The sequence below is a fragment of the Paenarthrobacter sp. YIM B13468 genome (assembly GCF_042788025.1).
GTDB lineage: Bacteria > Actinomycetota > Actinomycetes > Actinomycetales > Micrococcaceae > Arthrobacter > Arthrobacter aromaticivorans.
This window is the reverse complement of the sequence record NZ_JBHZPI010000009.1, coordinates 1-56,764: the sequence shown is the minus strand read 5'-3', so window position 1 is coordinate 56,764 and position 56,764 is coordinate 1. Positions and strand designations below refer to the sequence as shown.

General features: G+C 62.3%; 53 protein-coding genes, 1 tRNA gene and 1 rRNA gene (1 of these 55 cut by a window edge). 21 read left to right on the top strand and 34 right to left on the bottom strand.

Features of this window, described 5'->3' with window-relative positions:
* Both dinB and ACFX4T_RS10460 read right to left on the bottom strand, forming a co-directional pair.
* A protein-coding gene (gene dinB, locus ACFX4T_RS10465; RefSeq protein ID WP_377651739.1) for a DNA polymerase IV crosses the window boundary here: on the bottom strand, positions 1-736 show its 5' portion. Its footprint begins 527 nt before the window's first position; the window shows 736 of its 1,263 coding nt (coding positions 1-736); its start codon is at positions 734-736; the stop codon falls past the left edge of the window.
* A gap of 10 nt (positions 737-746) precedes the next feature.
* Positions 747-1,043, bottom strand: a complete 297-nt coding sequence (locus ACFX4T_RS10460) for a hypothetical protein (protein WP_377651738.1) — start codon at positions 1,041-1,043, stop codon at positions 747-749.
* Between ACFX4T_RS10460 and ACFX4T_RS10455 the strand changes: the two genes are divergently transcribed.
* Positions 1,024-1,380, top strand: a complete 357-nt coding sequence (locus ACFX4T_RS10455; protein ID WP_308169281.1) for a hypothetical protein — start codon at positions 1,024-1,026, stop codon at positions 1,378-1,380. The genes ACFX4T_RS10460 and ACFX4T_RS10455 overlap by 20 nt on opposite strands.
* Positions 1,377-2,471, top strand: coding sequence for a polyprenyl synthetase family protein (locus ACFX4T_RS10450; protein ID WP_216922938.1), 1,095 nt, complete (start codon positions 1,377-1,379; stop codon positions 2,469-2,471). Before ACFX4T_RS10455 ends, ACFX4T_RS10450 begins: the two co-directional genes overlap by 4 nt.
* A 119-nt stretch (positions 2,472-2,590) precedes the next feature.
* On the opposite strand, the gene ACFX4T_RS10445 is transcribed toward ACFX4T_RS10450, so the two are convergent.
* The gene (locus ACFX4T_RS10445) at positions 2,591-2,944 is read right to left on the bottom strand and encodes an Rv2175c family DNA-binding protein (RefSeq protein ID WP_216922937.1); all 354 of its coding nucleotides are present in this window, start codon (positions 2,942-2,944) and stop codon (positions 2,591-2,593) included.
* A gap of 260 nt (positions 2,945-3,204) precedes the next feature.
* Between ACFX4T_RS10445 and ACFX4T_RS10440 the strand changes: the two genes are divergently transcribed.
* Positions 3,205-4,545 carry a LysM peptidoglycan-binding domain-containing protein gene (locus ACFX4T_RS10440; RefSeq protein ID WP_377651736.1) on the top strand — a complete coding sequence of 447 codons (1,341 nt, stop codon included), beginning with the start codon at positions 3,205-3,207 and terminating at the stop codon, positions 4,543-4,545.
* A gap of 77 nt (positions 4,546-4,622) precedes the next feature.
* Entirely contained in the window at positions 4,623-6,677 is a 2,055-nt protein-coding gene (pknB, locus tag ACFX4T_RS10435) for a Stk1 family PASTA domain-containing Ser/Thr kinase (RefSeq protein ID WP_377651734.1), read from the top strand.
* A gap of 74 nt (positions 6,678-6,751) precedes the next feature.
* Here pknB and ACFX4T_RS10430 read toward each other — a convergent pair whose 3' ends face one another.
* Together ACFX4T_RS10430 and ACFX4T_RS10425 are read right to left on the bottom strand one after the other, a co-directional pair.
* Positions 6,752-8,155, bottom strand: coding sequence for a class II 3-deoxy-7-phosphoheptulonate synthase (locus ACFX4T_RS10430; RefSeq protein WP_216922934.1), 1,404 nt, complete (start codon positions 8,153-8,155; stop codon positions 6,752-6,754).
* A gap of 66 nt (positions 8,156-8,221) precedes the next feature.
* The gene (locus ACFX4T_RS10425) at positions 8,222-9,013 is read right to left on the bottom strand and encodes a 1-acyl-sn-glycerol-3-phosphate acyltransferase (RefSeq protein ID WP_223948617.1); all 792 of its coding nucleotides are present in this window, start codon (positions 9,011-9,013) and stop codon (positions 8,222-8,224) included.
* Between the two features lie 109 nt (positions 9,014-9,122).
* On the opposite strand from ACFX4T_RS10425, the gene ACFX4T_RS10420 reads away from it, so the two are divergent.
* From ACFX4T_RS10420 to ACFX4T_RS10410, 3 genes are read left to right on the top strand one after another with little or no spacing between them, the layout of a single operon-like run.
* Positions 9,123-9,911 carry an alpha/beta hydrolase gene (locus ACFX4T_RS10420; RefSeq protein WP_377651733.1) on the top strand — a complete coding sequence of 263 codons (789 nt, stop codon included), beginning with the start codon at positions 9,123-9,125 and terminating at the stop codon, positions 9,909-9,911.
* The gene (locus ACFX4T_RS10415; RefSeq protein ID WP_377651732.1) at positions 9,908-10,711 is read left to right on the top strand and encodes an alpha/beta hydrolase; all 804 of its coding nucleotides are present in this window, start codon (positions 9,908-9,910) and stop codon (positions 10,709-10,711) included. The genes ACFX4T_RS10420 and ACFX4T_RS10415 overlap by 4 nt, the downstream gene beginning before the upstream one ends.
* Entirely contained in the window at positions 10,698-11,258 is a 561-nt protein-coding gene (locus tag ACFX4T_RS10410) for a hypothetical protein (RefSeq protein ID WP_377651731.1), read from the top strand. The genes ACFX4T_RS10415 and ACFX4T_RS10410 overlap by 14 nt, the downstream gene beginning before the upstream one ends.
* A 28-nt stretch (positions 11,259-11,286) precedes the next feature.
* On the opposite strand, the gene ACFX4T_RS10405 is transcribed toward ACFX4T_RS10410, so the two are convergent.
* A complete protein-coding gene (locus ACFX4T_RS10405) occupies positions 11,287-12,345 on the bottom strand; it encodes an ROK family protein (RefSeq protein ID WP_216922929.1) in 1,059 nt (352 codons plus the stop codon).
* Positions 12,346-12,532: 187 nt separating this feature from the next.
* On the opposite strand from ACFX4T_RS10405, the gene ACFX4T_RS10400 reads away from it, so the two are divergent.
* The gene (locus tag ACFX4T_RS10400) at positions 12,533-14,344 is read left to right on the top strand and encodes an AMP-dependent synthetase/ligase (RefSeq protein ID WP_377651730.1); all 1,812 of its coding nucleotides are present in this window, start codon (positions 12,533-12,535) and stop codon (positions 14,342-14,344) included.
* A 69-nt stretch (positions 14,345-14,413) separates the two neighbouring features.
* On the opposite strand, the gene ACFX4T_RS10395 is transcribed toward ACFX4T_RS10400, so the two are convergent.
* Positions 14,414-17,809 (bottom strand): pyruvate carboxylase, encoded by a 3,396-nt coding sequence (locus tag ACFX4T_RS10395; protein ID WP_377651728.1) that lies wholly within the window; start codon positions 17,807-17,809, stop codon positions 14,414-14,416.
* A gap of 304 nt (positions 17,810-18,113) precedes the next feature.
* Here ACFX4T_RS10395 and ACFX4T_RS10390 point away from each other — a divergent pair, with 304 nt between their 5' ends.
* Entirely contained in the window at positions 18,114-18,923 is an 810-nt protein-coding gene (locus ACFX4T_RS10390; protein WP_216922924.1) for a ParA family protein, read from the top strand.
* Between the two features lie 110 nt (positions 18,924-19,033).
* On the opposite strand, the gene ACFX4T_RS10385 is transcribed toward ACFX4T_RS10390, so the two are convergent.
* The 5 genes from ACFX4T_RS10385 to gcvH form a co-directional block, all read right to left on the bottom strand.
* Positions 19,034-19,627: a MerR family transcriptional regulator gene (locus ACFX4T_RS10385; RefSeq protein WP_216922922.1), complete on the bottom strand. Its 594-nt coding sequence runs from the start codon at positions 19,625-19,627 to the stop codon at positions 19,034-19,036.
* A 237-nt stretch (positions 19,628-19,864) separates the two neighbouring features.
* A complete protein-coding gene (locus ACFX4T_RS10380) occupies positions 19,865-20,368 on the bottom strand; it encodes a bifunctional nuclease family protein (RefSeq protein ID WP_216922920.1) in 504 nt (167 codons plus the stop codon).
* Positions 20,368-21,084, bottom strand: coding sequence for a MerR family transcriptional regulator (locus ACFX4T_RS10375; RefSeq protein WP_216922918.1), 717 nt, complete (start codon positions 21,082-21,084; stop codon positions 20,368-20,370). Before ACFX4T_RS10375 ends, ACFX4T_RS10380 begins: the two co-directional genes overlap by 1 nt.
* A gap of 23 nt (positions 21,085-21,107) precedes the next feature.
* Positions 21,108-21,584, bottom strand: coding sequence for an FHA domain-containing protein (locus ACFX4T_RS10370; RefSeq protein WP_216922916.1), 477 nt, complete (start codon positions 21,582-21,584; stop codon positions 21,108-21,110).
* Between the two features lie 138 nt (positions 21,585-21,722).
* The gene (gene gcvH / locus ACFX4T_RS10365) at positions 21,723-22,109 is read right to left on the bottom strand and encodes a glycine cleavage system protein GcvH (RefSeq protein WP_216922914.1); all 387 of its coding nucleotides are present in this window, start codon (positions 22,107-22,109) and stop codon (positions 21,723-21,725) included.
* 117 nt (positions 22,110-22,226) lie between these two features.
* Between gcvH and ACFX4T_RS10360 the strand changes: the two genes are divergently transcribed.
* Positions 22,227-22,808 carry a hypothetical protein gene (locus tag ACFX4T_RS10360; RefSeq protein WP_223948611.1) on the top strand — a complete coding sequence of 194 codons (582 nt, stop codon included), beginning with the start codon at positions 22,227-22,229 and terminating at the stop codon, positions 22,806-22,808.
* Between the two features lie 81 nt (positions 22,809-22,889).
* Here ACFX4T_RS10360 and ACFX4T_RS10355 read toward each other — a convergent pair whose 3' ends face one another.
* A complete protein-coding gene (locus ACFX4T_RS10355; RefSeq protein WP_377651725.1) occupies positions 22,890-24,098 on the bottom strand; it encodes an MFS transporter in 1,209 nt (402 codons plus the stop codon).
* Between the two features lie 175 nt (positions 24,099-24,273).
* Between ACFX4T_RS10355 and ACFX4T_RS10350 the strand changes: the two genes are divergently transcribed.
* Complete coding sequence (locus tag ACFX4T_RS10350) at positions 24,274-24,720, top strand: MarR family winged helix-turn-helix transcriptional regulator (RefSeq protein WP_216922909.1); 447 nt, start codon at positions 24,274-24,276, stop codon at positions 24,718-24,720.
* A gap of 158 nt (positions 24,721-24,878) precedes the next feature.
* Here ACFX4T_RS10350 and ACFX4T_RS10345 read toward each other — a convergent pair.
* From ACFX4T_RS10345 to ACFX4T_RS10300, 10 genes are all read right to left on the bottom strand, one after another.
* Positions 24,879-24,955, bottom strand: a tRNA-Pro gene (locus ACFX4T_RS10345).
* Positions 24,956-25,096: 141 nt separating this feature from the next.
* Positions 25,097-26,647, bottom strand: coding sequence for a ribosome biogenesis GTPase Der (der, locus tag ACFX4T_RS10340; protein WP_216922908.1), 1,551 nt, complete (start codon positions 26,645-26,647; stop codon positions 25,097-25,099).
* A 10-nt stretch (positions 26,648-26,657) separates the two neighbouring features.
* Complete coding sequence (locus tag ACFX4T_RS10335) at positions 26,658-27,407, bottom strand: lysophospholipid acyltransferase family protein (protein ID WP_377651723.1); 750 nt, start codon at positions 27,405-27,407, stop codon at positions 26,658-26,660.
* Complete coding sequence (gene cmk, locus ACFX4T_RS10330; RefSeq protein ID WP_216922906.1) at positions 27,397-28,110, bottom strand: (d)CMP kinase; 714 nt, start codon at positions 28,108-28,110, stop codon at positions 27,397-27,399. The genes ACFX4T_RS10335 and cmk overlap by 11 nt, the downstream gene beginning before the upstream one ends.
* Positions 28,110-29,216, bottom strand: a complete 1,107-nt coding sequence (locus tag ACFX4T_RS10325; protein ID WP_216922905.1) for a prephenate dehydrogenase — start codon at positions 29,214-29,216, stop codon at positions 28,110-28,112. Before ACFX4T_RS10325 ends, cmk begins: the two co-directional genes overlap by 1 nt.
* Positions 29,217-29,219: 3 nt before the next feature.
* A complete protein-coding gene (locus ACFX4T_RS10320) occupies positions 29,220-30,425 on the bottom strand; it encodes a pseudouridine synthase (protein WP_216922904.1) in 1,206 nt (401 codons plus the stop codon).
* Between the two features lie 140 nt (positions 30,426-30,565).
* Positions 30,566-31,207: an SMC-Scp complex subunit ScpB gene (locus tag ACFX4T_RS10315; RefSeq protein ID WP_216923794.1), complete on the bottom strand. Its 642-nt coding sequence runs from the start codon at positions 31,205-31,207 to the stop codon at positions 30,566-30,568.
* Between the two features lie 7 nt (positions 31,208-31,214).
* On the bottom strand, positions 31,215-32,102 hold the full coding sequence (locus ACFX4T_RS10310; RefSeq protein ID WP_377651720.1) for a segregation and condensation protein A: 888 nt from the start codon (positions 32,100-32,102) through the stop codon (positions 31,215-31,217).
* Positions 32,103-32,109: 7 nt separating this feature from the next.
* A complete protein-coding gene (locus tag ACFX4T_RS10305) occupies positions 32,110-33,009 on the bottom strand; it encodes a ParA family protein (protein ID WP_216922900.1) in 900 nt (299 codons plus the stop codon).
* Between the two features lie 262 nt (positions 33,010-33,271).
* Positions 33,272-34,618, bottom strand: a complete 1,347-nt coding sequence (locus ACFX4T_RS10300) for a cation:dicarboxylate symporter family transporter (protein WP_377651718.1) — start codon at positions 34,616-34,618, stop codon at positions 33,272-33,274.
* Between the two features lie 139 nt (positions 34,619-34,757).
* Between ACFX4T_RS10300 and ACFX4T_RS10295 the strand changes: the two genes are divergently transcribed.
* The 8 genes from ACFX4T_RS10295 to ACFX4T_RS10260 all read left to right on the top strand — a co-directional run bounded on the left by ACFX4T_RS10295 (position 34,758) and on the right by ACFX4T_RS10260 (position 44,427).
* Complete coding sequence (locus tag ACFX4T_RS10295; RefSeq protein WP_377651717.1) at positions 34,758-36,404, top strand: ATP-binding protein; 1,647 nt, start codon at positions 34,758-34,760, stop codon at positions 36,402-36,404.
* Positions 36,401-37,114 (top strand): response regulator, encoded by a 714-nt coding sequence (locus tag ACFX4T_RS10290; protein WP_223948603.1) that lies wholly within the window; start codon positions 36,401-36,403, stop codon positions 37,112-37,114. Before ACFX4T_RS10295 ends, ACFX4T_RS10290 begins: the two co-directional genes overlap by 4 nt.
* A 57-nt stretch (positions 37,115-37,171) precedes the next feature.
* On the top strand, positions 37,172-38,797 hold the full coding sequence (locus tag ACFX4T_RS10285) for a LuxR C-terminal-related transcriptional regulator (RefSeq protein ID WP_377651716.1): 1,626 nt from the start codon (positions 37,172-37,174) through the stop codon (positions 38,795-38,797).
* A gap of 151 nt (positions 38,798-38,948) precedes the next feature.
* The gene (locus ACFX4T_RS10280; protein WP_223948602.1) at positions 38,949-40,049 is read left to right on the top strand and encodes a class I SAM-dependent methyltransferase; all 1,101 of its coding nucleotides are present in this window, start codon (positions 38,949-38,951) and stop codon (positions 40,047-40,049) included.
* Between the two features lie 71 nt (positions 40,050-40,120).
* Entirely contained in the window at positions 40,121-40,762 is a 642-nt protein-coding gene (locus tag ACFX4T_RS10275) for a GntR family transcriptional regulator (protein WP_216922889.1), read from the top strand.
* Between the two features lie 23 nt (positions 40,763-40,785).
* The gene (locus ACFX4T_RS10270) at positions 40,786-42,306 is read left to right on the top strand and encodes an MmgE/PrpD family protein (RefSeq protein ID WP_377651715.1); all 1,521 of its coding nucleotides are present in this window, start codon (positions 40,786-40,788) and stop codon (positions 42,304-42,306) included.
* Positions 42,307-43,212, top strand: coding sequence for a methylisocitrate lyase (gene prpB, locus ACFX4T_RS10265; RefSeq protein ID WP_223948600.1), 906 nt, complete (start codon positions 42,307-42,309; stop codon positions 43,210-43,212).
* A gap of 75 nt (positions 43,213-43,287) precedes the next feature.
* Positions 43,288-44,427 carry a bifunctional 2-methylcitrate synthase/citrate synthase gene (locus ACFX4T_RS10260; protein WP_216922883.1) on the top strand — a complete coding sequence of 380 codons (1,140 nt, stop codon included), beginning with the start codon at positions 43,288-43,290 and terminating at the stop codon, positions 44,425-44,427.
* 93 nt (positions 44,428-44,520) lie between these two features.
* Here the strand turns inward: ACFX4T_RS10260 and ACFX4T_RS10255 are convergent, their stop codons facing one another.
* Positions 44,521-45,015, bottom strand: coding sequence for an 8-oxo-dGTP diphosphatase (locus ACFX4T_RS10255; protein WP_216922881.1), 495 nt, complete (start codon positions 45,013-45,015; stop codon positions 44,521-44,523).
* A 74-nt stretch (positions 45,016-45,089) separates the two neighbouring features.
* On the opposite strand from ACFX4T_RS10255, the gene ACFX4T_RS10250 reads away from it, so the two are divergent.
* Entirely contained in the window at positions 45,090-45,875 is a 786-nt protein-coding gene (locus tag ACFX4T_RS10250) for a hypothetical protein (RefSeq protein ID WP_377651713.1), read from the top strand.
* 8 nt (positions 45,876-45,883) lie between these two features.
* On the opposite strand, the gene xerD is transcribed toward ACFX4T_RS10250, so the two are convergent.
* The 9 genes from xerD to ACFX4T_RS10205 form a co-directional block, all read right to left on the bottom strand.
* On the bottom strand, positions 45,884-46,843 hold the full coding sequence (xerD, locus tag ACFX4T_RS10245) for a site-specific tyrosine recombinase XerD (RefSeq protein WP_216923792.1): 960 nt from the start codon (positions 46,841-46,843) through the stop codon (positions 45,884-45,886).
* Between the two features lie 2 nt (positions 46,844-46,845).
* Complete coding sequence (locus ACFX4T_RS10240) at positions 46,846-47,508, bottom strand: NUDIX domain-containing protein (RefSeq protein WP_377651711.1); 663 nt, start codon at positions 47,506-47,508, stop codon at positions 46,846-46,848.
* Between the two features lie 35 nt (positions 47,509-47,543).
* Positions 47,544-49,289: a CTP synthase gene (locus ACFX4T_RS10235; protein ID WP_377651710.1), complete on the bottom strand. Its 1,746-nt coding sequence runs from the start codon at positions 49,287-49,289 to the stop codon at positions 47,544-47,546.
* Positions 49,290-49,435: 146 nt separating this feature from the next.
* Positions 49,436-51,175 (bottom strand): DNA repair protein RecN, encoded by a 1,740-nt coding sequence (recN, locus tag ACFX4T_RS10230; RefSeq protein ID WP_377651708.1) that lies wholly within the window; start codon positions 51,173-51,175, stop codon positions 49,436-49,438.
* A gap of 3 nt (positions 51,176-51,178) precedes the next feature.
* Positions 51,179-52,255 carry an NAD kinase gene (locus tag ACFX4T_RS10225; RefSeq protein WP_216922873.1) on the bottom strand — a complete coding sequence of 359 codons (1,077 nt, stop codon included), beginning with the start codon at positions 52,253-52,255 and terminating at the stop codon, positions 51,179-51,181.
* Positions 52,256-52,268: 13 nt separating this feature from the next.
* Positions 52,269-53,081, bottom strand: a complete 813-nt coding sequence (locus ACFX4T_RS10220) for a TlyA family RNA methyltransferase (protein ID WP_377651707.1) — start codon at positions 53,079-53,081, stop codon at positions 52,269-52,271.
* 3 nt (positions 53,082-53,084) lie between these two features.
* Positions 53,085-53,348: a hypothetical protein gene (locus ACFX4T_RS10215; protein WP_377651706.1), complete on the bottom strand. Its 264-nt coding sequence runs from the start codon at positions 53,346-53,348 to the stop codon at positions 53,085-53,087.
* Between the two features lie 9 nt (positions 53,349-53,357).
* Positions 53,358-54,344, bottom strand: coding sequence for an HAD-IIA family hydrolase (locus ACFX4T_RS10210; protein ID WP_377651704.1), 987 nt, complete (start codon positions 54,342-54,344; stop codon positions 53,358-53,360).
* Positions 54,337-55,197, bottom strand: coding sequence for a hypothetical protein (locus tag ACFX4T_RS10205; protein ID WP_377651702.1), 861 nt, complete (start codon positions 55,195-55,197; stop codon positions 54,337-54,339). Before ACFX4T_RS10205 ends, ACFX4T_RS10210 begins: the two co-directional genes overlap by 8 nt.
* Positions 55,198-55,203: 6 nt before the next feature.
* Here ACFX4T_RS10205 and ACFX4T_RS10200 point away from each other — a divergent pair, with 6 nt between their 5' ends.
* Complete coding sequence (locus ACFX4T_RS10200) at positions 55,204-56,280, top strand: hypothetical protein (protein WP_377651700.1); 1,077 nt, start codon at positions 55,204-55,206, stop codon at positions 56,278-56,280.
* Between the two features lie 210 nt (positions 56,281-56,490).
* On the opposite strand, the gene rrf is transcribed toward ACFX4T_RS10200, so the two are convergent.
* Positions 56,491-56,607 (bottom strand): 5S ribosomal RNA (gene rrf, locus ACFX4T_RS10195).
* Between the last annotated feature and the right edge of the window lie 157 nt (positions 56,608-56,764).

Here is a 56,764-nt window from a genome sequence, read left to right as displayed (position 1 = left end):
CGCTGGCGCCAAGGACCTTTTTCAGCGATGCCACAGGCGTAGCCGCTACGTCGGCCACTGTCCGGATGCCGAGGCGTGCCAGCACCTCGGCCGTCTTGCCGCCGACGCCCCAGAGCGCACTGACCGGCAAGCTGTGAAGGTACGGGATAGTGTCCTGGGCGTCGATCTGGAGGATGCCATCCGGCTTGCAACGGGTGGATGCGATCTTGGCCACAAACTTGGTTCCGGCAATCCCCACTGAAGCGGTGATACCAAGTTCAGACCGAACACGACGGCGGATGAGATGTCCGATGTCCAAGGGAGATCCGAGACGGCGGATAGCCCCGCCAACGTCGAGGAAAGCCTCGTCAACGCTCAAGGGTTCCACGAGGTCCGTGATGGAGGCGAAGATCTCCATGAGCTGCGCCGAAACCTCGTAGTAGAGCTTGTGGCGCGGGTGGATGATGACAGCGCCCGGGCACATCCGCATGGCAATGGCCATGGGCATTGCTGACTTCACACCTGTGGCCCGGGCTTCGTAAGACGCCGACAAGACGACGGAGCGCTCAGCAGGGAAGCCTACGATCACGGGCTTTCCACGCAAGTCCGGCCGGCTACGCAGTTCCACGGAAACGAAAAAGGCGTCCATGTCCACGTGCAGGATGCTGGTTCGCCGCTGTTCCCGCAGGGCGTCGTGCGCGCTGCGGGCTGGTTCGCTGGCCGCGCTTTGGGCGCTACCGAATGCTTCCTGCCTCACAACGGCAATACTATGCCCGGCCACTGACTAAACTGGAGGCACAGTCCCGCGTCAGCCCAAGGAAGGATACCCCTGTGAAGCTCTTTGGAACTCCTCGATCGCGAGGGTTTGCCCTGCTCGCAGCGAGTGTCGCCCTGGCGGTTTCCGCCTGTACTCCGCCCACCAGCAGCCCGGCGGCCCCATCCGCATCGGGGAACTCCTCTGATTCCTCCACGGCCGCGCCCTCTTCCCCGGCCTCTGCATCATCCTCGTCACAGGCTCCCGACACGTCCGCGTCAGCGGGACCCGTGCCTGGCGCAACGGCCACGGTGGGCGCCTTGGTCCCGGGCTTTCCGGAACAGCTCATCCCGGTGATGCCCAAGACGTCCGTGCGCTCCAGCAGCTTTGACAAAAACGTATCTCCTGCCACCGTTGCCCTCGTAGGAACGGTCAAAGCTCCGCCGGAAAGCGTGGTGGATTACTACAAGACCTCGCTTGAAGCACAAGGGTTCAAGGTTGTTCCGGGCCCCGAAGCCGTAGGCAACGTCACGTCGATCGACTTCATCCGCGGTGACGGTGAAACGGTCAACGTCTCGGTGAGGCAAAAGGAAGGCGTTTCCACGTTCACCATCGGCGCCAACGTGGCGGCCGGGTCAGTCAAGTGACGCCGGTTTCCCAACTCCACACGGAGCAAGTCGAGTTTATTTCCGGCGTAGCCGGGAAACTGAATGAGTTCCTGGCGGTCCAACAGGACATGATGGCTACGATTTCCCCGGACGTCGCTCCCCTCATGGGGTCAATATCAAACCTCGTCACAGGCGGAAAACGGCTTCGTGCGCTGATGTGCTACTGGGGCTGGCGGGGTGCGGGCGGTCCCGCCGCTGACGCGGACATCCTGACGGCTGGCTGCGCTTTGGAACTTTTCCAAGCCGCGGCCCTCATCCATGACGACATCATTGACCGTTCCGATACCCGGCGCGGGGGTCCCAGTGTGCACCGTCGCTTCAGCCAACTCCACGAGGCGAATGGATGGGCCCTGGACAACGAACGCTTCGGCCATGCCGCGGCGATCCTGACCGGGGATTTGTGCCTTTCCTTCAGCGAGGAATCCTTCACGGAAATCGGCCCCAGGGCAGCCGCAGGAAGCGAAGCACGCCGTATTTTCAACCTCATGCGGGCCGAGGTAATGGCCGGGCAGTACCTGGACATTCTCGAGGAAGTAGCCGGTCCTGTACGTGATCGCGCGGGTTCCGTGGAGCGCGCCACCTCGATTATTCGCTATAAATCCGCAAAATATTCCACCGAGCACCCTCTGGCACTGGGTGGAGCGTTGGCAGGCGCATCCGAGGATCTGTTGAAGGCATACTCGGCATTTTCACTGCCCTTGGGCGAGGCGTTCCAATTGCGCGATGATGTCCTGGGAGTTTTCGGGGACCCGGAGACAACGGGAAAACCTGCGGGCGATGACCTTCGCGAGGGCAAACGGACAGTGCTCGTTGGATTTGCCATTAACCTGGCTCCCACGGATCAAGCCACGTATTTGGACGAAATGCTGGGGAAACCGAATCTGGGTGAGGACGAAGTTTCCACAATCCGCAACATCATGGTCGACTGCGGAGCGCTTGATGCCACAGAGGCCCTTATTGACGATCTGAGTGACAAAGCCTTCGCCGCCTTGGAACAGCTGCCGCTGGAAGAATTACCGCTCACAGCATTGCGCCAACTGGCTGAGGCAGCTGTCAGCCGGGCTGCTTGACGGGGCTTTTCCAGGCGTTGGGACGACGACGGCGGTCAAGGACCGCCGTCGTCCGCTGTTTAACTGCTTATGACGGAATCCAAGCTGCCGGCTAACCGGCTACCAGGCGAGGGACTGAGTTACCAGGCGAGAGACTGGGCGCGACGCCGAATCTCCGTCTTGCGTCCTTCGCGCAACGCATCCACAGGACGTCCCCGCAACGAATCGTCAGGCGTAAACAACCACACGATGAGTTCTTCGTCGTTATAACCAGCATCGCTAAGAACCGCAATGGTTCCCTTCAAGCTGTCTACGACGTGTCCATCCTGAATAAACAGCGCCGGAATCGAGCGGATATTCCGCTCTCCCCGCCTGATAGCCACCAGCGCACGCTCATCCAACAGTCCATGGACTTTGGTGATGGAAACTCCCAACAGCTCGGCGACATCCGGCAGCGGCAACCAGTCGGAAACAAGGCTTTCTACATTACTCACGGAACAAGGTTGCCACGCCGGGCTGCCAGTCGCCTAGCCGGAGTACGACGGCGGTCCCGCGGTGTGGGAGAAAGTCGCCTTTTCAGAGGGATGAATTCGGCGAAGAGATTTCCAAAGTGCAGGAATTGTTGTGCCGAATGAATAAGTGTGAGAGATTCACACTGATCACACTTGCAACATTGATAACATCAGTCACATTGGCAACACTGGTAACAGCGGCAACACAAACTATTCCCGCTGCTGAGATGAGGACACACTCCATGACGACGCCCCGCTCGCCGAAACGAACCATGAGCATGCCGGTAATTGCGGCAACCACGGCTGCGCTTCCCGCCGTGGTTTTGTCCTCGCTTGCCTTGGCCCAGCCAGCCACGGCCGCACCGGCACCCCAGCCCCGCAAGATTCCCGCTACGCTCGCTGCAGCCCTGAAGGCCCAGGCCACCAAAGTGGACACTGTGATTCCCGCCCAAGCGGTTCCGGCAACGCTTCCTGCTGCGCTGCGGCCCATGGCTCCGTCCGTACCGGACACATACAAGATCGTCCGCGGAGACACCATCAGTGCCATTGCACGCCGCTTCAACCTGGACACATCCGCTGTCCTGCAGTTGAACAAGCTCACTGCAACAACGCTGATTTACCCTGGCCAGACCATCAAACTCACTGGCACTGCCCCGGCCGCCCCTGACCAGGCGCCCGCACCCGCGCCGAGCGCGCCTTCAAATGCCACCACCTACACAGTGGTTCCGGGCGATACGCTGGGCGCGATCGCGGCGCGGCACGGTGTCCCCCTGTCCAGCATCTTCAGCTGGAACAATCTCAGTGGAAGCTCCATCATCTATCCCGGCCAGAAGATCAAGGTCAGTGGCGGCTCTGCACCTTCGGCTCCCCCTGCTCCTGCCCCCGCTCCGGCACCCGTGGCCGCTCCCGTAGCCAGTACGGGCTCTTACACCATCAAAGCGGGCGATACCCTGAGCTCCATTGCATCGCGTCACAACGTTTCGTTGTCAGCGCTGATGAGCGTCAATACAGTTTCGGCAACGACGGTCATTTACCCCGGTCAGAAGCTCACCATCCCCGGCAGTACGTCACTGCAGCCTGCCGGGGACATTAAGCCCCTGGTGCCGAGCTCCTTCCTCGGCTTTACGTACCCGCCCGCTGTTGTCAGCTCCGCCAACGAGAACAAGGCGCTGCTGAACGCTTCGCCTGTCCCAAGCCGGGATGAAATGAAGACAATCGTCGCTGATACCGCCCGCCGCATGGGAGTCAGCCCCTCATTGGCACTTGCCTTCGCCGAGCAGGAATCCGGCTTCGACCAGCGCGCGGTCTCACCCGCCAACGCCATTGGAACCATGCAGGTCATTCCGTCCTCGGGCCAATGGGCATCCGATTTGGTGGGCCGCAAGCTCAACCTCCTGGATCCATATGACAATGCCACGGCCGGCGTCGCCATCATCAGGGCACTCATCGCCACAAGCAAAGACCTCGACAACGCCATCGCCGGTTACTACCAGGGCCAGTACTCGGTCAGCAAGTACGGCATGTACGACGACACCAAGCGCTACGTCGAATCGATCAAGGCCCGGCAACGTACTTTCGGCTAGGCCGTACCCAAGCACCTTCGGACGAGGCCCGGATCCTTCGCGGATTCGGGCCTCTTCCCTGCCTCGTTTAGGATCATATGGTGCAGGAACCAACGCAGGACCACCTCATCGGGACCACGGTGGACGGGCGCTACCACGTCCGCTCACGCCTTGCGAGGGGTGGCATGTCCACCGTTTACCTGGCCACGGACCAGCGCTTGGAGCGCGACGTGGCCCTCAAAGTCCTGCACCCGCACCTGGCCAATGACGAGACGTTCCTGGAACGGCTTAGCCGCGAGGCCAAGGCCGCCGCGAGCCTGTCCCATCCCCACGTTGTCAGCGTGCTGGACCAGGGCGAAGACGGGCATATCGCGTATCTGGTGATGGAGTATGTCAAAGGCCATACGCTCCGCGACGTCATCAACCAGCAGGGTGCACTTCCACCGCGTCTGGCCCTCGCTCTGATCGATCCCGTCATCGAAGGTTTAGCGGCAGCCCACGGATCAGGACTCATCCATCGGGACATCAAGCCCGAGAACGTGCTCATAGCCGACGACGGCCGGATCAAGGTGGGTGACTTCGGCTTAGCCAGGGCTGTCACGGCCACCACAAGTACTGGCGCCTTGATCGGCACGGTGGCGTACCTCGCTCCCGAGTTGGTGCTTGGCAAGCCCGCTGATGCCCGCAGCGACGTCTACTCAGCTGGCATCATGCTGTACGAAATGCTCACAGGCAAGCAGCCATATGCTGGTGAATCCCCGATTCAGGTTGCTTACCAGCACGTCAATGCCGCAGTTGGCCGCCCCTCCGAGGCTGCTCCAGGTCTTGCCGAGGACCTGGACGAACTTGTGCAGTGGTGCACTGCTGTGGACGCCGAAAACCGGCCCGTGGACGGCTCCGCCCTGTTGTCGGAACTGCGCCACATCCGGACCACGCTAAGCGACGAGCAACTGGACCACAGGCAGCCGTCCTCCCGGCCTCTCTCCACTGCCGCTTCCGTTGAGGCAGCCGCCCCGCGGGAGAATCCCACCGAGGCCCTTGCCACGACAGCATCGCCCACCGAGTTCATCCCACACCAGAGCAACCCGACAACCGTGATGGCAGCGTCTGCGCGGCAACCACGCAACGCCGGCCTGGCCCTTCCCGGTGTAGACGATGACCTGCGCCAGCCTGGCAAACGGGAGCAGAAAAAACTGGAGCGGCAACAGGCTAAAGACCAAGCCAGGGCTGCTGCCACCCCGGTGCGGCCCTTGCGTGAAGGCAATCCCAGGCGACGCGCCGTTATCTGGACAGTCGTGATCGTGATCCTGGCGCTGCTCGCAGGATCTGCCGGCTGGTTCTTCGGCATGGGGCCTGGATCTCCAGGCACCGTTCCCGATGTCAAGAACAAGACGGTAGCCGAGGCCCAACAACTCCTGCGCACAGCGGGATTCCAGTCCGAGCCCAAGGACGTATTCGACGACGACGTCCAAGCCGGACTCGCCGTCGGAACTGAACCCAAATCCGGGGAAGTGGTACGTAAATTTCAACCCATTGCCCTTTTCGTTTCGAAAGGCGCACAACTCTTTGCACTGCCCGGGCTGACAGGCGGGACCCTGGATCAAGCAAAGACCGCCCTGAACGCCGCCCAAATGACCCTCGGCAATGTCACCGAGGCTTTCGACGAAAAGATCCCCGCGGGCAGTGTCATCTCCCAGGACCCTGCCCCGGGGAAAGAAGTCCGCCACGGTACGCCGGTATCCTTGGTTGTTTCCAAGGGACCCCAGCCCATCCCCGTTCCCGATGTTCGGGGTTTGCCGCAGGATGCTGCCGTGAAAGCAATACAGGATGCCGGGTTGAAGGCCGTTGTCGCTCCGGAGACAGTCAACGACAAATCAGTTCCCAAGGGTGCTGTTGTGGCACAGTCCCCTGGCAACGGCACGCTCGTCCGCGGCGAAACGGTGACCCTGACGGTCTCCAAGGGACCCAAGCTGGTGAGGGTTCCCAGCTTTATCGGCAAGCAGGCCAAAGATGCTCAGAAGGATCTGGAAAAACTGGGTTTCGACGTGAAAATCAATGCAATTCTGGGCGGCTTCTTCGGAACTGTGCGAGACCAGAATCCAGTAGACACCGAGATCCCGGAAGGCTCAGTCGTCACCCTGACCGTAGTCTGATCCAGGACGAACACAGAAGAGGGGGCGGTCCGGATCGATCCGGACCGCCCCCTCTTCTGTAGAGTTCACCATTCCTACCGCTTGGACAGGGCTCCTGCGACCAGGAAGGCCATCTCAAGTGACTGCATGTGGTTCAGGCGCGGATCGCAGACAGACTCGTAACGGTCCAGGAAAGCGTCCTGGTCGATGGGGTCTGCACCGCCGAGGCACTCAGCGACGTCGTCGCCGGTCATTTCGACATGCAGGCCGCCAGGGACCGTGCCCAGGGAGTGGTGTACCTCGAAGAAGCCACGTACTTCATCGATGACGTCGTCGAAGTTACGCGTCTTGTACCCGTTTGGCGAGGTGACCGTGTTGCCGTGCATCGGGTCCGTCACCCACAGGACCTTGGCGCCGGAAGCGGTAACGCGCTCGACGACGGCCGGCAGCTTTTCGCGGATGTTGGTGGCCCCCATACGGGTAATGAATGTCAGGCGCCCCGGTTCGCGGTTCGGGTCCAGCTTGTCGATAAGGCGGAGGGCATCGTCGCCGCTGGTGGTGGGGCCGAGCTTGACTCCAATGGGGTTCCGCACACGGGAAAGGAAGTCCACGTGGGCATGATCGAGTTCGCGGGTCCGCTCGCCGATCCAGAGGAAGTGGGCGGAAGTGTCGTACGGCAGGCCCGTGCGCGAGTCGATGCGGGTCAGTGCGCGTTCGTAGTCGAGGAGCAGTGCCTCGTGGCTGGCGAAGAACTCAACCCGCTTTAGGGCCTCGAAGTCAGCACCACAAGAGTCCATGAACATGATGGCGCGGTCAATGTCACGGGCAAGGGACTCGTACCGGGCATGTGCCGGATTCTCAGTAAAGCCCTTGTTCCACTGGTGGACCAGCCGAAGGTCCGCGAAGCCACCCTGGGTGAATGCCCGGATCAGGTTCAGTGTGGATGCCGACGTATGGTACGCCTGCAGCATCCTGCCGGCGTCGTGCGCGCGGGACTCGGGCGTGAAGTCGTAGCCGTTGACGATATCTCCGCGGTACGCGGGAAGCGTCACGCCGTCGCGGGTTTCATCGTTGGACGAGCGTGGCTTGGCGAATTGGCCGGCCATGCGGCCCATCTTGATGACCGGCATCGCCGCACCGTACGTGAGTACGACGGCCATCTGGAGGATCGTCTTGACGCGTGCGCTGATCTTGTCCGCCGTAGCGGCCTCAAAGGTTTCTGCGCAGTCTCCCCCCTGCAGGAGGAAAGCCTTGCCCTGGGCGGCCGCAGCCAAGCGCTCCCGAAGAACGTCAACTTCGCCGGCAAATACCAAAGGCGGAACGACGGAAAGTTCCTTAACGGAGGCCTTGAAGACTTCAGAGTCAGACCACGTGGGCTGCTGGGAAATCGGCAGGTCCCGCCAGGCGTCGAGACCGGGGTAATTTGCAGCCCCACTCTGGGCGGTGCTGGCGAGTGGGTCTACTACGGGGGGTGCGGTGTTCGCGGTTAGCTCAGTCACCCTTAAAGAGTAGTAGCCTCCGCCAAAGTTGGGGCACTGCAGGCGTAACTGTCCCTGCCGGATGCGTCACAGTCCCCCGCTGGCTGCTCCCCCGTCTTCCTTGGGTCCGTCCTTGTCATCAGCGATGTCCGAGGGAGCCTCCTCGGCTGCTTTTACTTTCCCAACAGTCCCGGGTCCTTTGCCATCCATCCGGGCCTTGACCACAGCTGCATACTCGTCCACATACTCCTGGCCGGAAAGCCGCATCAACTCGTACATGATTTCGTCGGTTACGGCCCTTTGAATGAGCCGGTCATCTTCCATGCCGTAATAGCGGCTAAAGTCCATGGGCTGCCCAAAGATCACACCGATACGCCTGATGCTGGGCAGCCTCTTGCCAATGGGCTGGACCTTTTCCGTGCCAATCATGGCCACCGGCACTACAGGGACACGGGTCTGGAGAGCGAGCCGGGCAACACCCACCTTGCCGCGGTAGAGCTTGGCGTCCGGACTCCGGGTGCCTTCGGGATAGATTCCCAAGAGCCCGCCGGAATTCAGGACGTCCTTCCCGGCCTGCAGCGATAGCTCGGATGCGGCTCCGCCGGAACGGTCCATCGGCAGTTGGTTCGTCAACCTGAAGAACAACGCAGTCAAGCGGCCCTTAATGCCCTTGCCCGTGAAGTATTCGGACTTGGCAAGGAAGATCACGGGCCGATCCACCATCAGGGGAAGGAAGATGGAGTCCGAAAAGGACAAATGGTTGGACGCCAGGATCGCCGGGCCGTTTTCGGGGACGTTGTCCAGCCCTTTGACCCATGGCCTGAACAGGAGTTTGAGAACAGGACCAAGAAAGATCCTCTTCATGACCCAATAGAACACGTTTGTCCTCTCACGGCCGGTTTACGGGCGTCCTTCCGGCCAAGCCGGCGGCACTCAACAGCAACCCTACTCCAGTGAGAAATGTCGGGAAGAGTGACACGATGGAGCCATGACGGAACGCAACCAACCAGCCGCGCCGCTCGCCTTCCACCATCCCGGCCATGGAGCCAACGCGTCCACCGGAGTGGCCATCTGCCACGGGTTCACAGGTAGCCCGCTGAGTGTCCTGCCTTGGGCCGAGTATCTGGCCGGGCAGGGCTTTTCCGTTTCAGTGCCTTTGCTTCCCGGCCACGGAACCAGCTGGCACGATCTCGCCACCACACGCTGGCAGGATTGGTACAGGACATTTGAGCGAAGCTATCTGGACCTTGCCGGCCGGACTGAAACGTGTTTTGTGGCAGGCCTGTCAATGGGCGGTGCCGTTGCCCTCCGCGTCGCTTCCCTGCACGATGTTCCGGGCCTGGTCCTGGTGAACCCGGGGTTGAGTTTCTACGATCGCCGGGTCAGGTACGTCGGAGCACTCAAGTACGTCATGCGGACCACCTCACCCATTGAGGAAGAAAAGCCGACGGCGGCCCCCACTGAGGACGGTGACTACTCAAAGACGCCTTTGAGGTCCGTGCACGAACTGAAGAAGCTCTTCCGCCAGGCAACCCGCGCCCTCCCACAAATTCAAGCACCGGCGCTTGTCTTCAAATCTTCAGTGGACGGTGTCATCCCGCCCAGTTCCGTAGCTATGATCAGCAGGCATATGGACCCATCACGACTCAAAGTGGTGACGCTCCCGGCCAGCGGGCACGTGGCCACGTTGGATGTGGATGCACCCACCATCTTTGAAGAATCGGCGGAGTTTTTCCGTCAGCATGCCGCGGACAGAGTAGCCTCAGAGTCATCATGAAAATGCTTCCCGATTTCTCCCCGTTCCTCAGCAACTGGACTGGCTCAGGCCCCCGGGTTGGCGTCGTCATGTCACACGGGTTTACGGGAAGCCCGCACAGCGTCCGGCCTTGGGCCGAGCACCTGGCCGCGGCAGGATATGCCGTCAGGGTTCCATTGCTCCCCGGGCACGGAACTACCTGGCAGGATATGGCGACGCGTTCATGGCGTGAATGGCACCGGGCCGTTGACGATGCCTACAGGGAACTGGCAGGCGAATGTGATTTCGTCTTCGCAGCCGGACTGTCCATGGGCGGAACACTGGCCCTGCGCATTGCGGCGACACGGCCCGTGGCTGGCACCATTGTGGTCAACCCGGGCCTGGTACTCGATGACCCTCGGGCTGTCATCGTTGCGGCCCTCAAGTACGTCCTGAAGAGCACTCCGGCGATCGCCAATGACATCTTGAAGCCGGACCAGGACGAAGGGGCATATTCCCGCACTCCGGTTGCAGCGGCCCACGAGTTGAAGAAGATGTACAAGGATACTGCCGCGCTACTGCCCCGCATTACTTCGCCTGTGCGGGTCTTTCGCTCCACGGTGGACAACGTCATCTCCAACGCCAGCCTCGAGTTCCTCCGTGCACGGGTCCAGGCGCCCGTTGACGTCACCTACCTCAGCAACAGCCATCATGTTGCGACCCTGGACAACGACGCCCCTGAAATCTTCACGGGAACTGTCGACTTCATCCAAAAGACCATGGCGGCGCTGGCCGGCAACGGGTCTTCCCTTGAAAAGGACAAAGCCGATGAACAGGCCTGATCCCAACTCTGCCGATCAGAGCGCCAACAAAGATAACGACGCCGTCTGGTTGGATTTAGTGGCCCGGCTGGAAGCGACGGAATCCTTACCGCTCGGAGAGGCCTCCGAACCGGGTCGGCCGGAAATGGGCCAGACAGGAGCGGGGCCAGCCAGGGAAGACGCCCCAAAGGCCTTTAGGGACTTTGATCCGCTGGGACTGTCCTCTCCCGCCACGGCTCCAGCGTCCGATGCCCGGACGCCACAAGGGGAAAAGGAACAATCAGACGGCAGGCCCCTGGGTCCCCGCGATTTCGAGGCGGACGACGACGACGGCGCCTTCGTGCCCGAGGAGCCTCCCAGCCTGGTGGGAACCGAGCCGCTGACCATGCTGGCATGGATCGGCGCTGTGGGCGGCCCTCTCGCCCTGCTTTTTACGGCGATGTTTTGGCGTTCGGCACCGTTGCTGGCCATCCTTGGCATAGTGGTGGCCTTTGCAGCCTCCGTGGTCTACCTGATTATGCGGCTACCGCATGAGAAAAACGAGGACGACGACGGCGCCCGCATCTAGCTGCGCACCCGCTTGATTGTGGTCTTTCCTAGCTGTAGGCACGGCCGCTGACCCTGGAAAGGTCAGCAGCGCCGATCATGCCTGCACGGGGCCCAAGAGCGGCGAGCTCAATCCTTGCCATCGGACGGAATCCACGCCCCGTCAGGTTTCGGGCGAATGCCTCGCGGGCCGGTCCGGCAAGCAGGTCCCCTGCGTCGCACAGTCCGCCGCCGATCACGAACATGCCGGGATCCAGTGCCGCCGCCAGATTGGCCAGCCCCAAGCCCAACCATTCACCTTGGTCCGCCAACAGTTCCCTTGACGTAGAGTCCCCGGCAAGCGCCAACGCCGTAACTGCAGCACCGGTAATGCTCTCTGCCACACCGCCTGCCCGCTCAAGGAGTGCGCGGCCCTCAGGCGAGTTGGTTCGCACCAATTGGCGGGCCTCACGGCCAAGGGCGTTGCCTGACGCGTATTGCTCCCAGCAGCCACGGTTGCCGCATTCGCAACGGTGCCCGCCGGGGAAAATGATCTGGTGGCCAAATTCGCCAGCCACGCCGTAACGACCGCGTTCAACCCGCCCGTCCATCACCATTGCACCGCCGATGCCCGTGCCCAACGTGATGCACACCAGGCGGCTCTCACCCTGCCCGGCGCCAAAGCGCCACTCCGCCCAGGCGGCCGCATCGGCGTCGTTCGTTAGCAAAACCGGCCGCCTCAACAGCTTCTGCAGGCTTTCCCTCAGGGGCTCGTTGCGCCAGGCAAGATGCGGACTGAACAGGACGGTACCGCCGTCGAGGTCCATCCAACCTGCCGCGCCAATACCCACCGAGGCAATCCGGTGGTCCGCGCTGAGTTCGTCAACCAGTTCCACGATGGTCTGCTCCACGGCCCGGGGATCGGCGCCGGGCGTGGACCTGCGTGCCTCGGCAAGGATCCGGCCCTCGGCGTCAACTACGCCGGCAGCTACCTTGGTGCCACCGATATCGATGCCGATGGCCAGCCCACGCCTGCCCAAATGGCTCCTGCGTCCAGCCCAGGGAACGTCCTTCAAGGCAGCGACGGGTGGCCGGGGCCGGGCACGGGAACTGGACCGTAATGAAGGCATCCCAACATCCTATTCTGCCGGGCCCAGGCAGAATGCCGTCGGAAGCGCTGGACGGCGCCAAGTTGCTCGAAACGGACGGTCATCCGTAAAGTTACTCGCCAGTAGGTGAAATAGGACACACCTCCGCGAGTGGGCATACTAGAGTGAAAGCAGCCCCTCGCGGCCCGTGCATATCAAAGGAGCTACCGTGCGTGAATTCAGTGTTCCGCCTCTTGTCAATGTTGCCCCTGAAACCAACATCACGGACCTCGTCGTCCGCGAAGCCGCCAAGGCTTCCAACCCTGCACTCTTCGCCAAGCTGGACAGCAATGCCCAATGGCAGGACATCCGTGCCACGGATTTCCTTGCCGACGTAAAGGCCTTGGCCAAGGGCCTTATCGCCAGTGGTGTGGGCGCCGGCGACCGCGTCGGCATTATGTCCCGGACCCGTTATGAGTGGTCGCTGGTAGACTTTGCCATCTGGTTCGCAGGAGCTGTTTCCGTCCCGATTTATGAGACCTCTTCCCCATCGCAGGTGGCCTGGAACCTGGGCGATTCCGGTGCTGTGGCCGCTTTTGGTGAGACCGCCCACCACGAGGACATCATCCGTCAGGCCGTCGCAGCTGAAGACATACAGTCAGTGGCCAACGTCTGGCAGCTTGAGGGTGCCGGCCTTGATGCCCTTCGCACCGCTGGCACCGGTGTCACCGATGAGGAACTGGAGACGCGCAGGTCCGCCGCAGGCCTGACAGACCTGGCCACCATCATCTACACCTCCGGAACCACAGGCAGGCCCAAGGGCTGCGAACTGACCCACGGAAACTTCGTGGAGCTCTCGGAGAATGCCCGTGCGGCACTGGGCGAGATCATCAACGAGTCGGCGAAGACCATCATGTTCCTCCCGCTGGCCCACGTCTTTGCGCGCTTCATCTCCGTCCTGGCCGTTGCAGGGGGCGTCAAAGTTGCCCACACTCCGGATATCAAGCATCTGCTGGCCGATCTGCAGAGCTTCCAGCCAACGTTCATCCTTGCTGTGCCGCGTGTCTTCGAGAAGGTCTACAACTCGGCGCTGACCAAAGCCGAGGACAGCGGCAAGGGCGCCATCTTCCACCGTGCAGTGGACACGGCGATCGAGTACTCCAAGGCGCGCCAGGCCGGTTCCCTGGGCCTGGGGTTGAAGCTGAAGCATGCGGTGTTCGACAAGCTCGTCTACGGAAAGCTCCGCGACGCCATGGGCGGACATGTGGCGCACGCTGTCTCCGGTGGCGGCCCATTGGGCGAACGCCTGGGCCACTTCTTCCAAGGCATCGGCCTGCAGATCCTGGAGGGATACGGCCTGACGGAAACCACGGCACCCATCTCGGTCAACACACCCTCGATGATCAGGATCGGCACCGTGGGCGCCCCACTTCCTGGCAATGCAGTCAAGATCGCGGACGACGGCGAAATTCTCGCCAAGGGTGTCTGCGTCATGCGTGGCTACTACAAGCGCCAGGATCTTACCCAGGAAACTTTTGCCGACGGGTGGTTCCGCACCGGGGATATCGGCGAGCTCGATAGCAATGGCTTCCTCAAGATCACCGGCCGAAAGAAGGAAATCATCGTCACGGCAGGTGGAAAGAACGTGGTTCCGGCGCTGCTGGAAGACCAGATCCGTGCAGACGCCCTCGTTTCCCAGGTCCTGGTAGTGGGCGACAACCGTCCGTTCATCGGTGCTTTGGTGACCCTGGATGAGGAGGCGTTGCCGGGATGGCTGGAACGCCATGGCCTCCCAGCAGGTACCACCTTGGAGGAAGCTGCCGGGAACCCGGTAGTACGGGCTGCCATCCAGGACCTCATCAGCAAAGCCAACCAGTCTGTCTCCCAAGCCGAGGCGATCAAGTCGTTCCGGATAGTCCCTGCGGACTTCACGGAGGCCTCGGGCCACCTCACTCCGTCGCTGAAGGTCAAGCGCGCGCAGGTCATGAAGGACTTTGACGCCGTGATCGAAGAGATGTACTCGGCGCCTCGGCCGCAGTAGTCACGACGCACCGCAAACGAAAAACCCCTTCCGGAATTCCTCCGGAAGGGGTTTTTCATTGGTGGATCGTTAGCCGATCACCAGCAGCAAATCGCCGCCCTGAACCTGCTCCACCGAGGAGATGGCCAGGCGGGAGACCGTGCCGGCCACCGGCGTCGTGATGGATGCTTCCATTTTCATTGCCTCGATCGTGGCAACGGTATCGCCGGCGTTGACCACGTCGCCTGCCTTGACGGTAACCGTGACCGCCCCCGCGAACGGGGCTGCAACCTGCCCGGGCTGCGCTGGGTCGGCCTTCTCTGCGGCCTTGACGTTGCTCACCACGGAACGGTCGCGGACAACCACCGGACGCGACTGGCCGTTGAGCGTACACATCACTGTACGCATGCCCTTCTCGTCGGCTTCGGACACGGCCTCAAGCTGGGCGATCAGCCGCACACCCTTCTCCAGCTCGATGACGTGCTCAGCGCCGCGCTGCAGGCCGTAGAGGTAATCGCGGGTGTCCAGCACGGAGATGTTGCCGTAGGTCTCCACGCTCTTGAGGTAGTCCTTGGTGGGACCTGCGAAGAGCAACCGGTTCAGGGTGTGCTGGCGGGTCTTCGAATCACCCTTCAGCGCGGCGCTGTCCTCTGAACTGATCTCCACGTCCCGGACCTTGACGCTGCGGCCTTGGAGGGCCTTGGTACGGAACGGCTCGGGCCAGCCTCCCGGAGGGTCGCCGAGCTCGCCGGAGAGGAAGCCGATGACAGAATCCGGGATGTCGTAGTTCTGCGGATTCTCGTTGAAGTCTGCGGGATCCGCATTAAGCCCAACGAGGTGCAGGGCAAGGTCACCCACCACCTTGGAGGACGGAGTCACCTTGACCAGGCGGCCCAGGATGCGGTCTGCCGCCGTGTACATGTCCTCGATGGCTTCGAACTGCTCCCCCAGCCCCAAGGCGATGGCCTGCTGGCGAAGGTTGGACAGCTGGCCCCCAGGGATTTCGTGCTGGTAGACACGGCCTGTGGGACCTGGCAGCCCGGACTCGAACGGCGCATACACGCGTCGAACCGCTTCCCAGTAGGGCTCCAGCGCACCGACGTTGGCAAGGCTCAGCCCGGTGTCGCGCGGTGTATTGGCCAAGGCCGCAACGAGAGCGGATGCCGCAGGCTGGCTGGTAGTGCCTGCCAGGGAAGCAGAAGCGACGTCGACGGCGTCGACTCCGGCTTCCACGGCTGCCAGGAGTGTTGCGAGCTGGCCACCGGCGGTGTCGTGCGTGTGCAGGTGCACCGGGAGATCGAAGCGGTCACGCAAAGCCGAGACGAGCTTGGCAGCCGCAGCGGGACGCAGGAGGCCTGCCATGTCCTTGATGGCAAGGATGTGGGCACCGGCGTCGACGATCTTCTGGGCAAGGTCCAGGTAGTAGTCGAGGGTGTACAGGTCCTCGTTTGGGTCAAGGAGGTTGCCCGTGTAGCAGAGTGCGACCTCTGCGACGGCGGTTCCGGTGGCACGCACGGCCCGTATTGCCGGGGCCATCTGGTTGACGTCATTGAGGGCGTCAAAGATGCGGAAGATGTCAATGCCGGTGGCCGCGGCCTCGTTGACGAACGCCTCGGTCACCTCTTCCGGGTAAGGCGTGTAACCAACGGTGTTCCGTCCACGGAGCAGCATCTGGATACAAGTGTTGGGCAGCGCCTGGCGCAAAGCAGCCAAGCGGTCCCAGGGGTCCTCGCCAAGGAAGCGGAGCGCGACGTCGTACGTTGCACCACCCCAGGCCTCCACGGAAAGCAGCTCGGGCAGCAACGCAGTGACGGCCGGGCCGGCAGCCACGAGGTCGCGGGTACGGACACGGGTAGCGAGCAAGGACTGGTGGGCGTCACGGAACGTGGTGTCCGTAACGGCGACTGCCTGCTGCTCGCGCAGCGCTTTCGCAAAGCCCTCAGGACCCAGCTCCAGCAGCTTCTGGCGGGAACCGGACGTGGGTACCGGGCCCTCGACGACGGGCAGCTTGTTGGCGGGATCGGAGTGGACCGTCAGCTCGCCGTTGGGCTTGTTCACCGTGACATCAGCCATCCACGTCAGCAGCTTGGTGCCGCGGTCCGCGGAGATGTGCGACTTGAGCAGCTCAGGCCGCTTGTCGATGAAGTCCGTGGCTACATTGCCGGCGTTGAAGTCCGGATCGGCCAGCACGGCCTGCAGGAATGGAATGTTTGTTGACACGCCACGGATCCGGAATTCGGCCAGGCCGCGCCGCGCACGGGCAACCGCAGCCGGGTAATCGCGTCCACGGCAGGTCAGTTTGACGAGCATGGAGTCGAAGTGCGGGCTGATCTCGGCACCGGAGTAGACGGTGCCGCCGTCGAGACGCACGCCTGCGCCACCTGCAGAACGGTAGCCGGTGATCTTTCCGACGTCCGGGCGGAAGCCGTTGGCCGGATCCTCCGTGGTGATGCGGCACTGCAGCGCGGCACCCTTGATGGATACCGTCTCCTGGCTAAGGCCAAGGTCAGCGAGGGTCTCCCCCGAGGCAATACGCATCTGCGCCTGCACAAGGTCCACATCCGTGATTTCTTCGGTCACAGTGTGCTCAACCTGGATGCGGGGGTTCATTTCGATGAAAACGTGCTGGCCGGCGCGCTCACCCTCGGTGTCCACCAGGAACTCGACCGTTCCCGCGTTGACATAGTTCAGGGCTTTGGCGAAGGCCACCGCATCACGGTAGAGCGCCTGGCGGATGTTTTCATCCAGGTTGGGCGCGGGCGCGATTTCCACTACCTTCTGATGGCGGCGCTGCAAGGAACAGTCACGTTCGAACAGGTGCATGACATTGCCTTCGGCGTCCGCCAGGATCTGGACTTCGATGTGGCGCGGGCGCAGCACCGCCTGCTCGAGGAACATCGTGGGATCGCCAAACGCGGCATCGGCCTCGCGCATGGCGGACTGCAGGGCCTCAGGAAGAGCTTCGCGGGTCTCCACGCGACGCATTCCACGACCACCACCGCCGGCAACGGCCTTGGCGAAGATCGGGAAGCCGATTTCGTCGGCTGCCGCAATCAGCTCATCGAGGTCCTTTGAAGGCTTGCTCGACTTCAGCACCGGGACACCAGCCTTGCGGGCAGCTTCCAAGGCAGCAACCTTGTTGCCTGCGAGCTCCAGGACCTCCGCGGGTGGACCCACGAAGGTGATTCCCGCGGCCTTGGCTGCACGCGCCAGGTCCGGGTTTTCCGAGAGGAAACCATAGCCGGGGTAGATGGCGTCGGCGCCGGCTTCCTTGGCGACGCGGACAACCTCCTCGACGTCCAGGTAGGCGCGGACGGGGTGACCCACCTCGCCGATCAGGTAAGCTTCGTCGGCCTTCTGCCGGTGGATCGAGTTGCGATCCTCATGCGGAAAGACGGCTACGGTCTTGGCGCCCAGTTCATAACCAGCGCGAAACGCCCTGATCGCGATTTCGCCGCGATTGGCCACCAGAATTTTCGAAAACATACTTCTCCTGCATCATTGCGGGTGGATCGGTCGGTGGTCACAGTGTGTAGTGCCGCCAGCATCAAACACAAATCTTTGTGGCAACCATCACAATGGAATCGTCATCTGGGCTGTATATGCGTGCGCGCGACTCCCCCTCGTGCTAATGCCCGCAGCATCCTCCGGCGCCCGGGCGCGTAGAAAGCGGGATTCCGCGGCCCCGCCCCATATGATGTTGGAGGGGCTTCGGCAAGCCCCGGCTCCGGCGGTCCCGGAGCGGAAAACAGCGCGATACGGCAACCGGCGTTAGGTTTTGGGTTTTCAAGTGCAAGTAGTCAGCATCAGCAGCCTCAAAGGCGGAGTGGGAAAGACGTCCGTGACCACCGGCTTGGCGTCCGCGGCCCTCGCGGCCGGCATTCCAACCCTCGTGGTGGACCTCGATCCCCATGCGGACGCGACCACGGCACTGGGCGTCCAGCGAGGCGAGCAGTTGGACATTGGCCGCATGCTCAAGAGTCCCCGGAAAGCCAAACTCCCCGAGAACGTCGCCAGCAGCAGCTGGGTCTCCAACGGTTCCAGTGGCGGCAAGCTTGACGTGGCTGTCGGTTCGGCTTTCACGGGCATCTATGATCGCCCGGACCTCGGCCGACGGGACCTTCGCAGGCTTTCGGCCGTTCTTGCGGGGACCACCAACTATGAACTGATTCTTGTGGACTGCCCTCCCTCGCTCAACGGGCTCACGCGCATGGCATGGAGCGCGAGCGACCGCGTAGTACTCGTGGCCGAGCCCGGTCTGTTCTCCGTGGCCGGCACGGAACGAACCATGCGCGCCATCCAGTTGTTCCGGCAGGAATTCGCTCCCCACCTGGCGCCAGCGGGAATCGTCGCCAACCGCGTTCGCACTGGGTCAGCCGAGCACACCTTCCGGCTGTCCGAGATGGAGTCCATGTTCGGCGAGCTGCTCCTGACCCCGCACATTCCGGAACAGGCAAATTGGCAGCAGATCCAAGGCGCAGCGCACTCCGTGCACCACTGGCCAGGTGATTCCGCCAAAAACTCCGCAAAACTTTTCGACGCCCTCTTGCAGAGCCTGCTTCAGGGCCAAACCAGCTCGCGGGCTCGGCAGCAGCGCTAACCCGGAACACACCAGCCATACAACGTGAAGAAGCCGCCCCCTGTATCCGGGGGCGGCTTCTTGCGTTACTAAGGCTTCTTGACGTTACTCAGAGATCCAGTCCGCCGTTTTTAGCCGATGCGGCGTGCAACGCGCCGCTTACTCAATTCGTCGTCCGGAAAGGACTGCTCTGCGGCGTGCTCGCTTGGAAGCGCGGCAAGGCTTCCCTCGACTTCCCGCCATACACGTCCCACCGCTATGCCAAAGACACCCTGTCCGCCTTGCACGAGGTCAATGACTTCGTCGGCAGAGGTACATTCGTAGACACTGGCGCCATCGCTCATCAGCGTAATCTGCGCAAGGTCTTCAACGCCACGCTCGCGAAGATGCTCAACGGCGGAGCGGATCTGCTGGAGGGAAACACCGGTATCAAGCAGACGCTTGACTACCTTGAGCACCAGAATGTCGCGGAATCCATAGAGACGTTGCGAGCCGGAGCCCGCAGCACCACGAACGGCCGGCTCCACCAAGCCCGTGCGTGCCCAATAGTCCAGCTGACGGTACGTGATACCTGCAGCCTTGCAGGCAGTCGGCCCGCGGTAGCCCGCGTCCTCGTCCAGCACTGGCAGGTCCTCTGTGAAGAGCAAACCTTGGGCGCCGGATGCGGGCGCAGCAATGCCGGTCGAGGCCTGCTTCAGCTCGCCTGCTTCGCCTTTCGGACTCACGTGACCTCCTTGTTCTCAGTTCCCTTGGGGACGGTGCGTACCACTGAACACAACGCCGAAATTCAGCCGTGTAATTCCCACAAGTCGGCACCTTCCAGTGTGACTTGCGCGGGCAGTGTATGCAACGGGAACTTGATACCTTCGACGTTAGGCCCGGGAGGGCCCTAGGTCAAAGACCCCGGGCCCAAAATCCGGTCGTGTCGAAAGTTTCACCCTCAACTTTAGGCTTAGGGTAATTCAGCCTTCGAAATCCTCAGGTTCCACGTCGTCCAGGAACTCCCGGAAGCGCCGCATTTCACGTTCCTCGTCCACACTGGGATCCGGCTCTGAATCTTCGCCTTCATCATGCTCAGTGATCCGGACGCCGGCTTCCTCCATCACTGCATCAGCGCACCAAATGCGGCATTTGGCCCGCAATGCAAGCGCCAACGCATCGGAAGCGCGCGAACTAACTACCGTGCCGTCGTCGAATTGCAGTTGCCCATAGAAGATGTTGTCTTCAACCGCCACGATGTTGACGCTGATGATTGAGTGCCCCAGGGACTCCACGACGTCAATCAGGAGATCGTGCGTCATGGGTCGCGGTGGAACAACACCCTGCTGGGCCAGGGCGATGGCACTTGCTTCCGGTGTTCCGATCCAGATGGGGACGTGCCGCTCCCCCTTGATTTCGCGAAGGAGGACCAAGGGCTGGTTGGACGGCAATTCGATCCGGACGCCGACAATTTCAACTTCGATCATCAGGAGTCCATCCGGGAGATACGGTCGTGGACGAGCGCCCTGTGCAGCGTCAGGCACAGTTCGCTGATTTCACGCGCTGCCTCGGCGGCCCGTGCTTGGGAGGCTGCGTCACGCCTGGACGTCAAGGGCGCAACCGCTCTTTCCACCAGGCCGAACTCACGCTCGGCCGCAGCCTGGAACGGCCGGAGGTGGCGAGGCTCCAAACCGTGACCCTCCAACTGGACGCAAGCACGTGCAACCTGGAGGGCGTGTTCGTCGAACTTGCCGCCAACGTGGCTGATCAGCCCGAAGCTCAGGAGCGACTCCAACAAGGGCACACTCGCACCCGATTCGGCCCGGAGTTGCTCCTCTGTCAGGGCGCGCGCACGCCCTTGGATTTCCGCAGCCATCTCCGACGAAACCACCCGAGGCGAAACCGTGACGCCCGGAGGCAGGTTCTCTGGCCGCTCCCCCCGATCAATCGCGTCCAGGTAATCCTTGATGACTTTCAGCGGCAAGTACTGGTCGCGCTGAAGTGCGAGGACAAAACGGAGCCGCTCAACATCACTGTCCGCGTACTGCCGGTATCCTGCGGGAGTCCGCTTTGGATTAATGAGGCCCTTTTCCTCAAGAAAGCGGATTTTGGACGCGGTCATCCCAGGGAAGTCATCGCTCAATTGAGCCAGGACTTCCCCGATGTTCAGGACCTGCGGTCCGCGACGTTCCGGCTGGGCCATTGCCACAGGCAAGTACCCCGGGGTCAGACTTGGCCCGCCGGGCGGCCAGGGCTCAAGTAGTAGGTCAGTCGGAACTTGCCGATCTGGACCTCATTGCCACTCTTCAACTGCACCCGATCCACGCGGTCGTGGTTCACGTAGGTTCCGTTGAGGCTGCCCATATCCACGAGTTCGAAGCCCGTGGGAGTTCGGTGGAATTCCACGTGCTTGCGGGACACCGTGACGTCATCCAGGAAGATGTCGGCGTCGGGGTGCCTGCCAGCCGTGGTGGTATCGGCGTCCAGGAGGAACCGGGCTCCTGCGTTTGGTCCGCTGTGCGCGATGAGCAAGGCAGAGTCCGGCGGCAGGGCATCAACGGACGCACGCTCTTCGGGTGCAAGCCTGGGTGCGACGCTGGGCTCGTCCCACGTTGGCGTGATGCTGATCGAGGTGGTCTCCGACGTGGGTTGCTCTTCCGCGCCCTTCCCGACATTGGCTTGATTCTGTTCGCCGCCAACCATGGAATTTCCTCCTCATCCGCCGGCAGTTCCAAACCCTGCCAGCCACTTCCGCCTCCCGGTACCGCCGGGCAAATCGGTTGCTGGCCCGCCTTCCCGCGTCCTTGACTAAAAGAATGCAGCCGGGCGGGCCAGATAACTTTAGCCTACCTGTTGTTCGTACTCCGATGCACTGAGCAGGGAATCCACCGCATCGGCTTCTGCCAGCTTTACTTCAAAAAGCCAACCATCGCCGTAAGGATCGGAGTTGATCAGTGCCGGATCCTGGTCCAAAGAATCATTCCGGTTAATGACTTCTCCGCTAACCGGAGCATAGATATCGCTGACGCTCTTGGTGGATTCAACCTCGCCAACAACTTCATTCCCGGTGATCTTGGTCCCGGGTTCGGGCATCTGGGCGTAAACAACGTCACCCAGGGCGTCCTGCGCGAAGTCGGTGATACCAATCCGCACCACGCCATCGGCGTCAGGGGCAGAAACCCACTCATGCTCTGCGGTGTAGGAAAGATCGGCTGGAATATTGCTCATGGGTCGCCTTTCATCGGGACATTTACGGATCTCGACGGCGGCCCGGGCATCCGGCCACCGCTGAAAGTATAGGCACAATTCCCCTGTGCCTGATGAGGTCTCTGCCATGATTGACCCATGACTGAACAAGCACAAGTACCAGCTCGGAAAAAACGCAATTGGGGCGTAAAAATTATTCTGATCCTGGTGGCATTGCTTGTCGCTGTGGCTGCCTACTTCATCCTTGGCGCCATTCTGCCGCGTTGGTGGTCCGACGTCGTAGCGGGGCAGATCCGGCGGGACCTCGGCGCGAGTGTACTGGTGGGTATGTTTTACGGCTTCGTCTTTACCTTCATTCCCCTCGTGGTGGCGTGGCAGGCAACCCACAAGGCTGTCTCCTGGCCTTGGAAGATCGTCATCCTGTTGGCCGCCGTCGCCATCGCAACGCCGAACCTGCTTACGGCCGGCATTGTGTTCGGTTCCACCGAATCTGCGCACGCCGGCCAGCGAACCTTAAGTGTGGATGCCGGCTTCTTCACCACGTGGACCGCGATCTCGGCCGTGGCGGCTGCAGTGATTTTTGTGGTGGTGACTGTTCTTTGGGCCCTGTGGCGTAGGCGGGGTAAGCAGATGAGGACGCTGAAGCAGGCGGAGAACGAACGCACCCGCGCCGCCAAGAGAGCAGAGCAGGAAGCCCGGGACAGCACTCCTCAGGCATAAGCGGGCCCTGAGACGCTGAAAAGCCCGCCGTGGAACGTTCAAACCGTTCCACGGCGGGCTTTCACTTTCCCGTGGACATCGTCAGGACACGGGCGCACCCTGGGGTTCGCGTTCGACGTCGGGCGTGGTCTTTACTGTGGCAATTCCCTTGCGCTTGGCTGCTGCGGCGGCAGCAAGCATGACCAGCAACGCGGCCACAGTAATCGCGGCTCCTGCCCAGATGGGCGAGGTGTAGCCCAGACCAGCCGAAATGGTGACCCCTCCGAGCCAGGCGCCCAGCGCATTACCCAGATTGAACGCGCCAATGTTGGCACCGGATGCCAGCGTGGGAGCGGAGGAGGCAAAGTGCATCACGCGCATCTGCAGCCCGGGGACAGTAGCGAAACCGAAGCCGCCCATGAGGGTCAGCGAGACCAGGGTTGCGATGCTCCTGGACGCGGTGAGGGCAAAGAAGCCCAGGACCAGTACCAAGCCGGCAAGGATAATCACGAGTGATCCGTCCAGGTTTTTGTCGGCCGCCTTCCCACCGAGGAAGTTGCCGACGAACAGTCCGCCGCCGAAGAGCACCAGCAACCACGGGACGGCGCCCGCCTCAAACCCGGAGACTTCAGTAAGCGTGAAGGCTATGTACGTGAAAGCGCCAAACATGCCGCCAAAGCCCAAAATCGTCACCAGGATGGAAAGCCAGACCTGGCCGGATTTGAAGGCACCCAGTTCACTACGGAGGCCCTTGGTTTGCTCAGTACTCCCCTTGGGCACCATCAGCGCGATACCAAGCAGTGCAAGCACTCCTATTCCGGTGATGGCCCAGAACGTCGAACGCCAACCAAAGTTCTGGCCGAGGAGAGTACCGAAAGGAACGCCAAGGACGTTGGCAGCAGTAAGTCCAGTGAACATGATGGCAATGGCACCGGCCTTTTTGTGTGCGGGAACCAGGCTGGCTGCTACCACCGAGCCGATTCCGAAGAACGCACCGTGGCACAACGCCGCAATGATGCGGCCCACGAGCATCGCCGCGTACGAGTCGGCAATGGCGGAGAGGAAGTTGCCGAGGATGAACAGAACAAGCAGTCCAACAAGGACGGGCTTGCGCGGAAGCCTGGTAACGGCGGCAGTCACCAGGAGGGCACCAACCGTAACGCTGAGCGCATAGCCGGAAATGAACCAGCCTGCCGAGGCCTCGCTCACCTGGAAATCTGCCGCTACTTCCGGCAGAAGGCCCATGATGACGAATTCGGTTAATCCGATGCCAAATCCGCCAAGGGCGAGGGCGATCAACCCTGCGGGCATATGGAACTCCTTAAATGGGTGGCTCCCAAAAGCAAAGTGGATGTGCGCCTCGGGGAACCCGTAGAATAATAGTTGCAGACGCTGTGTATATAGTTGCACACGCTAGATAATTGCGCAAGCAACTACTTTCAGGCGGCTGCACTGATACGCAAACCAAGGCAGGAGCACAACAGGCATGGGCATCAAGGATGACGCCGTAGAAGTACGGGCACAGGGGTGGCGCACCCTCGCTGCCCTGCACGGGAGCATCGAAGCAGAACTCGAGAAAGCCCTCCAGGCTTCCACCGAGCTCTCGGTGGTGGAATACACGGTTCTTGACGCCCTGAGCCGCCAGGACGGGTGGCACATGCGCATGCAGCAGCTTGCCCGCGCCACGGCTCTTTCCAGCAGTGCAACCACCCGCCTGGTCAACCGCCTGGAGGACCGGGGGCTGCTGACGCGGATCCTCTGCGCGGATGATCGTCGCGGGATCTACACCGAGCTAACGGTCGCCGGCCAAAAGCTTCTTGAGGCGGCAAAGCCCGTGCACGATGAGACCTTGGCGTCGGCCCTGGAAGCCGCCGAGCAGGTTCCGGAACTCGAACCCCTGGTGCGCGCACTGGGAGCGCTGCAGAAGGCCTAGGCAGGCGCAAAACCCGGTCTTGTTCGCTGAACTTGCCCTACAAAGTCGAGTTCAGCGAGCAAGAGCACACTTTGTTGCCGATAGCCCTGAGCCGGGGCCACTCGCTCGTTAACGACCAAAGGCCGGAACCCCGCGTTTCCGCGTGATTCCGGCCTTATTGGTCGGGCTGACAGGATTTGAACCTGCGACCCCTTGACCCCCAGTCAAGTGCGCTACCAAGCTGCGCTACAGCCCGCTGGTTCCACCGTTCTCCGCCCAGGTTTTCCTCCGAAGAGTCCCACCTAAGCAGTCCGGCCGAACCACCTCCAAAAGCTTACACGAAGTTGGAGGGTGCCAATGCCATCAGAGCCAAAGTCGGCTGTGATGCCCGTCTCATTTAGCGCTTCTTGCCGCGCTTCTCACGAACGCGCATGTTGACCTCGATGGGCGTGCCTTCGAAGCCGAACGTTTCGCGCAAGCGACGCGTGATGAAGCGGCGGTATCCGGGATCCAGGAAGCCCGTGGTGAACAGCACGAATTTCGGCGGGCGGCTGGATGCCTGGGTGCCAAAGAGGATACGCGGTTGCTTGCCACCGCGAACCGGGTGCGGGTGAGCAGCAACCAATTCACCTAGGAAGGCATTCAGGCGGCCAGTGGGGATACGGCGGTCCCAGCTTTCCAGCGCCGTATCCAAGGCAGGAACCAGGCGGTCCTTGTGCCAACCGGTCTTCGCGGAAATGTTCACTCGCGGAGCCCACTCAACGTGGGCCAGGTCCTGCTCAATTTCACGCTCGAGGTAGCGGCGGCGTTCGTCGTCCAGCAGGTCCCATTTGTTGAACGCGAGCACCAGGGCACGGCCGGATTCAATCGCCAACTGCAGAATGCGGACATCCTGTTCGCTGAGGACCTCGTCCACGGCGAGGAGCACGACGGCGACCTCCGCCTTTTCGAGCGCGGCCTGCGTACGCAGTGACGCGTAGAAATCGGCGCCCTGTGCCATGTGCTGACGACGGCGGATACCTGCAGTGTCTACGAAACGCCAGGTCCGGCCGCCAAGTTCAATGAACTCGTCTACGGGGTCCCGCGTTGTGCCGGCCAGCGGATCAACCACCACGCGCTCGGAACCTGCCAACTTGTTCAGCAGCGAGGACTTTCCAACGTTTGGACGGCCGATCAGGGCGATGCGACGCGGTCCACCGGAACGCTCCACGCCCTCCACCAGGGAAAACTCGGGCAGGGTGTCCATAACGTGGTCCAGGAGGTCGGCTACGCCGCGGCCGTGGAGGGCGGACACCGGATAAGGCTGGCCGAAACCAAGGCCCCACAATGCTGCGGAGTCAGCTTCCTGCGCGAAGTCATCCACCTTGTTGGCCACCATGATGACCGGCTTCTTGCTCTTGCGCAGCATCTTCATGACGCCTTCATCCGTTGCAGTCGCGCCAACGGCGGAGTCCACGACGAAGAGAACAGCGTCGGCAAGCTCAACGGCCATCTCGGCCTGCTCGGCTACACGGGCGTGGATGCCCTTGGCATCGTGTTCCCATCCGCCGGTGTCTACCAACGTGAAGTTGCGGCCGTTCCAACGTGCGGAGTACATAACGCGGTCGCGCGTAACACCCGGGGTGTCCTCAACGACAGCTTCACGGCGTCCCAGGATGCGGTTGACCAAGGTTGACTTGCCCACGTTGGGACGGCCAATGATGGCAAGCACCGGATCCAGCTTGAGGGGACCTTCGTCGCCTTCGTCGTCGTAATCGCCGCTAAGCAGCGCAGCGTCGTCTTCGTCGAGGTCGTAATCATCCAGGCCCGCCCGGAGGGTGGCCGCACGGAGTTCGGCCTCTTCATCGTCCAGGGCAGCCAGGTTCTCAGCCACCTGGTCGGTGCCGGTGGGCGTGTATTCGTCGTCGCCGGCTCCGTGGAGGCCGGATTTTTGAGTCGTATCGCTCATTGCACGTTCCTTAATGGTGGTCTGCCGGCGTCCCGGCTACTTCTGTTTGGCGGTGCTGCTGTGTGGATGGTCCGGACGGAGGTTCCTGGGGAAGGCCCTGCCCTGTGGTCCTGACTGCATCCTGGACGTGTCCGGCCAGTGCATCGCGGATTGCCGCAGCCGCCCTGTCCATTGAAACACGCCCCGGTTCGCCCTTCCGGCGCTGCACCGTGAGGGGTTCGCCGAAGCTGACATACAGCGTACGGCGGGGTTTGGGTATGTGGTCGCGGTGCTCATCGCCTTGGCGGGTTCCAAGGATCGCGACTGGTATGACGGTGGCCCCGGAGTTGATGGCGAGCCAGGCGACACCATTGCTGATGCTGTCAGCGGAGCCGCTCCCCCGGGTACCTTCGGGCAGGATCCCAACGCAACGGCCGGCGTCGAGCAACTGCTTGCCCACGTGCAGTGCGCTGCGGTCACCGCTTCGGTCCACGGGAATCTGCCCTGATCCCTTGAGGACGCGCCCCAGGAATCCACGGAACATCTCTTTCTTGACCAGGATGTGCATGGGACGCGGCGAAGCGCCGAACATCACGGGACCGTCCAGGAAGCTGATGTGGTTGCCCGCAAAGATCACTGGACCGGCGGCGGGTATGTTGCTCTTGCCTGACACGACCGTCCGATAAATGACGTGATCCAGGATCCAGCCAACGGGACGGCTCCATATGCGTGTCCACTTGGCTGGAAGGCCGAGCGCAAGAAACTGCTTATTAGTCGCCATAGATGACCTTGCTAACGATCGCCAGGGCCGTTTCCACTGTTTCCTCAAAGTCCAGGTCCGAGGAATCGAGCGTCACAACGCCGTCAGCGGCTTGGGTGAAGTTCACCACCGTGGAGTCCTTGGCATCGCGCTGGGTCACCTGCGCGGCAAGCTGTTCCTTGCTTTGCGTCCCGCCCAACTGGATACCACGACGCCGGAGCCTGGCCTCTTCGCTTGCGGTCAGGAGCATGCGGACCTCGGCGTTCGGGGCAACCACAGTGGTGATATCGCGCCCCTCCACCACCATCCGGTGATGGTGCTGGTCGATGAGCTGGCGCTGGCGGCGGATCAACTCCGTGCGGGCACCCAGCGTAGTAGCGACGGCGCTCACCGAGGACGAAATCAAAGGATCACGGATTTCATCGGTAATGTCCGTGCCGTCTACAGCCACATATTCGGTAGCGGTGCTGGTGCTGATTTCCAGGGGCATGACCTTGGAAGCCTGCTCCACCGCAGCGCCGTCCTGGAGGTCGAGTCCTGTTTTGAGGCAGTACCACGTGAGTGCGCGGTACATCGCACCGGTATCCAGGTACGCCAGCTTCAAGCGCCGGGCAACTTCCTTGCTGACGCTGGACTTGCCAGACCCCGAGGGGCCGTCGATCGCGATCACGAGCGGCTTGCCGGGGCGGGCGACTGTCTCCGGCCCAAAGAATTCACGCGTCATTACTGGAGTACCCGCCATCCACGGTCGGTCAAGGCTTCAACAAGGAGGTCGTGCTTGCTCGGCAGGACTGAGAGCTCCACCATGCCCACGTTCTGGCCCGATGAATGATCGAGCCGGAGGTCTTCGACGTTCACGCCGATCTCGCCAATTTCGGTCAGGAGCTGCGCGATCTGCCCGGGCTTGTCATCCACGAGGATCGTAAGCCAGGAATACGCTTGTGGAGGCCCACCGTGCTTGCCCGGAATCCGGGCCTGCCCCGCGTTGCCTTCACTGATGAGCTGGGCGAGATCCAAACGCGCTCCGGGTGCACCTGGCGCTTCCAAAGTCCCGATCAAGCGATTCAGGTCCTCACGAACGCCGTGCAGGATGGAAACAACCTTTTCCGCGTTGCCACCCAGTATCTGCACCCACAGGGTGGGATCACTGGCGGCGATGCGGGTGGTGTCCCGCAACCCGTTTCCCGCCAAGGACAGGGCATGCAGGGGTGTCCCCTGCAAGCGGCTCGCCAGAAGCGAAGACATGATTTGGGGCAGATGCGATACCAAAGCCACCGCTTCATCGTGCTCATCAGCAGTGAACTGGGAGACGATGGCCCCCAGGTCCCCTGCCAGCGAACGCGCCGTTTGCAGTGCGTCGGTGTCGGTTTCCTCCGTTGGGCAAACCACCCACGGCATGGACGTGAAAAGCTCGCCCCTGGCTGCAACCGGCCCCGACTTTTCCCGGCCCGCCATCGGATGGGTCCCCACGTACCTGGCCAGATCCACGCCGCGCTCCCGCAATTGGGACTGGATCGTGGCCTTGACGCTGGCAATGTCAACGACGACGGCGGACGGGTAGTCTGCCAGGGCCTTCTCCACGACGTCTGCCGTCACGTCAGGCGGTGCAGCGACAACAACCAACTGAGGTTGCTCGTCAAGCTCAGCCAACGGCCGGCCAGCACCAATGTCCACCGCGACCGCCTGGTTAGTCGGCGAGGGGTCGAAAAGAAAAACGGGAACCCCACGTCCGCGCAGGCCAAGGCCAATGCTGGCTCCAAGCAGGCCTGTACCGAGAACGACGACCGGGCCATCGAGATGGCCCCGGCCGTGCGAGCGGAATGCCGACATGCCTTAGAGCCCCACAGATGCCAGTAGGTGACCGACTTCCTGCCTACCGAGGTTGCGGATGCTTCCTTGGCGCTGGTCTCCCAGGCCAATGGGACCGATCTTGACACGGACAAGACGCTCCACCGGGAAACCAACAGCATCGAACATACGGCGAACTATGCGGTTCTTGCCCGAGTGCAGGACAACCTCAATGAGGACGTGGCCAGGGGTGGAGTCAACAAGCCGGAAGGAATCCACAGTTGCCAAACCGTCTTCAAGCTCGACGCCGGACTTCAGCTGCGCGCCGACGCCCTGCGGGAAGGGGCCGCGCACCTGAACCAGGTACGTCTTGGGCACCTCATACGAAGGGTGGGTCAGGCGGTTGGCGAGTTCGCCGTCGTTGGTCAACAACAGCAGGCCTTCAGTGGCGACATCCAAACGCCCGACGTGGAAGAGCCGTTCACCCTTGGCGTTCTTCAGGAAGTCGCTGATGCACGGCCGGCCCTCGGGGTCTTCCATGGTGGAAACAACGCCCTTGGGCTTGTTGAAGACCATGTAGACGAGGGTTTCGTCGAGCTGGATGCGGATACCGTCAACGTGGATCACGGCGGTTTTGGGGTCGACACGCATGCCAAGCTCGGTGGTGACCTGGCCATCGACCTCGACGCGGCCTTCGAGGATCATTTCCTCACACACGCGACGTGAAGCGACGCCGGCCTGCGCCATGACTTTCTGCAGGCGCACGCCATCGACATCATGGAGGTCCGACTGCGGGACTTCCTGGCGTGGACCGCGGTTGCGGGCGGGCTTGCGGATGGGGCCCAGGTTCTGGCCGAAGCGTTCGCTGCCAAAGGCCTTGGAGCCGTATTGCTTGGCGGGCTTCGCCTTGGGCTTCAACGCACCAGGCGTTCCAGGAGCCTTGCCGAAGCCGGGCTTGTTGGAGCCTGGCTTACGGAAGGGCTTGGCAGGCTTGGAGGCCTGACGAGCGTCGTAGCTGCCAGCAGTTGTGGGGTTGTCCGGATCGAAGGGAGCCGCTTCCCGAGGCTTGGCAGCCTTGAAGGGACGGCCTTCGCCCTGGTTGAAGTTGCGCTTTCCAGCGCCGGCGCTTCCGCCGCGGCCGGAGAAGCCGCCGGCGTTGGAGCGGCCCGTGCCGCCCCTTGCCTCATTGCGTCCAGAACTGTTGCGTCCCGAACCGTTACGTGGTGAACCCTGGCGTCCCGCCTGTGTCATGACCCGTCCTTGTTAGTAATAGCCGGCATTCGGTGCTGCAATCAACACTAGCCAGCCGGGCAGACATCGTCTGCCCCTTGTTGCCGTGGCACCGTGCAGCGGTGCCGTGAATCAGTATGTAGTTCTCGTGCGGTGCCGGCTTACATCCGGCTGGCGTCGTAGTACTCGTCGATCCCTTCCAAACCCGGAAGGTGCGGCGAGAGCTGGGGCAGTTCTGCCACCGAGCCGATTCCCATCCGTTCCAGGAAGTATGAGGTTGTCCTGTACAGCACAGCCCCTGATTCGGGATCGTTCCCGGAGTCTTCGATCAGACCACGCTGGGTTAGGGTCCGGACCACAGAATCGACGTTGACGCCTCGAATTGCAGAAACCCGGGCCCTGGAGACCGGTTGCCTGTAGGCAATGACCGCCAAGGTTTCAAGCGCTGCCTGAGTGAGCCTGGTGGTCTGCCCCTCGAGGACGAACCTGCCCACGATGTCCGCAAAATCAGACCGTGAATAGATCCGCCACCCACCAGCGACGTTCCGCAATTCAAAACCCCGGGGGGCAGAGCTGGCAACGGCAAAGCCGACAGCATCCACGTCCGGGGCTTTAACAGTATAGCCGCTATACTCCCGCTGCAGGTCCTGCAGCAAATCCTCGACGACGGCGACCGTTACGTTCAAGCCCGCAGCCAACTCCTCCGAGGTGGCCGGCTCGTCGATGACCATGAGCACAGCTTCCAACGCTGCGCGTGCCCCGCCGGGCAAAGTTTCAAGCTCAGCAAGGCCGGCTTCGGCCATGTCCTGCTCAGTCACTCGCTGTCCCTTCGCTCGTTTCCTCGTACTCTTCGCTCAGGTTCGAACTGTCCCATTCGGCGACGTCTCCGCTCCACCTAACGGTCAGCTCTGCCAAGGGACCTGCCTGTTCGAAGGCCACAACCCTGTCCCGGAACATCTCCAGCAAGGCCAGGAACCGGGCCACGACAACGAGGGTTGTCTCGGCGTCCGCTATCAACGCGCGGAAGGAAAGCGGGGCTCCACGTTGAAGCCGGTATCCGATGATCTCTGCCTGCTCCTTGACGCTGACCGGTGGCGCGTGGAGGTGGTCCAATCCCACCTCTGCAGGCGCCGCGTCTTTCGGTTTCAGCGCCTTGGCGGCAAGCTCCGCAAATTGTTGGGGGGTGTGCCGCCACACGAGTTCCGGCAGCAGCGCCGCGAAATGGCCTTCCAGCGCCACCTGGCGCGGGTATCTCCGGTCTTCTTGTTCGAGCGTTTCACTGATGAGACCTGCTACCTGCTTGAACGCCTTGTACTGGAGCAAGCGGGCGAACAGCAGATCCCGGGCTTCCAGGAGCGCAATATCTTCCTCATCCTCTACTTCGCCAGCGGGAAGGAGCCGGGCAGCTTTCAGGTCCAGGAGCGTGGCGGCAATCACCAGGAATTCGCTCGCCTCGTCCAACGCCCAGTCTTCCCCCAGTTCCTGGAGGCGGCGGATGTACTTGATGAACTCATCGGTGACCGTGGCCAGCGCCACCTCGGTGATGTCCAGCTTGTGCTTGGATATCAGGCCCAGCAGGAGGTCGAACGGCCCCGTGAAGTTTGCGAGCCGAACCTCAAATCCCGCCTTACGGGCGTCGGAAGCGCCGGCGTCGGGTGTTTTTTCCGGACTTTCCGCCTCGGCGACTGACCGTCCCACGTGTTCGCTACGGCGCGCCGCCGCGCGAGATAAGTTCCTTTGCGAGGCGGCGGTAGGCGTCTGCACCGATGTGGTTGCCGGCATAGCTCGTAATAGGCTCAGCGGCGACGGTTGCGTCCGCGAACTTAATGGAACGCTTGATGACGGTCTCGAAAACTTTGTCGCCGAACGCCTCCACGAGGCGCGATATAACTTCGCGGCTGTGCAGGGTGCGGGCGTCGTACATGGTGGCGAGGACCCCGTCCACCTGCAAACGCGGATTCAAACGGTCCTGCACTTTCTCGATGGTTTCCACGAGGAGCGCTACTGCGCGAAGTGCGAAGAACTCGCAGATCAACGGAATGATGACGCCGTGGGCGGCTGTCAGCGCGTTGACCGTCAGCAGGCCCAGCGATGGCTGGCAGTCGATCAGCACGACGTCGTAGTCATCTTCAACCCTCTTGAGCGCGCGGTCCAGGACTTGCTCGCGCGCCACTTCGTTGACCAGTTGAACTTCAGCCGCGGAGAGATCGATGTTTGCGGGCAGAAGGTCCACGCCTTCCACTCCGGTCTGCTGGATGGCATCGCGGATGTCCACTTTGCGGTCCATGAGGACGTTGTAGACGGTGAGGTCGAGTTCGTGCGGATTGGCGCCGAGCCCGGCAGATAGGGCACCCTGTGGGTCAAAGTCCACCAGGAGCACACGCCGGCCGTATTCCGCGAGCGCCGCCGCAAGGTTGATGGTGGACGTGGTTTTGCCCACGCCGCCCTTCTGGTTAACCATGGCAATGACCCTTGCAGGGCCGTGGGAGGCAAGCGGAGCGGGTTCCGGAAAGTCGCGGTGAGGACGGCCAGTGGGCCCCATGATGGCGTCTTCCAGATCGAGCTCGGTGTCTCCCAGCGTAGCTGTTCCCCGTTCGCTGCTCACGTATCTAACCACTCTTTCGACGACGATCTTCCCTGCCGCTGTTCCCCTGGGTACAGCGCTGCTACCCACCTAGGCTACAGCCCCCGACACGGCATTTCGGGGAACTTGACTTTCGCTGATCTTTGAGCCTTTACCCTCTAGTTGAGGTCGAAGGTTAGGAGCTTGGGCCTTGTTTCTTTTGCTTGCTCGGCGAACGGCAAAGGACCGACACCCTGCATGGGTGCCGGTCCTTGTTGCTTTGTATCGCGTGAAGCCGATCCTGCTAGATGGCTGCCTTGTGGCGGGTTGCAGGTTCCGGAGCCGCCTCAGCCTCTGCGCCGTGGGCGATCATGGTCGTCTCGTCGAACGGTTCACTGCCGGAGAGGACACGCTCCACCTGGTCGTTGTCGATTTCCTTGACCCAAGTGCCGATCAGAACGGTGGCAACGGCGTTGCCGGTGAAGTTCGTCAGTGCACGGGCTTCTGACATGAAACGGTCGATGCCAACGATCATGCCCACGCCGCCCAGGAGCTCGGGCTTGTGTGCCTGCAGGCCAGCGGCAAGCGTTGCAAGGCCGGCTCCGGTGACGCCTGCGGCGCCCTTGGAAGCGATGATCATGAACACCAGCAGCGAGATCTGGGCACCCAGATCCAGCGGCGTACCCATGGCGTTGGCGACGAACAAGGAGGCCATGGTGAGGTAGATGGCCGTGCCGTCAAGGTTGAAGGAGTAGCCGGTGGGTACCGTCACGCCGACGACCGGCTTGGAGACACCGAGGTGTTCCATCTTGGCGATGAGGCGGGGCAGGGCTGCCTCGGAGGAGGACGTGGAGAAGATGAGGAGGTATTCCCGGGCCAGGTACTTCATCAGCTTGAAGATGTTGACGCCGGCCACCGCACGGAGCAGGGAGCCAAGGATGACCACGATGAACACGGCGCAGGTGATGTAGAACGCCAGCATCAGCGTGAACATGCTGAGGATTGCCTGGGCGCCAGTGGCACCAACGACGGCGGCGATCGCACCGAAAGCGCCGACTGGAGCCAGCCACATGATCATGATGAGGATCCGGAAGACAAGGCGCTGTCCGTGGCCGATTGCGGTAAGGATCGGAGTGCCCTGCTTACCCATCTTCTGGAGCGCGAAGCCCACCAGGATAGCTGCCAGGAGCGTGGGCAGGACGGGAATGTCGCTGGGGATGATGCCCATAAGGAAGTCCACGGTGCTGTCCGTGGCCGCTTTCTTGTTGGGATCGTACGGAGTCAGCTTCAGGCCTTCACCCGGGTGGATGAGGTTGCCGACAACGAGGCCGATAGCCAATGCGAAGGTCGACATGGCCACGAAGTAGCCGAGTGCGAGTCCGCCGACCTTTCCGACGGTGGCAGCTTTGGCGATGGAACCGATGCCAAGGACGATGGTGCAGAAGATGACCGGAGCGATCATCATCTTGATGAGCTTGATAAAGCCGTCCCCGAGCGGCTTCAGGGACTTTCCAACCTCAGGGAACAGCAGGCCGACCACAGCACCGAGCACTACGGCCAGGATGACCGCGATGTACAGGTAATGCGACTTGTCGAGCCCCCTGCGTCCACCGGTGGCGGCTACTGCCGACTCTCCTCGTTGAGAGGTCATGGGATTCTCCTTCTGGATACTGTGTAAGGCGCTGCGGTCCTGCACTTGTGTCCAATCCGCTGCCCTTGTGTGATATCCATCATTCAGCCACGGGTGACACACATCACCGTTGCGGTCATATTGGTCATGGGAGGCCTACTTGTTTCATCGCTGGAGCATCGCGCGCCGCTTGTTCGTGGCAAACCTGCTGTTCGTGCTGGTGCTGACGGCTGTCTTTGGTGCGTTCTCGGTACTGGAGGCGCGGGACAGGGCATACGAGGATGCGGGCAGCCGGATGCTTGCGATCGCAACGTCCATTGCCAACAACCCCCTCGTATTGCAGGCGGCGGCAACTTCTGATCCGTCGGCAATATTGCAGCCCTATGCGCTGGAGGTCATGAAGGACGCCGACGCGGATTTCATCACCATCATGGCTCCCGACCGGACCCGATGGACCCATCCACGTCCCGAAGAGCTGGGCAAGCCCTATATCGGCACGATCGAGCCTGCCCTTCGAGGTGAGACTTTTACTGAAGTCACTGCCGGCACATTGGGGCCCTCCGTCCGGACCATCGTGCCTGTGAAGGACTCCGGTGGAACCGTCAAGGCCTTGGTGGCTGCAGGCATCACCGTAAGAACAGTGGATACCGATGTCGCCGAAAGGCTGGGAGTGATTGGCGGCATCGCGCTGGTGGTGTTGTTCTTTGGCTCCATAGCCTCCTGGCTGCTCGGACGTTACCTGCGATCCGTGACGCGGGGCTGGGGTCCGGAACAGCTCGCGCAGCTCTTCGCCTACTACGAATCAGTCCTGCACTCCGTCCGGGAAGGCGTGATCCTGATCGATACCCGGGGAAAAGCCGTGATGTACAACGATCAAGCCGCGGAGTTGCTGGGGCTGGAACCTTCCGATGCCGACCGCTCCCCCGAAAATGCTCCCAAGCTGTCCGACCTCCCCTTCGACGGCAGCCTGCGAGCGCTTTTCGAATCCGGCAGGCCGGCCCACGACGAAATCCATTTGACTGGCTCACGGATCCTGGTGGTAAACCAAGCCCCTGCCGTGGGCCCGGTTCCTGCCCGCAGCCGGCAAAAGCCATCGGTCTATGGCACCGTGGCCACCATTCGTGACCGCACCGAGATTGAGTCCTTGGGAACCGAGCTGGAAACAATGAAGACTCTCTCGGATGCGTTGCGGGCCCAGACCCATGAACACGCCAATCGCCTCCACATGATTGTTTCCCTTCTTGAGTTGGGCCGCACGCCGCAGGCGCTGGAGTTCGCCACGAAGGACCTGGAGCTCAGCCAGCAGCTCACGGACGACATGCTTGCGTCGGTGGATGAACCGGTGATGAGTGCTTTGGTGATGGGCAAGGCCGCCGAAGCGCATGAGCGCGGAGTCGAACTGGTGGTTCGGACATCGGGGAGTTCGGGTGTCCGTGGTCTGGAAATCCAGGACCTCGTGACGATTCTGGGAAACCTCCTGGACAATGCCATTGATGCAGCGGCGTCCGGTGAGATGCCCCGAAAGGTGGAACTGGACGTCGAAGCCGGTGCTGCTGCTGTCGAATTCACCGTTCGGGATTCCGGACCCGGCATTGATCCTGAATCGATTGATGACGTGTTGCAGTACGGGTACAGCACCAAGTCGTCCCAAGACGATCCCCGCGGAGCCCATGGCCGCGGGGTTGGCCTTGCCCTGGTGCGGCAGGCTGTCCAGCGGCTGAACGGTACTATGACCATCAGCAATCCAGGCGGCGCCCAGTTCCATGTTGTGCTGCCCGCACCCATTCCCGAGGAAGAGAAGGCATGACAGACATCCGCGTCCTGGTGGTCGAGGACGAGCCCATCGCCTCGGACGCCCACTCCATTTACGTGGGCAGGCTCCCAGGGTTCACGCTGGTGGGAACGGCTCCGGATGGTCAGTCTGCACTGCGCATCCTTGGCGAATTCGCTGCCTCCGGCTCGCCCGTGGACCTGGTCCTGCTTGATATGAACCTGCCGGACCTCCATGGGCTGGATGTTGCCCGACGCATGCGCTCGGCGGGAGTCTTCGCCGACATTATTGCCATCACAGCCGTCCGTGAACTGAACATCGTGCGCAGCGCCGTTTCCATCGGCGTCGTGCAGTATTTGATCAAGCCATTCACTTACTCAACCTTTGCCGACAAGCTGAACAGCTACCGCACTTTCCGTGACCAATTGGCGGGCTCGGTGTCCGGCATCTCCAAGGCCGGTGCTTCGCAGAACGATGTGGACCAGGCCTTCGCGAGTCTTCGGGCACCAACGGAACTACCACTGCCGAAGGGTCTGTCCGGTTCCACACTGGAGTCGGTAAAGGATTTTGTCCGCGCCCGGCAACAAGCGGTATCCGCGAGTGAAGTCATGGATGCCTTGGGAATGTCGCGGGTCACGGCCCGCCGGTACCTTGAATACCTGGCCGACGCCGGGACGGTTACCAGGGCGCCGCGGTACGGAACACCAGGCCGTCCGGAGAACGAGTACGGCTGGAACCGGGGCTAGCCTTCTGCCGTAGGAACGGCTCCCGCAGTAAGCTGGAGCCGAACCCGTGGAGAGCCCATGTCCCAACAGCTGCAGCAACTTTCCGAGGCCCGCGAAGCCTTTGCCCGTGGGGAATGGGACGTGGCACGCCGAAGTCTGGAACGTGCAGCCGCGGACGCTCCCCTCAGCTGGCCGGACCTTGAGATCCTGTCCCGTTCCGTCTGGTGGCTGGGAGACGTTCAACGCTCCATGTCCCTCTCAGAGGAGATCTTCCATCGCTTGGATGACGAACACCAGACGCAGGCCGCGGCCCGGACGGCACTGACGCTGTCCATGCAGTGGGGCATACGCGGCAACCTCGCAGTTTCTTCGGCGTGGCTCAATCGTGCGCGCCGGCTGCTGGAGAATATGCCCGAGGTGCCAGAACACGGCTACTTGCTCTATCTGGAGGCCAATGACGCAATGAACCTGGAAGGCGATCCGGTCCCGGCCCTCGCCGCCTCGGTTTCCCTCAAGGAGATGACCCGGAGGCACGATTCACCCGAATTGGCCAGCTTTGGGTACATGTTGTCCGGCTTGGCGGCGGTTCGGACAGGACAGTCCGCGCGAGGATTCCAGGACTTGGACGAGGCCATGCTGCCTGTGATGGCGGGGCAGGTTCCGGCAGAGTGGGGCGGAGACATTTACTGCTCCATCATCCACCTCTGCTACGAGATGGCTGACTTTGCCCGGATGCGCGCGTGGACTGACGCGCTGGCCACGTGGTGCGCCGGACTTTCCCAATCCTTCATGTACAGCGGGATATCGCGCGTTCACGAACTTCAATTGCTCGGCACTGAGGGCAATTGGGGACAGGTTGAGGCTGAGATGCCCCACGAAGCCGAACGCCTCCGCAACGCTCACGGCTGGATCGCTGCCGACGGCTACTGTGAACTGGGTGAGATCCGTCGGCGCCGGGGCGACGTGGCCGGCGCAGAGTCCGCCTTTGCCATGGCCCGCGGGCTCGGGCTGGATGCGCAACCAGGCCGTGCCCTGCTACTTGCCGATGCCGGAAAGACAGACGCCGCCATAGAGGCGCTTCGGGCTGCCTTGGCGGACCGCGGAACACTGGGGAGGGCCAGCCTTCTATTGCCCCTGGTGGAACTGCTGGCTCCCCGGGATCCCGGCGCGGCTGCCACCCATTGCCTGGAGCTCGAACAGACCGCTTCTTTCTACGGGACCCCCGGTTTCCTGGCCTGGGCGCACCATGCGCGTGGTGCCGTGCTGATGGAGGAGCGGCGTTGGCCTGAGGCGAACAATGAGCTGGAATCCGCAGCACAGACCTACCGCTCCCAACACATGCGCTACGAACTGGCACGGATCCACGAACGCCTGGCAACTGTCCGGGGTGCCCTGGGTGAAACCGGCCGCGCAGAGGCCGAGCGCGCCACCGCGGCCGCCATCCGGAACCAGCTCGGCGCCAAGCACATTTCCTGGACCCGGCCTGCCCAAGAGCCCGGCGGCCTGACGTCCCGGGAAGTGGAAGTACTGGGCTGCGTCCTGGCTGGTTCCAGCAACCGGCAAATTGCCAAGTCGCTGACTATTTCAGAAAAAACAGCCGGACGTCATTTGGCCAACATCTTCACCAAGATCGGCGTAACTTCCAGGACGGCCGCCGCCGCTTGGGCGCACCAGCACGGGATCTCCGAGCGGCCTGGAGCGTAAGCTGGCGTTCGCTCGGGTCCTGCATGGTTCGACCCACGCCCGCCGAAAAAATGCAGAAAATGCCCGAAGAAGCTCGTAGGGACACGAATCTACCGTGGGGATTGGGACAACAGGCCGGAGCCGCCGGCCCCCTGAAAACCAAGGAAATACCATGGAGACCACCCAGCCCGGGAAGTATGAAACGGCGACGATGCCCGGAATGTCACTTGAAGAAGCGAGGCAGGAAGCCACCGGCAGGCTGATTGACATCCTGAACAGCTCATCCATCGGACTGCTCATTGCCGTGGGCCATCAAACCGGCCTGTTTGAGACCCTTGCCTCGCTGCCCCCTGCGACAAGCCAACTTATAGCGGACGCTGCAGGAGCACATGAGCGTTACGTCCGCGAATGGTTGGGAGGGATGACGACCGCAGGGTTCGTGCACTTCGAACCCAGCGATTCAACGTACTACCTTCGTCCTGAATTTGTTCCGGTTCTCTGCGGGACCGGAACGGAAAACCTGGCCCGTACACTGCAGTATCTCCCCCTGATGGGTGAGGTGGCTCCCAAGATCGTCAAGGCGTTCCGGGACGGCGGTGGAACAAACTACGGTGACTACCCGCAGTTCCACCACATCATGGCCTCCGAAAGCGCTGCAGTGAATGACGCCTCGCTTTTGGACTCGATTCTCCCGTTGACTGGCTGCGAAGGTGCCTTGCAGGCAGGAATCGCCGTGGCGGATATTGGCTGCGGCGAAGGGCATGCAGTAAACCTACTGGCCAGCACTTTTCACCACAGCACTTTCACGGGATACGACTTCTCTGACGAGGCGCTGACTGTGGCGCGGGCCGAAGCGGCAGCATCGAAGCTTCCAAACGTCCAGTTCACGCTCAGGGACGTAACCCGGCTTGAGGCAGAAGGCCAGTACCACCTCGTAACAGCCTTTGACGCCATCCACGACCAAGCCCATCCTGCCCAGGTCTTGCGAAACATCTACAAGGCACTGAAGCCCGGAGGAACCTTCCTCATGGTGGACATCAACGCCTCCAGCAACCTGGAAAAGAACGCCGACCTGCCGTGGGCCTCCTTCCTCTACACCATCTCCACTTTCCATTGCATGGCCGTCTCCCTGGGGCAGGGCGGGGAAGGCTTGGGAACCGTGTGGGGCAAGGAACTGGCAGCGGCGATGATCCGTGAAGCTGGCTTCAGCAGCGTGGAAGTCAAGGAACTCGAGGAGGATCCGTTCAACGTTTACTACGTTGCCACTCGCTAGCAATGTATACATAAACAGACAGTTGAGTCCATATTGCTGTAAATTGCCGGGTTTATGTATACACTAAAGTCATGCGCGCCAGTGATCGGGCCTACGCGGCTCTCCGTGAAGACATCATTGAGTGGCGCCTGCGGCCGGGAACGGTTCTGGCCGAAGTAGAACAGTCCGAACGGCTGGGTGTCTCCCGGACGCCGGTCCGGGAGGCGTTGGGCCGGCTCACCGCAGAAGGACTGACGACGGCGGCAGGTGGGCGCGGCGTCGTCGTTACCGATATTTCCCTGGACAGCATCGATGAATTGTTCGAGCTGCGCGAAACGCTGGAGGTCAGGGCAGCAGCTCTGGCTGCCCAGCGAGGAGAGCCGGGCGTTTTTGCCGAACTGCAGGCCCAACTCCTGAGGGCGCCGGATCTGCTCAGCGAGAAGGATCCTGCACGTCACGAGTATTACGCGTTGGTTGGCCGTCTGGATGAGGCTATCGACGCGGCGATCTCCAACTCCTACCTGGCCAATGCCATGCGGAGCCTTCGCGTCCACCTGGTCCGGGTGCGCCGGCTGGCCGCCGATGACGCCGCCAGGCTTCACGCCGCGGCCGCCGAGCATGCCGCCATCGCTGAAGCGATCGCCGCAGGCAACCCGCGGCTGGCCGAAGCCGCCACCACACTTCATCTGCACCGAAGCCTTACCCACGTCAAGGCCGCTCACGTGGCCCGCTAGAAACCCTCATTAGAAGGAGCACCATGGTCAAGAACAACCACGTCCGTGTTTACAAGTCCGAAGAGAACCTGCCCCGTGAGGAGCAGTTGGCCCACAAGATCGCTGTGGTCGCCGCCGACCCCGTAGAGGTCACCCCCGAGGTGACGGATATGGTGATCAACCGGATCATCGATAACGCCTCGGTGGCCATCGCGTCGTTGAACCGGGCACCGATCGTCGCAGCACGTGCCCAGGCATTGACGCATGGGCCGTCCGCGAACGGCAAGGGTTCTGCCGTGTTCGGTATCACGGAGCGGGTGTCCCCGGAGTGGGCTGCCTGGGCGAACGGCGTGGCGGTGCGTGAGCTGGATTACCACGACACGTTCCTGGCCGCGGATTACTCCCACCCCGGGGATAACATCCCGCCGATCCTGTCCGTCGCCCAGCACGTGGGTTCCAACGGCAAGGACCTTGTCCGGGCCATCGCTACCGGCTACGAGATCCAGGTGAACCTGGTCAAGGCCATCTGCCTGCACAAGCACAAGATCGACCACGTCGCCCACCTCGGCCCGTCCGCCGCGGCCGGCATCGGCACCCTGCTCGGCCTGGACGTGGAAACGATCTTCCAGTCCGTGGGCCAGGCCCTGCACACCACCACCGCCACCCGCCAGTCCCGCAAGGGCGAAATCTCCACCTGGAAAGCCCACGCCCCGGCGTTCGCGGGCAAGATGGCCGTCGAAGCCGCGGACCGGGCCATGCGCGGACAAACCTCCCCGGTGCCGATCTACGAAGGCGAAGACGGCGTGATCGCCTGGATGCTCGACGGCCCCGACGCCTCCTATGAGGTCCCGCTGCCGCTGCCCGGGGAAGCCAAGCGCGCCATCCTGGACACCTACACCAAGGAACACTCCGCCGAGTACCAGGCCCAGGCCTGGATCGACCTCGCCCGCAAGCTCCACAAGGAACACCCCGAAACCACCGACCCGGCGAACGTGGCCTCGGTGCTGATCAAGACCAGCCACCACACCCACTACGTGATCGGTTCCGGTGCGAACGATCCCCAGAAGTACTCCCCCACCGCGTCGCGGGAAACCCTGGACCATTCCATCCCGTACATCTTCACAGTCGCCCTGCAGGACGGCGCCTGGCACCACGTGGACTCGTACGCCCCAGAACGTGCCGCCCGACCGGACACCGTGGACCTCTGGCAGAAGGTCACCACCGTGGAGGACCCGGAATGGACCCGCCGGTACCACTCCCTGGACATCGCCGAGAAAGCCTTCGGCGGTTCTGTGGAAATCACCCTCACGGACGGAACAGTGATCACCGACGAAATCGCCGTCGCCGACGCGCACCCGCTCGGTGCCCGGCCGTTCGCCCGCGAGCAATACATCAACAAGTTCCGCACCCTCGCGGCCGGACTCGTAGAGGAAGCCGAGATCGAACGGTTCCTCACCGCCGTCGAACGCGTCACCGAACTCGGCGAAGGCGAACTGGACCAGCTCAACATCACCGCAGCGCCCGGCGTGATCAACCTCGAAGCAGCTCCGAAGGGACTGTTCTAGATGCTGTACTCCACCACCACCCCCGAACAGAAACGACTCAAGCTCCGCGAGCTGCTGAACTCCGGCACCGTGCAGCAGTTCCCGGGGGCGTTCAACCCGCTCTCGGCACGGCTGATCGAGGAAAAGGGCTTCGCCGGGGTCTACATCTCCGGCGCGGTCCTGGCCAACGACCTCGGGCTGCCCGACATCGGCCTGACCACCCTCACCGAGGTCGCCACCCGCGCCGGGCAGATCGCCCGCATGACCGACCTGCCCTCCCTCGTGGACGCGGACACCGGCTTCGGTGAACCCATGAACGTGGCCCGCACCGTCCAGGAACTCGAAAACGCGGGCCTGGCCGGCTGCCACATCGAGGACCAGTTCAACCCCAAACGCTGCGGCCACCTCGACGGCAAAAACGTCGTGGACATCGACACCGCCACCAAACGCATCCGCGCCGCAGCAGACGCACGCCGGGACCCGAACTTCCTCATCATGGCCCGCACCGACATCCGCGCCGTCGAAGGAATCCAAGCAGCACAAGACCGTGCCCGCGCTTTGGTCGACGCCGGCGCCGACGCGATCTTCCCCGAAGCCATGGCTGATCTGAGCGAGTTCCAGGCCATCCGCGACGCTGTGGACGTGCCCATCCTGGCCAACATGACGGAATTCGGAAAGTCCGACCTCTTCACCGTGGACCAGCTCCAAGGCGTCGGGGTAAACATGGTCATCTACCCCGTCACCCTCCTCCGCATTGCCATGGGCGCTGCAGAGCGTACGCTGGAATCGATTAAGGCTGCGGGGACCCAAGAGGCACAAGTGGAAAACATGCTCACGCGTGCGCGCCTCTACGAACTCGTGGATTACGAGGCATACAACCAGTTCGATACCGGCGTTTTCAACTTCCAGGTTCCTGGCATCCGCTAGGTCCGGGAATCACCAAGGGGACAGCAGGCATTCCGGCAACCCGGGGCGCTTGCACTATGAACGAAGGAGTTCAGCATGGCTGCTGAAGACATCAAAAAAGGCCTTGCCGGCGTCGTGGTGGACTACACCGCCGTCTCGAAGGTCAATCCGGACACCAACTCGCTGCTATACCGGGGATACCCGGTCCAGGAACTGGCCGCGAAGTGCAGCTTTGAAGAGGTTGCCTACCTGCTATGGAACGGCGAACTACCCGACGATGCCCAACTGGCTGAATTTGTTGCCCGCGAACGCGCCGGGCGTGCCCTGGACCCGGTGGTCAAGTCAGTTATTGACACGTTGCCCACCACCTCGCACCCCATGGACGTGTGCCGAACGGCTGCTTCCGTGCTGGGAGCCCGGCACGAGCTTGCCGAAGATTCATCCCCCGATGCCAACATGAAGAAGGCTATCGATCTCTGGGCTGCGATGCCTGCCGTGGTCGCCTACGACCAGCGCCGCCGTCGCGGCCAGGACGTTGTTGAGCCCCGGGAGGACCTGGACTACTCGGCCAACTTCCTGTGGATGACGTTCGGCGAAGACCCAGTGGACGAGGTTGTGGAGGCCTTCAACGTCTCGATGATCCTGTACGCGGAGCACTCCTTCAATGCCTCGACCTTCACAGCCCGCGTGGTCACCTCCACACTCTCGGACCTGCACTCGGCCGTGACCGCAGCTATTGGCGCCCTCAAAGGCCCGTTGCATGGCGGGGCCAACGAAGCCGTCATGCACACCTTCGACGAGATCGGCATCCGCAGCGAAGAATCCATGGAAGAAGCCGCCGTACGGGCCCGGGCATGGATGGAAGACGCCCTGGCACAGAAGAAGAAAGTCATGGGCTTCGGGCACCGCGTCTACAAGCACGGCGACTCCCGCGTGCCCACCATGAAAGCGGCCTTGGACAAGATGATCGCCCACTACGGACGGCCCGAACTCCTGGGACTCTACAACGGACTCGAACAAGCCATGGACGAAGCCAAGGCCATCAAACCCAACCTTGACTACCCCGCCGGACCCACGTACCACCTCATGGGATTCGACACCCAAACGTTCACCCCGTTGTTCGTTGCCAGCCGGATCACCGGCTGGACCGCCCACATCATGGAACAGTTCGCCTCGAACTCCCTCATCCGACCGCTCAGCGAATACAACGGACCGGAAGAGCGGCACGTGCCGTAGCTTCCTGGCACTTGGTAGCGGTGGAAGCATACGACGGCGGGCCGGTCACCGAAAGGCGACCGGCCCGCCGTCGTATGCTTGAAAGCCTGTTTTCTAGTCGGTTCCGACCCAATCAATGGTGTGAACTTCGGCAACGCTCTCGTTATCGGCAGCCAAGTCCACTCGAACTGCGATCCGCTGCCCCGAAATCATGGCGGGCAGCCAATGCTCGGCGTCGGCCCACATGCGTTCCACCGGTAGCTTGGACACCGGGAACCATTCAGGCGCAATCTCGTCGCTCTCGGACGGTTCGCCCACCCAAGCACGCGTCAGGTACACGGTGGTGTACATGTTCCATTCGGGCCTGGCAGGGAACACGAAATCGATGATGCCGGCGGGGATCAGGTCTGCGGCTTCGACCACCACGCTGATTTCCTCCATTACCTCGCGGCACACGGCCTGCAGTGCCGTCTCCCCCGGCTCCACATGCCCACCCACGCCCACCACTTTCCCACGCCCAAAACCGGTCTTCTTGGTACCGAGGAGTACGTGTTCCCCGTCCACGCCGTCACGGAGGAGGAAGCACAGTGTCACATGGGCTGCTGTCATGCTGCCTACCTTAACCCGATCACCTGTACCAGTGGTGCCATTGCCACAGTCCGCCCAATTGCTACAGTGAGCCCATGAACGAAGGTGGGGGCGAAGCGCGTGCCGGGACACAGGCACAAGCACAGGCCGTCAACCATGAGGTGAAGTCCCAGGCCGGCGAAGATGTCGAAACAGCTCCTTTGGCCGAGGCCCCATCACACACCAGGGCCGGGCAGGAGCGCGACGCCTGGCTGCCCCGCTGGGTGGTGGCGCATCCGCTCTACGCCGGCTGGGCCTGGACAGTGGTATGGGCCGGACTCATTGTCCTGGATGAGGTGGTGGATCTGGCTGGATGGACTTGGTATTTGCTGGTCCTGGCAGCTGCCCTGCCAACGCTGCTGTCCACGCTGGCCGTGCTGCACGCCACCCCTCGCAGCCACCTCAAGGCAGTGGACGCCACTGTCCTGGGCCATTTCTTCGTCCGCTTCCTCGCCCTGGTGGTCGCCTTCATGGTGTGGGCTGCTTCCGTGGTGATGAGTGCCTCCATCTCGACCACGGTGCAGACCGTCATCGGCGACTCCGAAAAGGAGGTGACCGCACTCGGCTTCAACCTCATGCTGGCTTCGGTCCCGCTGGTGCTCTCTGTCCTGTGGATGGCGTTCATCGTGCGGTGCGCCTGGTTCCTCCGCCGGCTGCGCGGTTGGCGGCAAATTCCGTTGAAGACGCGGGTACCCAAAAAGTTCCTTAAGGGACGGCCGCGGTTGAAGCGGGTGGTGGTGGGGCTGGCCCACCCAGGGCTTTTGCTCGTGGCCGGTTTGGGGACGTCACTGCTGGCATTGTTCGTCGATGCCGTGGAGTTGACGTTCAGCGTACTGGAGTAGCGGCAACGTCAGCCGAGCGCCCGGGGATGGGCAGCAGCGTAAACTTCCCGCAAGGTGTCGGCGGTGACCAAAGTGTAGACCTGGGTGGTGGTAACCGATGCGTGCCCCAACAGCTCCTGGACTACGCGTACGTCCGCCCCGCCTTCCAGAAGATGCGTGGCAAAAGAGTGCCGCAAGGTGTGGGGTGATACATCCTTGGTGATGTTTGCCTTCTCTGCAGCAGCTTTGAGGATTGTCCAGGCACTTTGCCTGCTGATCCTGCCGCCACGGGCGTTCAGGAACAAGGCGGGAGTGCCCTTGCCCTTGGATGCCAGCAGCGGCCTTCCGCGGACCACATAGGCTCCGACGGCGCGTGCACCGTAAGAGCCCAAAGGAACCAACCGCTCCTTGGAACCTTTGCCGAAGAGCCTGACTATTGCAGGTTCGCCGCCGGCGTGCTCCAGGGATACGTCGTCGACGTCCAGCCCTACGGCCTCGCTGATGCGCGCACCGGTGGAGTAGAGAAATTCAAGCAACGCCCGGTCCCTCAGCCCCGTCGCCGAGTCCGAACCCGCAGCTTCTAGGATCCGCGTTACTTCACCAACGCTGATGGCTTTCGGAAGCCGTTTGCCCGGCATCGGCGGGTGGACATCACTGGCGGGATCCGACGTCGTGGTTCCTTCAAGGGCCCAAAACTTATGGAGTCCGCGAACGGCCACAATGGTCCTGGCGGCGGAGCGGACGCCGAGGGGCGCAGCGCCATCGGAGCCGTCGGACAACGCCTGGGCGAAGGCAGTCACATGATGCCGAGTGATGTCTCCGGGCCGTTCCACGCCTTGGCCAGCCAGGAAGTTCGAATATCGGGCAAGGTCACGACGATAGGCAGCCAAGGTGTTGGCTGCCAAGCCGCGTTCCACCCCCACGTGCTGGAGGTAGTCCGTAACTCCGCGATCGATGCGGTTGGCAGTACGGGTGGCGGCCTCGGCCATTCTCAGCGCTGGCTCGGGTGCGCGGGCCACGGCGCGTCAGCGGGCCGCAGGCTGGAAAAGCCATCGGCCTTCGCGGCGGCGGCCGCAAGGATTCCCAGGACCGCGGACGGATTGTGCAGGCGCCCTTCAAGGACGGCTTTCACGGCATCGTCGAGCGGAATCCAGTGGAACTCAATTTCTGACTCTTCGTCCGTGCGGACATGCAGGTCAGCCTCGGGAACAGCGCTCAATCCACGAGCCAGATAAATGCGAACAGCCTCGCTGGAGGATCCCGGAGAGTTGAAGAAGTCAACCAGGACGTTCCAGGTGGCCGCAACAAGATCAGCTTCCTCGGCGAGCTCCCTGGCGGCGCCCGCCACGAACTCCTCGCCCTCAACGTCCAACAAGCCGGCCGGGATTTCCCAGAGATCCATACCAACGGGGTGCCTGTACTGCTTCAGGAGCAGGATTTCCCCGTCGACGTTCATCGGCAGCACGGCCACCGCCCCCGGGTGGTCGATGTAGTCCCGGACCAGGGTGTCCGTGTCCTCACTGAGCTGGAAGGAGTCGCTGACCACATCCCAGATACGGCCTTCGTAGACCTTGCTGGTGGACACAAGACGGCGCGGGCTCGGCATATCCGAAACCTGCCTTGAGGTGCTGGGGGTTTCAGAAATGCCGGGCATCGCGCCGTCCTTCGTTAGTGCTTGCGTTTTACCTGTTACTTGGCAGCTACCGCACGGGCGCCGGTCTTGGTCCCCACGACGCTGCCTTCACGACGCTCCAAAGCTGCCTTCACGAGGCCTGCGAAGAGCGGGTGCGGACGCGTCGGGCGGGAGCTAAGCTCCGGGTGTGCCTGCGTAGCAACGTAGTACGGGTGCACTTCGCGGGGAAGTTCAACGTACTCAACCAGCTTGCCGTCAGGAGAGGTACCCGAGAAGACCAAGCCCTCTGCCGCGATTTGGTCACGGTACTTGTTGTTGACCTCGTAGCGGTGGCGGTGGCGTTCGCTCACTGAAGTGGCACCGTACGTCTCTGCGACAACGGAGCCCTCGTCGAGCTTGGCTTCGTAGAGGCCCAGGCGCATGGTGCCGCCGAGGTCTCCCTTGCCTTCCACAATGTCCAACTGTTCTTCCATGGTGGCGATGACCGGGTATTTGGAGTCCGGCTCAAACTCGCTGGACGAGGCGCCTTCCAAGCCAACCACGTTGCGCGCGTATTCGATCACCATGCACTGCAGGCCCAGGCACAGGCCCAAGACCGGGAGCTTGGATTCACGGGCGAACTTCAGTGCACCCAGCTTGCCTTCAAGGCCACGGATACCGAAGCCGCCCGGTACGCAAATGGCGTCGACGCCGGCGAGGGACTTGGTGGCGCCAGCGAGGGTTTCGCACTCGTCAGAGGGAACCCAGCGGATCTTGACTTTGGCTTCATTCGCGAATCCACCTGCGCGGAGGGCCTCGGTCACCGAAAGGTAGGCATCCGGAAGATCGATGTACTTGCCAACCAGGGCGACTTCGACCTCATGCTTGGGGTTGTGGACAGCTTCGAGCAGCTTGTCCCACTTGCTCCAGTCAACGTCCTTGAACGGCAGGTCCAGCGCACGGACGATGTAGGAGTCCAGGCCCTGGGAGTGCAGCGTCTTGGGGATGTCATAGATGCTGGGTGCGTCAGCAGCGTTGACCACGGCATCGATATCGACATCGCACATGCGGCCGATTTTCTCGCGCATGGCGTCCGGCACTTCGCGGTCCGAACGGATCACGATGGCTTCGGGCTGGATACCGATGGAACGAAGGGCTGCCACGGAGTGCTGCGTAGGCTTGGTCTTCAGTTCCTGGGAAGGACCGATGTACGGAACCAGGGAAACGTGGAGGAAGAAGACATTGTTCCGGCCGATGTCCTGGCGCACCTGGCGGGCCGACTCAAGGAAGGGCTGCGATTCGATGTCACCAACCGTGCCACCGATTTCGGTGATGATGACATCCGGCGCGTTCTTGCCTTCGGCGGGAAGGCGCATGCGGCGCTTAATTTCATCCGTGATGTGCGGGATGACCTGAACGGTGTCTCCAAGGTACTCACCACGGCGTTCCTTCGCGATGACCGTGGAGTAGATCTGGCCCGTTGTGACGTTGGCCGAACCTTCGAGGTTTTCATCGAGGAAGCGCTCGTAGTGTCCGATGTCGAGGTCAGTTTCGGCGCCATCATCAGTCACGAAAACTTCGCCGTGCTGGAAGGGATTCATCGTGCCCGGATCCACGTTCAAATAGGGATCGAGCTTCTGCATAGTTACAGACAAACCGCGTGCCCGCAGCAGGTGGCCGAGGCTGGAAGCCGTCAGACCCTTACCGAGCGAGGACGCCACACCACCGGTGACGAAGATGTGTTTGGTCGTCTTGGACGAGCCCGGGAACCGGGAATTTACACGGGAATTTGATCGCTGCACCACGGAATTCGAGCTTATCATCAATTACGCCTTCCAAGCGTCCGTCCGGATTCCCCAAATGGTCAATGGTTGCCCAAGACCATGCCTGCAATCAAGAGCCGGGCGGGGCCAAGTGCACGGATGTGATAGTGGTCGCAGTCCGGCGCCAGCCGCCTGGCCGGAAATTCCTAGGCCTTCTGGGGAAGCAATTTCGCGTCGTCCAACAATTCCTGCGCGTGCGCCTGGGCAGATTCTGAGTCTTCCTGCCCGGCCAACATACGCGCAAGCTCCTTCACGCGCTCGTCGTCGTCCAGCAGTTGCACATCGCTGGAGGTGAATCCGGTGGACGTTTTTCCGTCGGCGCCCCGAACTGAGGTTTTGGTAACCCGGATGTGCTGGTCAGCGAAGGCGGCAACCTGTGGCAGGTGCGTCACAACGAGGACCTGGACGTGGCGGGCCAACATGGCCAGCCGGCGCCCGATCTCGACGGCAGCCCGTCCGCCGACTCCGGCGTCCACCTCGTCAAAGACGAATGTCGGCACAGGATCCACCGCAGCGAGGACTACCTCGATGGCAAGCATCACCCTTGAGAGTTCACCGCCGGAGGCTCCCTTGCCCAGTGGGCGCGCCGGAGCGCCGGAGTGTGGCTGAAGGAGGAAGGCGATCTCGTCCGTTCCCCAGGGGCCAAGCGATCCGCTGTCCTCGATTTGGATGATCAACGTGGCATCCGCCATGGCCAATGCCTTCAACTCCGCACTCACGCGGGCCGAGAGGTCCTTGGCCGCCTTGAGCCGGGCCTTGCTGATCGCTGCGGCTTGCTTGCGCAGGGTAGCTTCGGCCGAAGCTACCTCGGCATCCAAGGACTCGATGCGGCTTGAATCGTCCTGCAGCTCGTCCAAACGCACACGGGCCGTGGCCGCCCACTCCAGCACTTCATCGATGCTGGGGGCGTACTTGCGGATCAGTTTGGCCAAGGCCGCGCGGCGTGCCTCGATTTCAGAGAGCCGCTCCGGGCCTTCGGTGTCCAATGCGGCTTGGTAGCTGGACAAGTCAGCGGCGATATCGTTCAGCAGGAAGCCAACTTCGGCAAGGCGTGCAGCAGCGGCCCCCAACGCCTCATCATGTTCTGCAACATGCTCCAGCGTCCGCTTGGCGGCATCCACCATCGATGTGGCATCACCGGCATCCCCGAATTCCTCCGCGATGAGCGACTCATGTGCAGCCGCGGCCGCCAGCCGGAGTTCCTCAACATTTGCAAGCTTCACGGCTTCAGCTTTGAGGGTCTCATCCTCACCAGGCTGGGGATCCACGTCATCGATCTCTTTGAGCGCCGCGTCCAGCGACTCCGCCTCACGAAGCCGTTCCCGCGCTTCGCTGCGAAGGGCCTCCAACTCCGCCTGAATGGACTTCCAGTGGTTGTACAGGCCCTGGTACTCCTCCAGGCCCTTGGCCAGTGGTGCACCAGCGAAGCGATCCAGGGCGTGTCGCTGTGCGGTAGCGCTTTTCAGCCGGATCTGGTCCGACTGGCCATGCACCACTACCAGACTCTCGCCAAGTTCGGCCAGAACCCCCACCGGTGCCGCCCGTCCCCCAACGTAAGCCCGGCTGCGGCCATCGGCACCAACGGTGCGGGCCAGCAGGAGTTCAGCGACGCCGTCGAACTCCTCCGCCTCACCGCCGGCCTCCTTGGCCCGCTCCACTGCGCTGTGGCCTGGATCGAGCTTCAAGACGGCCTCCGCGGAGGCAGATTTGGCGCCGCTCCGGACGGCGCCCGCATCCGAACGGGCACCCAGGAGAAGCCCGACGGCGGTCACCACCATGGTCTTGCCAGCACCGGTTTCACCGGTAACGACGCTGAGGCCGGGACCTAGCGGGAGGGCGGCATCAGTAATGACACCGAGGTCACGGATTCGGAGTTCTTCAAGCATGCTTCACTTCGCATTCGTGGGGTCGGATGGCTCACCGTGCCCCGGGTTCAGGGATGTTTCAGCGTTGCCGGGGCCGCTGGTGTCCGCGGGACCGCCCGCCTCCCGGGGAGTGGGCAAAGGAGCCGGTGAAAGGGTTCGGATCACGGGGATGGGGCCGGTGTGGACTTCCCCTGACCGGGGAGCCGGACCCCGCCAGCCGTGGATGGGGAGCTGGAACTTGCGCACAAGCCGGGCTGAGAAAGGAGTCCTGTGCGTCCGTGCCAGGCGTACAGGCGTGGCTGAGCGGGTCACCTCGACACGTGCTCCCGGAGGCAAGTCGACGGAACGCCTGCCATCACACCAAAGGACTCCCAAGGCATCGGTCCGGTTCATGATTTCCACGGCCAGCTTCGATCGCGGAGACACCACCAAGGGTTTGGCAAAAAGGGCATGGGCGCTGATCGGCACAATGACGAGCGCTTCCACTTCAGGCCACACCACCGGCCCACCAGACGAAAACGCGTACGCGGTTGATCCCGTTGGCGTCGCAAGGACCACGCCATCACAGCCGAACGACGTCAGCGGGCGTTCATCCACCTCGGTAACGACTTCGAGCATCCGTTCCCGGTTGGCTTTCTCGATAGCGGCCTCGTTCAACGCCCAGGTATGCCAGATCTTCTGGCCCTTGATCCACACCTGGACATCGATGGTCATGCGCTCTTCAACGGTGTACTGGCGGCTCGCGATCCACTCGACCGTCTGGGCCAGGTCAGCACGTTCGCTCTCTGCAAGGAAGCCCACGTGGCCCAGGTTGACGCCCAGCAAGGGAACGTCCACCTCCCGGACCAGTTCCGCCGCGCGCAGGATGGTTCCATCGCCACCCAGAACCATCACCAATTCCACGTCTTCCAAACTCACGTCGTCATGGAGGATCTCAATGGGGGTATCAACGGCACCAAAGAAACGCTCGACATCTGCCAATTCTGACTTCTGGAGGACCGGCACCAGGCCCGACGAGTGCAGCTGCGTACAGGCATCCCACGCCGCCCGGAGCGATTCCTCCCGCCCTGTGTGGGCAAGGACAAGTACATGCCTGCTCATCGGGTTCTGCTTTCTAGTCGTTTGGCCAGAGGTTCTGTATCAACGCAGCAACGTCCTCGTCCCGCTCTTCGATCTTAGGCAACACAGCGGACATCCTGCGCTTCATCCACAGGAAGTACTCAACATTTCCGTCCTGGCCCGGGAGTGGACTTGCCGCCAGGCCAAGAAGTTCCAGCCCGGCATCAACTGCAGCGCGGGCCACTTGGGCCACCGCCCGGCGTCGTTCATTCTCGGAAGATACGACGCCCGTGCGGCTCAACCGCTCTTTGCCGACTTCAAACTGCGGCTTGACCATCAGGACAAGGTCTCCGCCAGGTTCCGTGCAGGCAGCAAGCGGGCCCAGAACCAACGTCAGGGAAATGAAGGACAGATCGGCAACGGTCAGGGCCACGGTGCCGCCGATCTGGTCCGGCGTCATATACCTGACGTTCAATCCCTCATGAACCACCACCCGGGGATCATTGCGAAGGGGCGGCACCAGCTGGTCATGCCCGACGTCGACCGCCACCACTCGCGCGGCTCCTTGCCGGAGCAGCACATCAGTGAAGCCGCCGGTGGAGGCTCCGGCGTCGAGACACCGGCGGCCGGATACTGTGACCCCCGGAAACGCTGCCAGCGCGCCAGCCAGCTTGTGCCCGGCGCGGCTCACGTAGATGTCCTCAAGGTGGGATTGGACGTCCAGGTCTGTGCCGGCGTCCACTTGCTGGGCCGCTTTGGCGAAGACAACCCCGCCTGAACTCACCTTGCCGTCGCTAATGAGCTTGGCAGCATGCGTCCGGGACCTCGCCAGCCCACGCGCGACGAGTTCCTGATCAAGTCTTGCCATTCGCTAATTTTCGCCTTCCGGGCGGGTGGCAGTGGTATCCCGGTTGGCAGCGGTCGGCAGGCCAGGCTCGGCATCCAGAGCCTCCAGGAGGGAATCGTGAATTGCTGCGTACAACCCGGCATGATCGGCCACCGGAGCGCCATGAACGGCCTCCAGCAAGCTGAGGGCACGGTCCACCGGGGCATCGCCGGTGGAATCCAGAGCCTCCGGCCAGTGCGCAGCGGTCCGTTCAGCCTCAGCTTCCGTGACATTGTTGGGCTCAGTCATCGCACCAGTCTAATGAGTTCGCCATTCCAGCTCCGGCGCTTGGGCCACAGCGGTGTCCGGAACCGCAGCCCACCAAGCGGCGCACGCCGCCCGCCACGCGTCGAGGTCATCCTTGTGCCCCGTGAGCGTGACCTTGCCGTCCTCAGCAATTGCTGATGCTGCACCGCAACGGTAGGTGCCGGCGTCGCTGACGATTTCCGGGTATGGATGGTAAAGATCACCCAGATCCGCCAACAGGTAATCGGGACGCTCTTCCGTCCGCGCAGCAAGAATTGTTAGCGTGGTGTCGACGCCGGTGAGTACCGCCGCCGTCGCAAATCCCGCCCGATTGCCGCCCAGGATGTCCGTGTCCAAACGGTCCCCCACCACCAAAGGGCGAGCGGAGTTCAGCCGCTTGGCAGCAGCGTGGAACAACGGCGCTTCGGGTTTCCCGGCCACCAACGGCGTCTTGCCCGTTGCGGCCGCAACTGCGGCGACGAGAGTACCGTTGCCAGGAGCCATACCGCGTGCCTGCGGGATGGACATATCCGTGTTGGTCGCGAACCATTGCGCGCCACCGGCAACAACATAGGAGGCCTCAGCGAGGTCCTTCCAGCCGATCTCCGGGTTGAAGCCCTGCACAACAGCCACCGGCGACTCCGCTGCACTGTGCACGGGCTTGAGGCCCACGAGTTCGATCTCGTGGGCCAACGCCGCACTGCCAGTGATAAGCACGTGAGCCCCCGCAGGCAGCATGGAAGCAAGCAACTCCCCCGCAGCCTGCGACGAGCTGACCACCTGGTGATCCTCCGCGGGCGCACCCAGTTCCCGCAAATGTGCGGCAACCTGGGCGGGAGTACGCGAGGCATTGTTCGTCACGTAACCCAACCCGACGCCTACCGTCTCCAGTCGCTGCAGCGACTCCACAGCCCCGGGAATGGCATGGGGACCTGCATAAACCACACCATCAAGATCGGAAAGTACAGCGTCAAAGGAGGAAATGAGTGAATCAGCCATGCTGGGAGTCAGTGCCCTGTTCCTCGGCGGGTTCCGCGTGGGAAACGGATTCGTCCGGCTCTTCCTCTGTTTCTTCTGCTTCGGCTTCGTCAGCCTCTTCTGCTGAATCGATGTCCGATTCGGCGTCGTCAGACTCGAAGTAATCCGACTCGACATCATCAATGTCAACGTCGTCGTGTTCGGCATCTGCGGCAGCAGCCTCAGCGATCACCGATTCGCTTTCCAACCTAACGACGTCGGAATCCTCGCCGCGCTTCTCGAAACGCGGCTTGCGCGCAGCTGCTGCTTCTTCCTGCTCGTCCCAGCCGAGGTCAAGAATTTCCGGCTCGGCGAAATCGCCAACACCCAAGGCATTCTCGGCAACCACTGCCTGACGAGCCCACTTTTCGGCTTCCTCAGTGCGACCCACAGCCGTCAATGCTTCCGCATACGCACGGAACAGGCGGGGGCTGTAGGAGAACGCACGGTTAATGTCCAGCTGCGGGATCTCAAGTTCGGCAACGGCAGCATCAAGCTGGTTGAGGTCCGCACGGGCGCCCGAAGCCACAATCGCCAGCTCTACCTTGCCCGGAGCATCCAGGTCCTGCGCTTCGGGAGAGCGGACCATGTCCAGTGCACGGTCCGGGCGGCCAAGGCCACGCTCGCAGTCCGCCATGACGGGCAGGTGAACGTTTGACCCGCTGATGCGGCGGTACGTACGGAATTCGCGGAGCGCTTCGCCATAGTGACCGGCAGCGTACGCCGTCAAGCCAACAGCTTCCCGGACAGCCGAGAGCCGGCCACCCCTTCGGCTGGCAGCCAAGGCGTGCTGAAAGGCCAGCTCCGGCTCGATGTCGATCAGGCGACCAGCCATTACCAGGTGCTTGGCAACCCAGCCTGCGCTCTGCTCTTCGAGGGTCTTGATCTGATGCCCGGTGGCGCGGTCAAGTTCCTTACCCGTGACATCCTCATCGATCTCGGGAGAACGCTCGCGGTCAGGACGGTTGGCGCTGCGAATATCCTTCGCGTTGGGAACCCTGGCCGGACGCTCTTCCCAGGAGTTGGCGCGGTCACTGTTGAAGGGACGACGCTCGCCGCCACGCTCGGGACGGTCACCGAACGGCTTACGGTCGCCACGGTCACTGTTGTAGGGACGACGCTCATCACCATCACGACGTGGACCATCAAAGTTCCGGGGGCCACGCTCAGGGCGGCTACCGAAGGGCTTACGGTCACGATCTCCGCCGAAGGACCGACGCTCGCCGCCACGCTCGGGACGATCGCCGAACGGCTTACGCTCGCCACGGTCATTGTTGTAGGGACGACGCTCGCCATCGCGGGGCGGACGGTCACCGAACGGCTTACGCTCGCCACGGTCATTGTTGAACGGACGACGCTCACCGTCACGGGCCGGACGGTCCCCGCGGTCACCAAAGGGCTTACGATCACCACCGAAGGGACGACGCTCGCCATCACGGGCCGGACGATCTCCGAAGGGCTTACGCTCTCCACGGTCATTGTTGAACGGACGACGCTCACCATCACGGGCCGGACGATCACCACGGTCACCAAAGGGCTTACGCTCACGATCGCCACCGAAGGAACGACGCTCGCCATCGCGGGGCGGGCGGTCGCCGAACGGCTTACGCTCGCCACGGTCATTGTTGAACGGACGACGCTCACCATCACGGGCCGGACGGTCACCACGATCACCAAAGGGCTTACGCTCACGATCGCCACCGAAGGAACGACCCTGCTCGTTGCCGTCGCGATTCCCCCTGGAACGGAATCCGCGGGGATCTCCACCGGAGTTGTTGTTGGGGCGGAAAGAACCGCCGTCACCGCGATTCCCGCCAAAGTTTCCGCGGTTGCCGTCGCGATTGCCGCCGTTGTGCTCAGCCATGGTGGATTCCTCCTGTTGCGAGCCGACCACTGGCGCGTGCGTAGTCGCTCATAACCCTTATTTCGTTGTCACGCCGTCTGCAGCACGGGGCTGCCGACTCGTATGTCTTATGCAATTCTAGGCGACAGCGCCTCAGGCGCCGAACGTCAGGGCAGCTCCACGGGCGTCCCGTGGCCAGTCTCACAGCGCTGTTGGCGATGCAACTTCTGGTGGTTAAAGTGGGGAAGCCCCGACCGTGGTGGTCGGGGCTTCCCGTTAATTGTTGTCCGGCGGTGTCCTACTCTCCCACACCCTCCCGGGTGCAGTACCATCGGCGCTGTGGGTCTTAGCTTCCGGGTTCGGAATGGGACCGGGCGTTTCCCCCACGCTATGACCGCCGTAACCTTGTTACCCGTTCCCCGGTGTTTGTCCGGGGTGGGAAGTCTGTGTGGTTACAACTGTGTGGTGTTGTTATTCAGTTGTTGGTTCCTGGAACGGTTGTTGTTCGGGAACCACATAGTGGACGCGTGCAGTGTTGTGTGTGGTGTAAGTTGTTGGC

Excerpts from the sequence above, each read along its gene's own strand:
- ACFX4T_RS10440 (WP_377651736.1), top strand. The coding sequence starts at position 3,205 with ATGACGACGCCCCGCTCGCCGAAACGAACCATGAGCATGCCGGTAATT.
- pknB (WP_377651734.1), top strand. The coding sequence starts at position 4,623 with ATGGTGCAGGAACCAACGCAGGACCACCTCATCGGGACCACGGTGGAC.
- ACFX4T_RS10420 (WP_377651733.1), top strand. The coding sequence starts at position 9,123 with ATGACGGAACGCAACCAACCAGCCGCGCCGCTCGCCTTCCACCATCCC.
- ACFX4T_RS10415 (WP_377651732.1), top strand. The coding sequence starts at position 9,908 with ATGAAAATGCTTCCCGATTTCTCCCCGTTCCTCAGCAACTGGACTGGC.
- ACFX4T_RS10410 (WP_377651731.1), top strand. The coding sequence starts at position 10,698 with ATGAACAGGCCTGATCCCAACTCTGCCGATCAGAGCGCCAACAAAGAT.
- ACFX4T_RS10405 (WP_216922929.1), bottom strand. The coding sequence starts at position 12,345 with ATGCCTTCATTACGGTCCAGTTCCCGTGCCCGGCCCCGGCCACCCGTC.
- ACFX4T_RS10395 (WP_377651728.1), bottom strand. The coding sequence starts at position 17,809 with ATGTTTTCGAAAATTCTGGTGGCCAATCGCGGCGAAATCGCGATCAGG.
- ACFX4T_RS10380 (WP_216922920.1), bottom strand. The coding sequence starts at position 20,368 with ATGATCGAAGTTGAAATTGTCGGCGTCCGGATCGAATTGCCGTCCAAC.
- ACFX4T_RS10375 (WP_216922918.1), bottom strand. The coding sequence starts at position 21,084 with ATGGCCCAGCCGGAACGTCGCGGACCGCAGGTCCTGAACATCGGGGAA.
- ACFX4T_RS10370 (WP_216922916.1), bottom strand. The coding sequence starts at position 21,584 with ATGGTTGGCGGCGAACAGAATCAAGCCAATGTCGGGAAGGGCGCGGAA.
- gcvH (WP_216922914.1), bottom strand. The coding sequence starts at position 22,109 with ATGAGCAATATTCCAGCCGATCTTTCCTACACCGCAGAGCATGAGTGG.
- ACFX4T_RS10360 (WP_223948611.1), top strand. The coding sequence starts at position 22,227 with ATGACTGAACAAGCACAAGTACCAGCTCGGAAAAAACGCAATTGGGGC.
- ACFX4T_RS10355 (WP_377651725.1), bottom strand. The coding sequence starts at position 24,098 with ATGCCCGCAGGGTTGATCGCCCTCGCCCTTGGCGGATTTGGCATCGGA.
- ACFX4T_RS10350 (WP_216922909.1), top strand. The coding sequence starts at position 24,274 with ATGGGCATCAAGGATGACGCCGTAGAAGTACGGGCACAGGGGTGGCGC.
- der (WP_216922908.1), bottom strand. The coding sequence starts at position 26,647 with ATGAGCGATACGACTCAAAAATCCGGCCTCCACGGAGCCGGCGACGAC.
- ACFX4T_RS10335 (WP_377651723.1), bottom strand. The coding sequence starts at position 27,407 with ATGGCGACTAATAAGCAGTTTCTTGCGCTCGGCCTTCCAGCCAAGTGG.
- cmk (WP_216922906.1), bottom strand. The coding sequence starts at position 28,110 with ATGACGCGTGAATTCTTTGGGCCGGAGACAGTCGCCCGCCCCGGCAAG.
- ACFX4T_RS10325 (WP_216922905.1), bottom strand. The coding sequence starts at position 29,216 with ATGTCGGCATTCCGCTCGCACGGCCGGGGCCATCTCGATGGCCCGGTC.
- ACFX4T_RS10320 (WP_216922904.1), bottom strand. The coding sequence starts at position 30,425 with ATGACACAGGCGGGACGCCAGGGTTCACCACGTAACGGTTCGGGACGC.
- ACFX4T_RS10315 (WP_216923794.1), bottom strand. The coding sequence starts at position 31,207 with ATGGCCGAAGCCGGCCTTGCTGAGCTTGAAACTTTGCCCGGCGGGGCA.
- ACFX4T_RS10300 (WP_377651718.1), bottom strand. The coding sequence starts at position 34,618 with ATGACCTCTCAACGAGGAGAGTCGGCAGTAGCCGCCACCGGTGGACGC.
- ACFX4T_RS10290 (WP_223948603.1), top strand. The coding sequence starts at position 36,401 with ATGACAGACATCCGCGTCCTGGTGGTCGAGGACGAGCCCATCGCCTCG.
- ACFX4T_RS10285 (WP_377651716.1), top strand. The coding sequence starts at position 37,172 with ATGTCCCAACAGCTGCAGCAACTTTCCGAGGCCCGCGAAGCCTTTGCC.
- ACFX4T_RS10280 (WP_223948602.1), top strand. The coding sequence starts at position 38,949 with ATGGAGACCACCCAGCCCGGGAAGTATGAAACGGCGACGATGCCCGGA.
- ACFX4T_RS10275 (WP_216922889.1), top strand. The coding sequence starts at position 40,121 with ATGCGCGCCAGTGATCGGGCCTACGCGGCTCTCCGTGAAGACATCATT.
- ACFX4T_RS10270 (WP_377651715.1), top strand. The coding sequence starts at position 40,786 with ATGGTCAAGAACAACCACGTCCGTGTTTACAAGTCCGAAGAGAACCTG.
- prpB (WP_223948600.1), top strand. The coding sequence starts at position 42,307 with ATGCTGTACTCCACCACCACCCCCGAACAGAAACGACTCAAGCTCCGC.
- ACFX4T_RS10260 (WP_216922883.1), top strand. The coding sequence starts at position 43,288 with ATGGCTGCTGAAGACATCAAAAAAGGCCTTGCCGGCGTCGTGGTGGAC.
- ACFX4T_RS10255 (WP_216922881.1), bottom strand. The coding sequence starts at position 45,015 with ATGACAGCAGCCCATGTGACACTGTGCTTCCTCCTCCGTGACGGCGTG.
- ACFX4T_RS10250 (WP_377651713.1), top strand. The coding sequence starts at position 45,090 with ATGAACGAAGGTGGGGGCGAAGCGCGTGCCGGGACACAGGCACAAGCA.
- xerD (WP_216923792.1), bottom strand. The coding sequence starts at position 46,843 with ATGGCCGAGGCCGCCACCCGTACTGCCAACCGCATCGATCGCGGAGTT.
- ACFX4T_RS10240 (WP_377651711.1), bottom strand. The coding sequence starts at position 47,508 with ATGCCCGGCATTTCTGAAACCCCCAGCACCTCAAGGCAGGTTTCGGAT.
- ACFX4T_RS10235 (WP_377651710.1), bottom strand. The coding sequence starts at position 49,289 with ATGATAAGCTCGAATTCCGTGGTGCAGCGATCAAATTCCCGTGTAAAT.
- recN (WP_377651708.1), bottom strand. The coding sequence starts at position 51,175 with ATGCTTGAAGAACTCCGAATCCGTGACCTCGGTGTCATTACTGATGCC.
- ACFX4T_RS10225 (WP_216922873.1), bottom strand. The coding sequence starts at position 52,255 with ATGAGCAGGCATGTACTTGTCCTTGCCCACACAGGGCGGGAGGAATCG.
- ACFX4T_RS10220 (WP_377651707.1), bottom strand. The coding sequence starts at position 53,081 with ATGGCAAGACTTGATCAGGAACTCGTCGCGCGTGGGCTGGCGAGGTCC.
- ACFX4T_RS10215 (WP_377651706.1), bottom strand. The coding sequence starts at position 53,348 with ATGACTGAGCCCAACAATGTCACGGAAGCTGAGGCTGAACGGACCGCT.
- ACFX4T_RS10210 (WP_377651704.1), bottom strand. The coding sequence starts at position 54,344 with ATGGCTGATTCACTCATTTCCTCCTTTGACGCTGTACTTTCCGATCTT.
- ACFX4T_RS10205 (WP_377651702.1), bottom strand. The coding sequence starts at position 55,197 with ATGGCTGGTCGCCTGATCGACATCGAGCCGGAGCTGGCCTTTCAGCAC.